Here is a 49,968-nt window from a genome sequence, read left to right as displayed (position 1 = left end):
GTGTTCTGGTATCCGGACTATTCCCGCAATAACTTCTACTACTTCGGAAGCATTCTATTCGGCGCAGTTCCAGGCATTGTTACATTGGTTATGTTGATCCGCAGCTCCGACACGATCTGCCATAGTATTTTCGAACGTCCGGAGGCGGTTTTTCTGGGGCGTATTTTCTACGGGATCTACATCTGGCACTTTCCGATTCTGTACTACCTGAGGTCAGAGTTCGATATGAGTAGAAAGGAAGTGCTGCTGATTGGGCTACCCGTGTCGGTCCTCCTGGCAACTCTGTCCTACGCTTTCATCGACCGACACTTCATGAGTTTGCGAGCTCAAAAGTCTACGAGCTAAGGTGAAGGATGGCGTTTGCGCAGCCGAACGCCCCCAACAATGGGCGACCAATCGGCAAAGTTGTTGCAGCGAACTCGGTCCCGTTGTTGGATAGAGACATCTCCGTTGAATATATTTGCTCAGGAGCGATTATTCTTAAGCCGCGACAACAAGTAACTGGGATTGAGCACGAAGCTTCCGAGCAAGTAATACGCCGCGACGAAGCGATTACCAGCAAGCACGGCACCCGCAGCCGATCTTCCAAATTTCTGACCGAGCCATCTTCGATTATTGCCAAGTCGTTCGGCGATAGACAATGAGTGATAGAACTCGATGTATCCGTCAATGTTCTGTGGCGGAGGAACGTCCTTGTGCCGTTCATGCCAGAGTTCGATGAGTCTCTTCTGGAACCAGAATTTGTCCGTGAGTGATCCCCTACGAATCCTGATTCCGGTGAGGACGCTTGAAAGGTGAAAATGGCGCGCCTTCCGCTTCAACAGGCAGAGAAACTGCGAATCTTCTCCAGCCGACAGAGTTTCAGAGAACCGCAGGCCTTCCGTCAGATATCGACGCAGCAAAGAGCCCTGTAAAAACCCGTCGCTCCGTATCCGACCAACCACTTCGTCATCAGCCCGCAGATAACCAAGATCATGGGTCACGAAGTCGCTATCGTGAGAGTTCGCTGCCTCCAGACAGGTCGCCAGCTTGGACGGCAAAAACACGTCATCAGCGTCCAGGAACGCAATCCAATCCCCGCGCGCTTCGTCGAGAAGCATATTTCGTGCGTGACTTGATCCACGGTTCGTTACGGCACGCAAAATTCGAACTCTTTTGTCCTGTCGGACCCATTGTTCGACGATACCGACGGTCCGGTCAGTAGAGCCGTCGTCATATACAACTATTTCGAGCTGACCTTCGCAGCTCTGCGCCAGGGCCGACCTTATCGCGTCCACGACAGTCGATTGCACGTTGAAGCTAGGAATAAGTACCGAAACCAGCATGATAAAAATATCGTCCTGTAAAATTGACAATATGGCCGATTGGAACCTTATTCTCGCAAGCGAAGGGCCTCAAGGCGGAATGTTGTAGCGTTGGTTTCTCGGGCTGCTGGGGAAACCAACTAAAAGGCTGTTGTTGGTCACTGGAATTCTATCTCGCGAGAGGTTCAAGCAAAAGTTGATGGAGACAAGATCATCAACTTTGACATAGTATCCGGACCACTTTGATAGGCGGCGCTGAACGGCTTAGTCATCTGGAATGCAAATTCGCCACATAACATGATAGTAGCTTGACTCTCTTTCGATAGAGGAGAGCGCTTGTGGCGACTGCGGGTGCGAGAGGCCGGCCGACCGAACCGTCGGTACTGAGTGAGCAAGAGCGGACGTGCTTGGAGAGGCAAGTCCGTCGTAACCTTGCTGCCCGATCGCTATCGAAGCGGTGCCGGGCGATCCTGCGATGCGCGGATGGATTGTCAAACAAGTCTGTGGCTGACGAACCTGGTCTAACGCTATTGCCACAAAGCCCAGCAGAATTGATGTGGCGAACTTTAGATTCACGTGACTAGTGCGTCACTTCATGATCGGGAATCGAGCGTGCAGCGAGCATTTCTCGCTCCGCTGTGCTACCTGTACCACAACATTGCTCATTTCGGTTAAGAGGACGGGGCTGTGAAAAAAATCTGGGAGCCAAGCTTCCTCCTTGGTATATTCCTCTTTGCGGGAGCTGCGCTTGGACAGGATCACGCTCAACGCGACGCCGGAACGGCATCGCGAACATTCACGCCCCTACACGTCTATTATATTTCCCCAACGGGGAGTGATTTGAAAGATGGCTTAACGCCAGCAACGGCATGGGCGACTCCAAAGCACAACGTCGTATGTGGTGACGTGCTAATCGCGGCCGATGGAAACTACGATCAAGGTCAGTTTGGTCATGCTTCGTATGGAAGCGATCGTGGCAACTTCGGTGCCGTGTCAAACTGTCCTTCGACAACGGGGGGCATTGACGGCACAGGCGGGATCTATTTTGCGATTTTAATGTGTGCAGGACCCGATCTTATGAGCTGTCGGGTCAATGGCGGTTCTGGACCGGCATTTGATATCGGTCGCGGCAACTGGGCCGTTGAGGGATTTTGGGCGACCCAGAAAGCAGATGCAGAACGCGCGTGCTATGGTTCTCTCGGAACCGTAACCGGAACGACCTGGCACCATGTCGCATTCATTAACAATATCGCAAGCGGGTGCGATCTCGCGGGATTTGACACTGGCAATATAGGCATCCCAAACGCAGGGCCCGACCAGACGGCGTTCGTGGGAGGGATCGTTTTCAATGGAGCGAGAAGCCTAGGCCGGTATCGACGCTGTGGGAGCGCTATCTCGTTGATTCCGGCGGGTGCCACTGATGACAGCCCGGGCACGCATGTCTACGTCTCGCAGAACTTCTTGTATAGAAGCATCAACGCAACCGATCCAAACCAGTGTACGGTAACCGGTGACGCCAACCACCCTCACTCCGATGGCAACGGCATCATTTTCGACACTTGGGCAGGAAATTCTTATCCCTATCAAGCTGTTGTCGCGAACAACGTAATATGGGGGAATGGCAACGCATGCTTCCAAGCGTTCCCGGGGGGCGGTGCCGGCTGGATAGACAGGGCGCCAATCAACGTATTGAATAACACTTGTTATAATAACAATCAAGATTCGCGGGCGCATTGTGCTGGCGAGCTCTATCTGCACGGCGTTTACCCGACGGCAACGGGTATTTATAGCGTTAGCAACAATATCTTTCTTGGAACTCTTACCTCTTGCGGTGGCGGTGGCTACGGTCCGATCGTTAGTGCGTGGGTCGAGAACGCCGGTAAGCAGCCACTATCAAACTCAAATGTTTCGATTTCCGGGAACTACATCTGGAACAACCATCCGCCGACGACCTCTTCGGCGGGTGGCAAAAACACCGTGGTCTACAATGGGCGCTCTAACGGAAGTGATCACTGGGTGTTCGGAGCAAACACATTCGACAACCCAGGTCTGACAAATCCCAGCGAACTGCCAACTGAGGCACCGGATTGTGCGGGTTACGCAAATACCGTGTCGTGCATGAATGCAAAGTATAGCGTATATAATTTGGTCAAGCCTACTATCGCCCCAATGAGTGTCGGTTACCAGCCGCCCGGGTCTTGTACGCCGGACCCGTATTATCCGATGTGGTTGAAAGGGATCGTCTACCTACATTGGGACGGCGCGCGTCTGTTTGAGACTGATGGCTTGGCAACCAAACCCTGCAGATTGTGAAGATAATTCGATGTTTCGGTGCAATCTAAGTCGTAATTATTCCGAGACGCTGAACAGCGGCCGGCTTTCGGGCCATCACGAATACATTTCACTCCGCTCGGTTACCTTGCAATGAAGATATCTACGGTCGGTCTTTCACTGAAGCGCTCGCTGCCGATCGCCGGCAGCCGAGTATCCTGCACGTCATGACTTTGGTCAGAGAAACCGAATCACAGGAGTTTCGCTGGCGGTATTTCGTTTGCGGCTTTTTGATCCTGCACGTGATAGGCGCGTTCGGTTCGTTCTCCCGGCTGTACTACGGAGAGTTTCAAGGAGGCTTTACCGCCACAACGAAACTTGCGGTCATCTTTAACCTTGGGTTCGTGACGGCTTGCATTTTTCTGTTTTTCGGCAGAATCCGGAGGGCGGCGGCCTTCAACACGGGTGAATTGCTTGCCATTTCCCTGGCGTCGTTTTTCTTGATCTCTACGGCTTGGTCGAACGACCCTGCAACAACCCTGCGTCGGGGAGGCTTGTTTGCGTTCTTCGTCCTCGGCGTCATCGGCGTGGCGGCTGATCTGACGGATACCCAATTCGTTAGGTTGGTTTACAAGGCTTGTTTGCTATGCGCTTTCGCATCAATCGTTGTCGTTGTTGTTTCTCCGAGCAACGGTCTCGGGGTTCCCGAATTCTTTGACACGACATCAGACATCACGGATAGTTTTGGGTGGCGCGGCATTTTTTCTCAGAAGAATGCCCTCGGTCAGGTAATGGCCTTCGGCGCACTCGCGAGTGCACATAGCATCCGAGCTGCTGCCAGTGCGAAGATGCGTTTTTGGGGTATTGCCAACTCCACGCTGTTCCTGGCTGTGGCCGTCGCCAGCAGATCCTCGACCTCGATCTTAGTCATACTGCTTTTATATTCTGCGACGTTGATCATTCTCCTTTACCGAAGAGGTGGTTTCGCACGCTTTCTAGGCGTATCTGTGGTTGCGCTTTTGTTATTGGGTATTTTGACCTTTGCGCTATCTCCAGACATTTTCTTCGAATTGATGGGAAAGGACGCCACACTCACGGGGCGCACGGAGCTTTGGGAGCTGGTTCAGGCGGAGATTTCCAGACGGCCGATCATCGGTTGGGGTTACTTTGCGTTTTGGACCCCAGCCAATCCCACCGCGTTGGAGATTTCTGCTCAACTCGGTTGGCTTGTCCCCCATGCGCACAATGGAATATTGGAGATGTTACTGGAGTTAGGGGTCACGGGGACCCTGCTAATGCTGGTCGTCTTCTTTCGAAGTATTTGGTGTGCATGGCGTTGCACACGGACGTCGTCAAACGAGCTCGGTATATCGTCATTGCTGACTTGTGGTGCTGTAATAATCACGGGAATAACCGAATCGGTATTGTTAGACTTTTCCGGCGGTTGGACTATCGCCTTTTTCGTGTTGTGGATCATGTGTGAAAGCAGAGCGACGAAGGAGCGTAATTCTCGGAGAACCTACCACCAAACGAACTTCAGGGGAAAAACGGCGAGTTTTGGCCGCGAGCCGCAAGATCATAGAAGTTGGAGCTGACGTCGATGACCGAAAATCTCGTCCAAGCATCATCGTTCGAGCATGTGCCTGCACTTCGGTCGATCATTCCTTCCCTTGAGCGTTCACCGCCCGAATAGCCTGCCGCCTAGATCGGATGCGTGAAATCCCTATGCTACGAGCGTCCAATAAAGCTCGACGCCTTCTGATAGAATTGCGCAACACGGTCAGGCAAAAGAAAATCGTTTGCCCGCGATATTGCGCCAGAAGAGAGATGCATTAGGTCCGTTTCGGAAGACAGCACCTTGTGAATCTCATCAGCAATGCTTGATGCGACCTGGCCTGCATCGAGCGCCGCCGTTTTAACAACTATGCCGGCGTTGGCCGTCACAATCTCCTTGGGGCCACCGAGATCGAGACAAACAACCGGCAGGCCGTGAGTAAGCGCTTCGAGCACGACTCCGCCGCTACTGTCATGGAGGCTTGGGAAAAGAAAAAGGTCGTGACTGCCGTAAAGCCCGAACAATTCGTTCTGAGGCAGCCAAGAAATGAAATCCACACTTTGCTCAATTTTTAGCGCCGAAACGTCGGCCTTGAGCCGGCCTTCCTCTGGACCACTCCCGACTATCGTGAACCGCGCAGTCGGAATCTTTTTCAGAAGCTGCGCGAAAGCTCGGATAGCGATGTGGACTCCTTTCCAATAAAGGAGACGCCCAGCGTAAAGGAGCTTCGGTGGGCTTTGAACTCGCGTCCGGGGTGAAACCTTCTGCACCTCCCGCCTGCTGAGTTCATTGAATACAACTGTCTTTTTCCGCTGTGCACTGCTCAGCAAATCCCGCGTGTCGGCTGTCTTTGCGAAAATGACTGCAGCATCATCAAGACCCCGGCGGAGGATCGGATTGATGAAAACTGTTGAATTGGACAGATCGCGCACGCTCTCCAGGATTCTCCCTTTGGTGCTGAAGCCGTCGCGCAGTGTAGAGGGCGATGTTTCTCCGCCACCTATCGGTCCAACGATGAGGGGCGGTCCGAGAGACCCCAGAAATGTGGGTGCTCGAATTCCACCCCAGGTAAGATGGTGGATTGCATCGAACTGAACGGCTTTTTGCAATCTTCGGGCAGCGCGCAATGCCGCCATTTGCCATATCAAATTGTAAGTGTATTCCCATTTAGGTTCGGTTGCGGGCTCGAGTGGCCAAAAACCGACTTTGGGGAAGATCCAACGGATGCCGCTCACAACCGCATCGTTTCGAGAAGCCTTCTCGATCGAGCCACGGTGGACCGGCGATACGAGCGCCCAAACTTCATGACCAAGGCGGCGCGCTTCGGTGGTCCAATTCCAGCCGATGCCCCATTCAGATCCACGATCGGGTGCACATGCGTAGGCCGAAATCAATAAATTCATCGCTTGTCCGATGCCCAGGGCGGTATTTCGAACGCAATGGAACCTCCCCACCTGCCCCAGGGGACTTCGTCGCTAGATGATACTCCCTCTTCTAACGCCGAGCTTCCGTATTTTCCCTCAAATTGTAAAACAGATTCACAACGAAGAACCTGCCGCACAAAACAATGCAAAAACGGAGCGCTAAGGTTACCAGGTTACCAGTCCTGAGCGTAAGATTTCCATCCCGAAAGCTGTTGCAACGCGCGCGCTACGAAGACCGAATTGTACACAAAATAGCGGCGCGCAAGCCGCCGAGGCTCAGTCATTAAGCGGAACAGCCATTCAAAACCAGAGCGCTGCATCCACAGAGGTGCACGAGGCTTCGTTCCTGCAATAAAATCGAACGCTGCCCCCACACCAAGCAACGCAGCTGCTTGAATCTTGCCGACGTGCTCCGCCATCCACTTTTCTTGTTTGGGCATCCCCAGGCCAACCCACACAAAATCCGGATTGGTTTCATTAATTGCCTGGATATCGGCGGCATCTTCTTCTGGCGTGAGCGGTCGAAACGGCGGTGACCGGTGCCCAGCCACGACTAACCCCGGGTAACTCTGCTTCAGGCGCGAAATCAACGCCTCGACGACGCTAGGGCTTGCACCGTAGAAATAGTGCCGGTGGGGCCGTTGCGGCGATCTTTCGCACATCGCCCTAAGTAGATCCGTCCCGCAGACGCGGCTCGCATTCGAATAGCCAGAGCGTTGGCACCACCAGACGAGAGGCATCCCATCTTCCGTGGTTAAACCTGACCGGTTGAGCGCCCTTCTTACCTCCGGATCGCGCTGCGCTTCCATCAAGCCGTGAACGGGAGTGCAGCAGACGTATTCGCGACGAGCTTCAGCTCGCCATCGTTCGAGTATCTCAACTGCTTGGGGGAGATTTACTGCCGAAACGCCAACGCCAAGAACGTTCACCCTTGGAATAAAACTTTCGGCATCGACACGCGGCTTCTTCGCCAGTTGGCCGGCTGAACTACTCACAATATCAATCCTTTCTCAACGAACTTTTGCTGATCACGCCGTGGCGCGAACAGACTAGCGTGAAACTGTTCCAGACGAATCGCATAGCGACCCACATCGAACCCTTCGATGAAGCGATCGCGTGCGCCCTTCGAAAGACGGCTTCGAAGGCCTTCATCCTGGATAACGCGCGCCAACGCTTCGGAAAGCGCATCCACGTCGCCGGGGGGGACCATAATTCCGGAGACTTCAGGCTCGATCACTTCGGAATGCGCACCCACGGGAGTCGTCACGACCGCGAGCCCGTGCGATAGACCCTCAAGCACCGACATTGCCAGCCCTTCTGCGTACGACGGCAGAACAAGAACGTCTGCGTCGGCGCACAAGTCGCTTACAGCTGCCTCTCCAATCCAGCCTGTGAAGCGAAGCCTTTCCAGAACTCCGATTTCGTCGGCAAGGTTACGAAACTCATCTATGGCGCCACTTCCAGCCAGAGTGAGTCGCCAAGGCAGCGGTTTTGTAGTCGGGGACGCAAGGGCGCGAAGCAGGTCAGCGACGCCCTTTCGAGCACTGAGGTATCCAAGAAACAAGAGATGGCAAGGTCTCTCCGATGTAGACTGCTTACGTGGATCGGGCTTCGGATCTGCAACAGCGTTGTGCATGACGATCATGCGTTGCCGGTCTACACCAAGGAGATCGGGAATGACCTCCAAATCTCGTCGCCCGAGTACGATCACCGCCTCGGCGCGGCGAAAAACAGTCTCGATTCTTTTTTTTAGAAACCTCCCCCGAGTCTCGTAGTACGCACCATAATCATAGTCGTGGAGATGCAGCACGTATCGCATTCCAAGCAATCGAGCGGCAGACGTGAGGACAATTTTCCGAATGGTGCTGCCGCGGCCGGCAATATTGACATGCGCCACGCACGGTGATGAGAGCCGCGCGCGGACCAACGCAAAGATTGCGCGACCAAGAAAAATACATGCGCTCAAAATGAGAAGGGGCGAGGAGCCAAGATATTGCGGGCCACGGGAATCGACGACCTGATAATGTACTGTCGGCTCGTTTTCCCGGCAGGCATTTAGAAAGTAACCCATCTGGCGCCCAATACCGCCACCATCTTGAAGGCCACCTGCGATGACAACAAGCACGGTGCGACTCGATAGAGCGTCGTGACTGCCTCGCTTCCAAAAATTCAATCTATAGATCACAGATCTGTCCGCTCGGTATGTTCCGACCACGTTTGAACTGAGATCTACTCGAAAACGAACCTGGATGCCGCCTTCGAAACAAGTTGATAATTAATCAGCAACCCACGATATTCGCAGAAAATCCCAGATCGCGCTGGTTAATCGTGCTCGTTAGATTGCAATTAGATCAAATTATAACCTGCTCATTCTCAAAAGTGATTCGATCCAAAAAAAACTGACCCATTCGTCAACATAAGAACAACTTTTATACTAAATATTGACACCGTCAATATAAAAATTATCTTCTGGATTTAAATATTTTAGAATTTAATTTTTTGGGGCTGGAATAAAGCGGGAAAGCACTATCTCTGCAAACAACCGAGCGATTCTACGGCGCGAGTTGACTGCCAGTGTCATTTAATTTGGTCAAGGAACGCTAGATAGGCAAGTTTGATGCCATCGTTAAGAGAGGTTCTGGCCCGCCAGCCGAGCTTAAGGAGCCTATCGACGTCGAGCAGTTTTCGCGGTGTTCCGTCGGGCCGAGACGGGTCGTAACTGATCGTGCCGGTATAGCCAATTGCGTCCGCCACAAGGCGGGCAAACTCCGCAATAGGGATGTCTTCGCCAGTGCCAATGTTGACGGGTTCGTCGCACGAATAGGTCTTCATCAGATAGACGCAAGCGTCCGCGAGATCCTCGACGTAAAGAAACTCACGTCGCGGCGTGCCAGTGCCCCATACAACGACATCGGGGATGCCTGCCACCTTTGCCTCGTGGAACCGACGAATTAGCGCGGCAACCACGTGGCTATATTCGGGATGATAGTTATCGCCTGGTCCGTACAGGTTGGTCGGCATCACGCTAATAAAATCTCTCCCATATTGGCTGCGATAGGCCTCGATAAGCTTGATGCCGGCGATCTTCGCGACGGCATAGGGTTCGTTCGTGGGCTCCAATGACCCGGTCAGAATTGAGTCTTCACGCAATGGCTGTGGCGCAAATTTCGGATAAATGCATGATGAGCCCAAAAACATCAGCTTTTCCACACCGTGGAGATGGGCGGCGTGGATCACGTTGGCGGTCAGCATCAAGTTGTCATATATGAACTGGGCTCGCAGCGTGTCGTTGGCGACTATACCGCCGACTTTCGCCGCGGCCAAAAAAACCACCTGTGGATGTCTCCGGGCAAACCAGTCGGACACTGCCGTCTGATTGCGCAGATCGACCTCGCCGCGCGTAGCTGTCAAAAGTTCAACATCTTCCGAAGCAAGCCGGCGCACTAGCGCGCCGCCGACCATTCCTTGATGGCCCGCGACAAATACACGCTTGCCATTTAACTTAAACGGGGTTCCTGCCATTCATCACCTCGCGCCGGGCTATCGCGAGATCACCGGCGACCATTTGCTTGACGAGTTCGGCGAAGCTTACCTTCGGATTCCACCCGAGCTGCTCGCGCGCCTTAGTGGCGTCGCCGATCAGCAGGTCGACCTCCGTGGGACGGAAATAGACGGGATCGATGCGTACGACAGTCTTGCCCGATTTTCTGTCGACGCCGGTTTCCTCGATTCCCTTGCCGCACCATTGGATGCTGCGTCCAACCTCACCAAACGCCAATTCCACAAATTCGCGAACTGAGCGCGTCTCGCCAGTTGCCAGAACGAAATCGTCCGGCTTATCGGCCTGCAAGATCCGGTGCATTCCGGCAACGTAATCCTTGGCGTGGCCCCAATCGCGCTTGGCGTCGAGATTCCCCAGGTAGAGCGTCTCTTCGAGGCCGATCTCAATCCGTGCTACTGCGCGGGTAATCTTGCGGGTCACGAAAGTCTCACCTCGGATTGGGCTCTCGTGGTTGAACAGGATGCCGTTGGAAGCGAATATGCCGTACGCCTCGCGATAGTTCACGGTGATCCAATAACCATAGAGCTTGGCGACCGCATAGGGTGAACGCGGATAAAACGGGGTCGTCTCCTTCTGCGGAACTTCCTGGACCAAGCCATACAGCTCCGAGGTTGAAGCCTGGTAGAACCGCGTCTGCTTCTCCATTCCAAGGATGCGGATTGCTTCCAGAAGCCGCAGCACGCCAATCGCATCCGCATTGGCAGTATATTCCGGGCTTTCGAAGCTGACGGCGACGTGGCTTTGGGCGGCGAGATTGTAAATCTCGGTCGGTCTGATCTGCTGCATCAGTCGGATCAAGTTGGTTGAATCCGTCATGTCGCCGTAGTGCATCACGAACGGTGCATTACCGCTATGAGGATCTTTATAGAGGTGATCCAACCGCGCCGTGTTGAAAGAGGAAGACCGCCGCTTGATGCCGTGCACGACGTAGCCTAGATGGAGCAGATACTCGGTTAGATATGCGCCGTCCTGACCGGTAACACCGGTAATTAACGCGACGCGCTGCTTCGAGACTTGGGCCGCCATATTCACTCCAACTAACTCGTATTCAGTGAGCAGCCATCATCGTTCCCCGCCTAAACTTTAGGCTGGGCAGCTTGGGGCTGTAGTTAATCCAACGGCCACGCCACGTTATGCTGCAATTGCTAACATGCAGAGAGCGAAATATAAATAGCGATAAATTATATTAAAGCTCGCACAGTTAATCATCGAGCGACGCCGACAGCGTCAACATTACTTCAAGCACTTGCGTTACGGTCGGCTCGATCGGAAAATCAGTTTAACTTAACCGCCCGCGAAGCAGGTTACGGACTCGCCGCCGCATTTCCTGCGGGGCAACCCAGTATAAGAGATATGGCGCAACGTGCCAAAATCTTGGCGAGCCGGATCGGAATGCTTTCTTGAGCAATTTTGGAAATGCAAAGTAGGCCTTGTCCTTTGCTGCCCTTGACCCCACAACACCTAGACAGAAGCCGCTATAAGCCCGAGGAGTAATGATCGGCTTCATGCTTTCGATCCAGTTCAGCGAGGCCACCCAATTTCCGCTGTTCGAAAGCGAGGGACGCCCCTCTTCAAAATAAAGCACGACCAGCACTTCCGGGACGGTCTCTATTTTAATGCCCATTTCCTTCGACATACGTAATATGAATTCCCAGTCGTCATGGGGGCTCTCGACATTGAAGCGTATCTTGTCGAACAGTGGTCGAGGCAACAAAAAACTGGATGTTTGAATGAAATCGATCCCTGAGAACAACGAACGACGATCAAAAAAGTATTCATCTATTGGGATCGAGTTGTCGTAAATCGTCCGAGGCCAGATGTAGGTCGCAAGCGGCGTCACAATTCGGCTAAGGCAGCTTACAAGCGCGGAGCCGTGATCCGAGACTAATGCCATTTGCTTTTCTAGCTTATTTGGCAGCCACTCATCATCATCATCGAGAAACGCAATCCAGTTGCCCGTTGCGTGATCTGCTCCAATATTGCGGGCGCCAGCCGCAGTCATCGAACGGGGGTTAACGACCAGCCGTAGTCTAGGATCCCCTACCGACTGTATGGCCACGACCGTTGCTTCGTCTGGTCCATCAACAACCACGATGAGTTCAATTTCTTCGTGGGTTTGATTAAGGACGCTGTGAATAGAACGCAGCACCAACTTCGGCCGATACCGCGTGGGGATCACCACAGACACCAAAGACATGCTCAGGTTCCAGCGCGAGCTATAGATCTAGGCCCTTATAGCTTCCTGAAATATGCATGGGAATAATAACCTGAATAAATAAACTCCACCTTCTCAGGCTTGTCATTGAAGTACTCGTCGCAGGCTTTTTTGACTCCCGGCAGCTTATTCCATCCAAGAGGATTTATTTCGGGATCGCAGTAATCATCGATGAGGCAAATCGCCCCTTTTGTCATTTTTGGATACACATGCTCCAAGCTAATCAAGATCGATTCGTAGAGATCTCCGTCCAAGTAGGCAAAGCATATCCGTTCTGGTAAGCCGTTTGGTAAAGTGTCATTGAACCACCCCTTGTGGATTGCAGGCAGTGTTAGATTGTATCTCTTGAAGTTTAGGCGAACTCGATCCTCGCTCGTGGCGAGGCCACCCTCTTCGTACGAGGTCCCGTCGCTTTCCCCAATCGACGGTAGGCCCTCAAAACTGTCAAAAACCGATAGCTTCTTGTTTGTACCGTGGTCGACCAATATCTTGGTAATCAAGACTGACGATTGACCATCGTTGCAACCCAATTCAACTAAGTCCCCATCAACGTCATAGACCAGGACTTGCTTTACAAGGTGGTAAAGATTCATTCGTTGTTCGACGTTTGTCATCCCACCAGAATAGGTAAATGCAGCGCGTCGACCTCTTAGCCTGGTGATGATCTGATCCACGAAATCCGCTGTTCGGCAGCTGTGCTCAATTCCGAAAGCTCTTAGGACCATGGAGACGCCGTGATCCAAATATGAAACAGGCCTGACTCGCCAGTTGAAGTACTGGGTTATGTAGAAATTATTCATTCGCATTTTCCCCTGGGTTTGAATGCCGAAACTAAACAGCAAGATCAAACCTGTCTACCTTGGCGAACCCCTTCGCAGGCGCTGATGATCCTCCGATGCCTGCGACCGCAAGGTGGGTTTTCTTGCCCGTGCTCCGTCACGAGCCTCCTTCGCGATATCGACATACATGATCCCGCGGCCAAGCCTGCGTTCGAGGTCTCGAACCCGTTCTTCCGACTGCCCGGCCTCGGGCGCGCGCGACCACATCCTCGTCCGCCCGCGCCGCTTCCTTATGCCCCTCTTTCGTGGGCCGTCTCCATTGGAAGACCAGGCTCGGCGAGAGCCCGCGGCGACGGTCAACAAGGCCGGTTAGCACGCCCCCGGTTGCAGCGCCCCATTGACGACCAACGACTTCTGTTCCGTGGTGAGCCGACACCGGCGAGCAACGCCGGTGCGATGACTTCCATCTTCGCAGACGTCTCGGACACGAGTATGCCCCGGACTCGCTCCTCCGGCGAACGCTGATCTTCTGCCAAAACGGTGGGAAGTCCACATGGCCGAGACTATTTTTCCCTGAGAGGATTTCCGCTTATCTCGTCTTCGGCTCAGGAAAGAAAAACCGCTCGGCGGCGAACAGACGATATCTAAACTTTTGAGATGGTTTTTCCACCAGGTGCCACGAGAAGGCGGCAAGCAGGAATGTCACCGGAACAGCAAAAAACATGTTGAGCCACCATACGCGGCAAACCTGCAACGATACGTACAACGCCTGCTGAATTGGGAAACTGTAAAGATAAAGGGGGTACGAGTAGTCGCCTGATCGAATGATCGGATCTCGCTGAAGTCGAAATAACCCGAGCCAAATCGTAAGATAAGAAAGCGGGATTGAAGCAAGGACCATCAAGCTATTCTGCTGCGACAACAACACAAGGCCGACGAATACGGAGACGGCAGCCAGTCTCCCACTCCATTCAATTTTGTCGCGATAGAGGTAGGCACAGACACTGACGAGGAAGCATGGAAGCAACAACTGCCAAACATCATTTAGCTCCGCCGGTTTAAACGTCACGTAGACCAAATGGCCAATCACGATCATCGCGGTCGTAACCAAAAACCAAAGACGTTTCCGGTGGAGACCGAGAGCAGCCAATAAGGACAGGACCAAATAGCAATCGAGCTCGTACGGGATCGTCCAAAGCTGGGCGTTGACATAGCCAGATGGGTTATCGGCAAAAACGCCCGGCAAATGATAATGTATATATCCGATCACATTGAAGAAATATTTGTAGAAGTCAGGGTGCAGGAAATAATCGCGCAAAGAATACGAAGTATAAAATGGGCCAAGAATTACGGCGCAGAATATCGTATCGACGGCAAGTGCGGGCACAATGCGCAACGCGCGCAGGCCCACGAAAGTGACCAAAGTGCGACAGCGAATCAGGCTGCTGGCGATAAGAAAGCCCGACAAGGCGAAGAACATCGGTACGAGACATGTTATGAAGGGCCTGGAAAATCCCTGGAACAGTGCGAGCTGCGCTGGCTGCCCCAAGCAGACGATAACCGAATGGTCCAGCATGATAAGAAGCGCTAGGAGAACGCGAAGATAATCAAAGCCGGCTGGACGGTCGTCAATCGCCAGGCGATCTTGGAGCGTGATGCGTGCTCTAGCCGACGTAAAAAAGGACGCCTGTGCTTGATCCATAATTTACCTTCATTATTCGACATCGTCCGAGACGTTAGGGATTTGAAACTGATCAGTATTATTCAAATTGCTTTTAAGTTGAGCGAAGCGTTGGGTATTGCCGCGCAGGCGGAGAAACTCGTAAACTGAGTACATAGCCAGACGACCAAATCCTGAGGCGACCTCCACTCCATCCAAATATTGCACTACTTCAGGACGCCAGCGCGTTTTCGAACGGTCATTGCCAGTTGACAGGTTAACTCTTGTAAAGCTGTCTGTAATCGCTGATCGAAATATTTCGCCCAATAATACTGTCATTATACTATAACGGTCCCAGTCGATAGCATTCCCAGAGTGATAGAGGTAAAGCTGCTCGCCGAAGAGAAAGCCTATCCTGGTTGCAACAATCTCGCCCAAGATACCGATCGAGTATATGCGGAGCTGATCTCTCTTCGCCATTTCGACGCAATAGTCATTCAGAAAGCTTTGCTTTTCGGGATTAGCGAAGACATCGTAAGATCGTACCTTCGTACGCTCTTTATGTAATCGGTAGAACGCATCTAAAGCAGCGGGAACATCTGATGGGAATTTGGTAATCTGCAATTCAAACTTGTGTCCGTCACGATCGAGTTCTTTGAGAGAAGATCGCAGTTTTTTACGAACCCGCTTGGTCAATCCCGTCTCGAAGGCGCCCCAAGTCTTTGGGAGATCAATGAAATAATCAGGTATGTGGCGGGTCCAAAAGAACGTGCCAGACCTGTTGGGGCGTTCCGGCGTCGCGGTACCCTCCATGTACACACCCTGCCATCTGATCCAATCGAAGCCGAGACCCTCCTTATGTAAAAGGTCAGACAACTGCCCCAGCACACATGGCTGGTCCGACGGATTGCAGACCACTCCGCGTAGCTCGGTCATGTTCGGGTCTGCACCGAAGAATTGAATCTCTCTTAGCCGAATCGGCCCTCCCGCCGGTCGGTTTGTCCGCAACATCGGAGCGACAGCAATGAGGCGACCACCTGAATCACGGGCGGAGATCAGCAGCAATTCATCGCGTGAGAAGAAAGATCGCTTTCGGCAATGTTTCCACCAAAGCTCATTCCATAACGGACCCGTGAAGGGCACGGTTGGAGACAACGATCTGTGCAGACTTTCCCATTCGTCGCGAATAATTGAAAAAGCCTCGGCCCCGATATGCTTTTCCAACCGCAGCATTATATGACCCTAAACAAGGTCCGACACAAAATTCTCGCAGCAACATAATCTATGATGCCGTGCTGTGATAGGTATCCAGAGTGGATGCGCTTGTAGCTGTCTCGCACCTCAACATCGTCAAGGCCCGCTCCGTGCATGATCGACGCGTCCCATATTCGATATTGCAGCGTAACTCGTTCTGTGAACCAGCCGCCAAAAGACCTTATAGCCCGAGCGTAGAATTCGACATCCTCAGCAATCCGGAGACTCGGGTTGAAGCCCCCGAGCGCCGTAAGACATTCTCGCCGAATCATTGCAGCCCCGCAGACCAGCAAAGTCCGATCGAATGACAAACGCGCTGATGTGGCCCATCTCCCGCCAAGTCGTTGGGCCATACTCGCTCGGCGCGCCGCGCTGTCAAAAAACGCAAACTCGGCACTCAGCTTCTCCGCATTCTCTCCAAAGGGCTGGACACGGCCAAAAATCACGCCGGCGGCAGGGCGCGCCTCAAACGCCTTGACCATTGCGGCATAATGACCAACTGGTGCCTTGTCGTCATCGTCAAGAAAGTGGACGTAGCGCCCTTTGGCGAGAGGGATGCCCACATTTCGAACGAGCGACGGTCGACCACCGCTTGGCTGCGGATTTACCTCATATCGGATGCGTGGGTCACCAAAGCTCGAAACTACGGACTCTGCCGCCCGCTCGGGTGAGTCATCGACAACGATAACCTCAAGATCAATCTCGTTTTCGCACAACACACTCTCCAACATTTCTCGCAACACCAGTGGTCGCCGAAACGTCGGGGTAATGACCGATACGCTCGTCGTCATGATCTGTTAACCTGCCGAGTTAAACCGAAATATCCTCGAAGAAACAAACTCCTTTCCAAATGATAATTCATCGCGTTCTACTTATTTCCAAAATATGAAATCGTAAACATTCTTTGCTGTCGACGCAACTACGTTTGGCGTTCGACGATGATCCGTGACGTGCCTCACAGACTACAAGACTCTCGCCAGATTGACATGCTGGTTGTCTCACGTCTCACGGAGTTTTGTTAAAGCACCACCGCCGCTCGCCGTGGTCGCCTTCAAGGACCAGGGTTTAGTTGCACCATCGGCATTTTTTGATTGTATTCGCCGCGCTTATTCTATCCCGAACCTTACCGGAATCGCGGTTCGGCGCATCATGTTCAAATGCATTGAGCGTTGCACCAACCTCGTAGCGCCCCGAATTCGAGAGGACAATAATTGGGACACCTATGATGCATCCTGCGTCGGTGTTTTCACTAGCCTAGTTACTTGGCAATATAGACGAATCGTATGATCAGTGAAGAGCCTTTCGAAAAGTAAGCGCGGTAGGTTTAAGACTTGTGACAGCCAGACCCTCTTTGGATTACGGCGCCAAGCCGGCGTGCTTGCGGTCACCGTTATTGTATCACCGGTGCAGATATATGCTTACGGTTAACGCGGCCTCCTTGGCTAGCGAGGTGTCGACGACCCAAATTCCGCTCTTTTGGGCGACATCGGGCGGAAATCGCTCAGCCTCCGGCGCCGGCAGGAACCGAAGACGTCGAGTGCAGGAATCGACCTTTGAAGATGTTTAATCGGAAATTTTGGTTTTCGGTATTTGCCGTCTCCATGGGATTGGGATTGCTGCTGCAACAGCTACTTGTCGGCTATATCAGCACCCATCCACCACTTTTCTTGCCGCCAGCAGAATACCGACCGCCCTCGGGCCAGCCGTCCTCACGCGATATGGTCGAATTCGCCGCCGATACGATCGACGGAATTCGGCTCAAAGGCTGGTACACACCAGCACGCGAGAAGCCGTACACGATCGTGTTCTTCCACGGAAGCGGCGACGGACTAGCGACTGTCGCCGGATTAGCCCAGCCCTACGTTCGGGCCGGTTACGGAATGCTGCTCGCGGAATATCGAGGTTATAGCGGCGAGCCAGGCGTTCCGTCTGAAACCGGGCTCTACGACGACGGCCGAGCTTATCTACGCGCGTTGCAGGCAAACGGTATAGCTCCAAAACAAATTGTACTCTTCGGCCACTCGCTCGGTACCGGTGTCGCTACGCTGCTTGCTACAGAATATCCCGTCGGTGGGCTTATGCTGCTTTCACCGTTCCTGTCCGTCGACGCAGTCGCGGCGCGCCTGCATCCGCTCCTACCAGTTCGATTGCTGATTTCAGATAGTTTCGTCAATTTTCGACACATCGCAGCTACTCGTTGCCCAATACTCATCGGCCATGGGGGAATGGACAGCTTGATTCCGGTCGACCAGGCAAAGGCCCTGTTCACCCTGGCTAACGAGCCCAAGACCCTTAAGATCTTTCCCGCTGCCGGTCATCTTAATGCCTTCGACGACTTTTCGGACGCTGCGATCAATTGGCTCGACGCCCTTTCGGTAGAGTACGGCAAACGATAAATGCCGATTAGCACCGCAAAAGCCCCTCCTCCTCGTTCGGGCGGCCATCACGAAGCGAAACTTCTTTCAATCCCTGAAACGCGAAAATCCGCTCGCATTAGCGGAACCACGGAGCGTCGAAGGCCTCATTCTTTCCAAGTTTGTAGGTTGATGAAAAGCGACAGTACATCGATCCTACGCTGCAGCACCACAATCATTGTAATCGTAACGAATACTTCAATCGCAAGCACAGAGAAGGCTGAGCCTCGCAATCCAAAGAGGTCTGTTGAAACGAACATACCAATGACCCCAATTGCCGCCGTCGTCGCAAATATCCACATGGCGTGCCAATCCATGCCAAGCGGCATCATCGTCTGTATGCCCAGAATGTTTGACAGCGCAATTAAGAACGGCACAGCAGCCAATATGCGAAGGATCGGCACGGCTTCCGCAAAGGCGGCGCCCCCGGCCAACGATATAATAGTCGGCGCAAACACAAACAGTCCTAGTGACAGCGCTGCGGACAAGCCAAGCGTACCTTGAAAGAATATTCGCTTTGTCCAAGCCTCATCTTCCGCCGCCTCCGGCGTAGCCGCAATTCTGCAAACGAACGGGTAGATCGCAGTTATGATCGGTAAAGTGACGTTACCAACAACGTTGCGCAAACGATCCGCCAGGGCGAATGGACCGGCTGCCGCGGGTCCCAGAATGAAGTTGACGATGACAACGCCTGTCGAAGTGTAAAGGTTGATAGACGCGGTTGACAAAAAATTCGCAGCAGCGTCATGAATCGTCTGCCAAATCGCCTCCAACTTCGGAGCCCGCCAGTAAATTCCCTTGGTTCGCAGCACGCCGATCGAAGCAACCGCTATACCCGCGGCGGCGAAGGCATTTATTTCCACGTAGAGCAACACGTCAGAAGAAGTGTGGATGAACATGACGGTACATACAGTGGTCAAGACGCGGCCCACGACCTGCAGAATAGCGAAATCTCGCATCCGCTCGAGACCAAGAAACGCCCAGTCTGGGGTGATCGCGGTGAGGCATGCTTGCAAAACGATGAACGCGCTGATGAGTGTGTACTCCGACCCAGGACTGACGATGGACACAACCAGCATAAATCCTGCGGCCGCCATCGTCCCAAGCAATACCTGCATGCAAGCGACGGTCGACAGTGCGTTGGATAATTCGTCCGGACTATCTCGCAGTCTCACCACCAACCGCGGACCGGAAAGATTAAGCCCAAACGTGACAACCAAGCCAACGTATGCAGCGAGCGCGCTGATCGTCGCCAGCGTGCCAAATATTGAAGGTCCGAAAGCGCGCGTAACCACCAAAAGAGTTACGACGGCAAGGACATAATTGGCTAGCTGAATAACGCCAAGCCATCCGGCAACTCTGAGCAGTGCGCCAATCATGGCTAGCTGTGTGGCCCCGACGAGTGCAATCAACCGAGTCCTCGTAACACTCGCAAATAGGACGCGCAAGCGGTCGCGAGGCAGCGAATAAACTCCGGTAGATTCGGGAGAATTTTAGACCGCGGCGGGCGGTTTGAAGGATTTCGAACTTTTTTTGATCTTCTGCTAAAATCTTCGGCTAAAACTCGTGCAATTGCCGACGAGCCCGTCATTTATTGAAAGGCGCTTGGAATTCTCTCGATTTACCCATCGGCATCTGGCGGTTCGTGCGCCCTCCCGAAAAACGCATCATGCTTGCCGTTCGTGCGCCCTTCATCGTTTCCGATAGGATTTACACACTCTGGCGGTGCATTGAGATACTGCTTGCAGCCCCAGCGCGACAATTATCCTTTTTGGGTGGCAAGCTCCGGAATATAACAAGCAAATTCGAGATACGATCAAACTAAACAGATTCGGGCGAGTGGAGCAAACCTCCGAGCTGAGAGCGCGGGTGACGTACGAATCTAAAGGCCTCCAAGGCAAATTCTGCAACCGCCGGATTAGGATCATTGAGAGTTCGCATTGGGTCAGTGGCAGAACCTCCGCGATCAGATATCCAGCGGCGCCAGCGGAGTTGGTCCTCGGCGCTCATGGAACGAGTGAGCCGCTGGGCCGCCAGTAATAATACGGTAGGGAGTCGATGGAGGTAAGCGTCTTTTCGAACTCGCGCCTCTCTCGCTCGGCTGAGTTCCTGCTCCAGCTCGTTCCGATGTCCGGTCGCGGCCAGATAGGCAAGCCATGGCAAAGGGAGTCCGCGATCAATTTCGAACGCCATATGATTGTAGAATCGTGGATTGACGTCGATGAGCAGCCTTTGATCTCCGCACTGCAAGAACTCGGCGTCGAAAATGCCATAATAGCCGGCGCTTTGGAAAAGCGACCGTAACCGGCGATCGATTGCCTCATCGATTTCAGCATGCTCGAAGATCAGTCCCGGACCGCTGCCACGCGGCCGCTGAAGTAGCTTCACGCATGCCAACGAAGCGTACAGCTCACCGGTCTCGTTCACGAAGCCGTCGACAGTGTAGATGTTGCCCGTGCCGCATGCGTAGGTCTGGAGCATAGGCAAGTCAATATCTCGTACCTGATTGAGTATCTCAGCATCGTAAGTCGCCTGCCGACGTTGTGCTTTCCAGCATGGAAGTAGATCAGCGGGTTTGTCGACGCGTCTCCCTTTGCCGACTTCGCGTCCGAACACTTGGGCACGCGGCTTCACGTAAACCGGAAAGGAAAGCTTTTCGCCACTACGTTCAACGCAGGATTCGTTCTGTGGGACAAAGCTTGCCGGTCCGTCTAAACCCGCCTCTCTCGCGAGTTCGGCCAGACGCGCCTTGTCGAGAAGACCTATCAACGAATCGATGGGTGGTGTGTAGAGGCGATAGCAGCGCGCCAATACCTTCGAGTGAGCCGCAATTAGCCACGCGACTTCGTCGCTGGTGGGATAAAGAACATAACCTGGCCGCTCCGCACCGAAGCGTACAAGCCACGCAAGGAAGCGCGCCGCGTCTTTCGTACTTGGACACTTCACCGTCTGCGACACGTAACGAGACCACCGCGCGGGGGCGATCCAACTTTCGCTCGCGAGGGTAACCTTGACGCCGCGTGCACCCAAGTCCCGCGCTGCGGCCAGCGTCCCGCACCAGGTGGCGTCCGCGAGAAGAACTGGGGCCGACGTGAGGATGCTCACGTTGGACCACACGATGCAGCAAATCCCGAGAGGAATGTCGTCAAAACGATGCGATGTAATGCGTCAGGCACCAACACCAAGGCAGAACTGTTGTTACACTGCTCGAAAAGCGTGCCGAGTCCCTCGGAGGTCATCGCGTCTCATCCAAAAAAATGTCTGGCGTCGGCCAGTCGTAAAAATATTCACAAGAATACTATATAACCTTTCGATAATCTGTTTAAATAGCTGATGATTTGGTTAATATAGGTAGCCGGCCGGGTGACATCCTCTGCGAGCAAGCTTCTTGGCTGGAGGGCGCGCGATGGAAGCTGTTTGCGCGTCCGTCGGCGTGAATTTCTCAAGCGGTAAAGTCAAATGGCTGCACATGGCATTGCAGCTTTCCGCCATGTGGCCGCACCTCGGCCCGCTTCGGTGTGGGCTCTGCCGAGTAGCGAGGAAAGTCGCCCATCGCTCCAGGGCGGCCGCACAACGGCCAACCGATGCTCCAGTGCATCCGTTGCTAATCGCGGCTGTTATGTATAGAAGTTGTTGAGTGGGGCCACGTGGCGGAGTGGTTACGCAGCGGTCTGCAAAACCGTTTACATCAGTTCGATTCTGGTCGTGGCCTCCAATAAATTAGGAAAACTTCGTCGCTTCAAACAGGCTGCAGACCAAAGGGAAGGACACCGAACTCTGCCTTGTTTTGGATAACCGTGTCGACGAGTTCCGCAGTGATTTTTTCCACGCCGGCAGCGAATCCGTAGACCAGCGCCGTATCACAAAGGATGTTGATCGTGCGTGGAATGCCGCGGCTTGTATTGGCGATAATGTTGCACGCCTCGTCGGTAAACAATTCGTGGTGAGATCCGACGGCGCGCGAACGAAAGTCGATGTATTCGCCGACTTCCCGCATGTTCAAGGGCTTGAGATGGAAGTCCGATGACACCCGTTGCGCAAATTGCAGCAGTTGGGGCGCACGAAGCATGTCCTTCAACTGCGACTGGCCGACAAGGATAATTTGCAGGAACTGCTGCTTGTCGGTGTTGACGTTGGAAAGCATTCGAAGCTCTTCGAGTGCCTCAAAACCCAAGTTCTGCGCCTCGTCGACGATCAAGATCGTCCGGCGCCCCTTTGAAAATTGATCGTACAGGAATTGTTGGAACCGCTTGAACAAAGCCGGATGTGAACCTTCGAAGGGCTGGCCCAACGACATCATGATCCATTGTAGAAGCCCATCCTGACCACGCGGCGTGTTCGAAATCACGCATGCGGTGACTTGATCGTCGAGCTTTCGCAAAAGGTAGCGGACAAGCGTTGTTTTACCGCAGCCGATTTCGCCAGTGATCACAGTGAAGCCGGCGCTATTCATTACGCCAAACTCAAGCATGGCAAATGCCAACCTGTGATTTTGGCACCAATAGATCAAATCCGGATCCGGCAAAATCGAGAACGGCTTCTCCCGAAGCCCATAAAACGCCTCATACATCGAACGACCCTGAGGGATGCGAAATGATTGCTTAGCGCAAACGAATAGACGAATAACCTCCTGAAGGGAAACATTTATAGTCGCTTTGATTAAGATTGATGGCGATTGTGCCTCGTGAGCTCGTCCAGGAACTAGCTCGCCAACTTTTGGATGGGTCCGCCGTAAACCCGGCGGCGCGTGCACATTCCAAGGCCACGATATGTCACGTTAATCATTAATAGATTTCTTCTTGTGCTCGAATCGGGGACGTTCTATAAAAACGTATAGCTAGCTCTTTTTTAATGGAGCATTGGACAAGGGAGGCTATTAATTTCAATCGAGGAACAGGGATGCTTCAAACGCTTGGTTCAGATGAATCCTATCGTCCCAGTGACCCTGCTTTTGGTGAGGATCATGCTCAGAGCCTAGGGTTTGGCCACTATATCGATATCCTAAAAAGAAGATTTTTCTATTTCTTGCTCGCCTTTGGTGTTGTTTCTATTCTTGGCCTATGCTTGGCAGCAATTCAAAAGCCAAACTATCTTTCTGAGGGAAAGATCTTGGTGGAATCCCAAGTGATCGCCCCGGATCTCGTCGGCCCCGCTGTCACGGCTGCTGGCGGTGAACGTATTCAGCTCATTCAGCGCATCCAGCAGCGCGTCATGACGAGGGACAATCTTCTCTCGATCGCGAACAGGTTCGGGTTATTCCCCAAGCGGCCAGACGTTCTGGACTTGATGCGCGAAAGCAGCCTGATCAAGCCTGCAGAAATCGCGGGAGCGCGGCCGTCAAATGAACCCTCGATCGCGTTCACAGTCGGCTTCGAATACGAGAGGCCGGAGCTCGCCATGAGAGTGGCTAGTGAGTTCGTCTCGTTGATAATCAATGAGGACGAGCGCTTGCGGACCAGTCGATCGACAGAAGCGGTAAGAATATTGACGAGCGAAACAAAGGGCATCGAAGACAAGCTCGATTCCACGCAAACGCAGATATTTGAACTTGCGCGGCAGCCGCGTGAGGATGCCTCGCAGATATCGGAGCAGGAAAGGTCGCGATTGGCTGCGCTTGCTGCGCTAAAGGCAGAACTTATTCAAAAAACGGCAGTGTATTCGGAAGCACATCCCGCCGTAATCGCGCTAAAAAAAAGAATAACCGCGATGGAAAAAGACCTTGCGCAGCAAGCACCGTCAAAAGTTCAATCGACGCGTGCTGATGACATTGAAGCCCTTAAACGACAAAGGGAAGCGCTTGAGAAGCGTCTTGCTGAAGCAAACAGCAAACTTGCGACGGCACGCCTAAGCGAGAAATTGGATCGGGATCAGCAGTCTGAGCGCCTGCAGATAATTGAATTGCCGCCGCTACCGGAAAAGCCCCTTAAGTCGAATAGGATTAAGTTAGTCGGAATAGCTTTCGCTGCGGCTGCGGCGCTGGGCATCTGCGCCGTCATCGCGGCCGAACTATTGGATGGCTCGATACGTAGCCGCCACCAGCTAATAGGGCTGATACCTAACACTCTAATCGTCTCTATTCCATATATGACGACACGCGGAGACGAAATACGAGCGAGAGTGAGGGTCATCATTGGTGCCGTCAGTGCGGTCATGCTTTTGATGGTATTAGGCGGATTGTTGATCGTGGTCTTCCTATATCTGCCGCTTGACTTGTCCTTGCTCGAAAAAGCGGCAGTTGTTTTTCGCGCGCCCACCCAATAGCTGTTCAGAGATCAATCATCAACGCCCTTGGCGTGGGAGAGTCCAATAGTGGAAAACATCCGACAAGCAGTTGAGCGTGCTAAGGGGCAGCCACAAAAGCAGAGCGGCGTCGGCTTCGAATCTTCAAAGCAAAAAGCAACGCACGTTTTTGGCGATGTCCACGCGAGTAAGAAACACGCTCACGAAGTACAACTTGATCTTGCGCATCTGCGATCCCAACGAATAGTCGCGTTCGATGGAAGGGATGACCGTTCAAGGCCATTTGATATGTTGCGAACCGAGATCCTGCAGTCGATGGACCAGAAGGGTTGGAAGACTCTGGCCGTTACGTCTCCCACACCGAGCTGCGGCAAAACTCTGACCGCCATCAATCTCGCTTTGAGCGTGGCCCGGCAACCCGAACGCGAGGTTTTTCTGGCGGACCTGGATTTGCGGAAGCCACACGTCGCAAACTCTCTGGGCCTAAAGTGCACCGAAGGGATCGTCGGCGTCATCGAAGGTCGCATCGATATGGATACCGCAATCATCCAGGCGAGGATCGGCGCGAGTAGATTGCAGGTTTTGCCCACAGCACCGGCTTCAAACCCTTCCGATTTGGTGGGCTCCGGTGCGATGAGGATGATGTTGGAGGAGGTCACAGGACGCGCTCCATCCGGGATCGTAATCCTGGACTTACCTCCCATCCTGACCGGCCACGACGTTATTTCGATCTTGCCTCAGGTGGATTGCGTATTGTTTGTTGCTGCCGTCGGCACTTCGAAGGTCTCGGAAATTGAGGAATGCAACAAGTATCTTGCTGAGACCAACTTGGTTCGATTTGTGCTGAATAAGGTACCTGTCTCAACAACAAGTTACGGCTACTATTGAGAAGTGTAACCAAACCAGTAAGGAACCGATCGAGGTCAGTTTGTGGGCGCGAACGATTCCGGGCGAGCATGCCTCCTCGGCGAAGGAGCCCCAATTCCAAACGTCAAAACTTGTAGGTTGCGCCCATAACACCATAATTACTGGTTAGACTCGTCAGTGGAGCATTGGATAAAAGGCTCGTAAAGCGATACTCCCACGTAATCGACAAATTCCGCCAGATATCGTATCTAAGTGTTGCGTCAAGCACCCAGGAATTATCCAATCTGGAACTGTCGATATATTCGATGCGACTGTACGCCAATTGGCAATTCGCAAACCATTGCGGTGTAATCTCGTAGCTCGATCGCAATCCGGCAGATGTGACTTGCGTTGATGAACCTATCGAAACCTGTACCGCAGTCAGCCCCGGGAGAGTCAGCGCCAGATTTGTCGAGGATGATGTTTGTGATGCGATATTGGTGGTTCTGTCCAGGGTTCCGGTGAGCGTCCACGTCGTGGTCGGATTGTAAGTAAGCGCGCCCCCGTAGACGTAACCTCCGGCTGTTGAGCCGTCGACTTCAGACCCCTGATGTCCAATATACACTGATCCGCTGAATAGCTCTAACGGGCGCGTGCCCAATCCACCTACAACTCGATAAGATGTAGTCGTACGGGATGGCGTCGATGTCACCGATAATGCTGTGGCCGAGCCGAAGGTAGCATCCGTCGCGACGGTACCGACAGAACCATTTGAATATGCATATATTAGCGGACCGAGCCAAAAAGCCGCATTTTCTGTCAAGGTTCTGCTGGTGAAATCGGGCTGTATGCTTTGATTGTCAAAGTTTGTGCGACCGATCGATGCGCTCAAGCTCATGATGCCACGGTTGAAAATCTTGTCGATCGTAAATGTGCCCGTATATTGATTGAAGGGGTTTACCACTAGCGGAATGCTGCTTCCGGACGCGACATTGACCTGTCCCGTCGGCTGCCCAGTTGGCGAAAGTATCGTTCCGTTCGGCAAGACGGTGTTGCCATTGGGCAAGACGGTGGTTGCGGGCGCGGCAGCCGGAGTTTGGATTGAATTTTGAAGGCCGGTGGACCACGTTGTGTGGGCATAGTTGCCATTCACAGTGAAGATGAGATCCCGCATAGCCTCATATTTTTCAGTAAAGCCTGTCCGCCCATCGATCGTGTTTACGGCGTTGTCGGTGGGATAGGCTTGTCGATCGATATTTCCATAAAGCGTCGTCGTGTGAATGCCGTTGGTCCATACCGCCGTCAAACTGGGCGCTATCCCTATTCCAGGAACGGAGATTGGACTTTGGGGACTCTGAAACAGATTGTCCGAATAGAGCGAATAGAGGCGCAACGTCGGATAAAGCTGCCATCCGTCAATTGCGATTGCGTCGGGGTCCCTTGCCGAAGGGTTGTTTAGCGGAACGTCCAGTGGCGGAACGGTTTGGGCAGAGGACTGCGGAATCAACGCGAACAAAAACGGCACGCAAAAGGGCAGCCGCGCAGCAAAGTTTTTGGATCGCCTCGGTAGCTTGCAGAGCATGGAATATTGAGACCCACTTATCACACCTCGGAATTGACGGCGGATCAGGCCTAACACCGCTTAGAAATATCGCTCGGGCACTCGAATCAAATCTCCCGGCGCAATTGGCACGGCCTCCGTAAGAGGATATTCCTTCCAAATCCCCTCCCCGCCGTGCCGTATGAGAACAGCGGACCTGCTCGCCCGGTACGTAAACCCGCCCGCCATCGCGACCGCCGAATGCACGTCAAGACCGCTCCGGAACGGGTACTCACCGGGACGAAGCGCTTCACCTAGCACGTAGAATGGCTTAAATTGGACGATGGCTACCGTCACTTTGGGATCCTGTAGATACCCGCCGCCTCGATATCTATCCGCTACCTCTCTTCCGAATTGCTCTTGCTTTTTCCCCGACGCCCGAATTAACCCGATCAAGGGCATCGCGACGTAGCCCGTGGGATTGACGTCATACTCCCCGGTGAGCGTCTCTTCTCCATACACGGTGATCTTGACCCTGTCGCCAGGTTGCAAGATGGAGGCCACCGACGCTTGTGAAGGAGCGACAGGCGCTACGGCTACCTCGACCGGCCCATAATCGGTGTAGCACCCCTCCAACAGCAATCCAGCCAGCAAGACGATCGCCAATCTCAAGTATCGAACTGCCATGGGTCGGCGCCTTCAATGAGGACCAGATGTCGGAATCGGAACGATTTCTTGACTTTCGACCAATCTACGCCGGTGATTCACCAAACGCTGTATCAATTTAGCCACACCTAATAAATCACTTCCGGAAGTCGCCCGCTCCCCCGGCAACAGGGGCGAACGCCGCAGGCCTCCCGGCACGGCCTCCCGGCACGGACCTGGGTCCTTCGCAGGGCCAAGATGTTCAAGACGGCATTCTTGCGCAAGATGGCTCGCCGCGGCCTGCGCGGCGTCAAACTCGTCGTTTCGACGCCCACCAGACATCAAACCCCCGCCGGCATGGGCTCACGCCAGCTGGCGCTGGCAAACGCCGGTAAGGGCGGCCGGCGAGCCGTTTCCGCCTTCATCGCTGCAGCGTCCAATACGACGCGATCCACCTGCGAATAGGCTTTCGACGGCTAAGCAGGCCGCAAAACTTATTATCACACTAACCGTATTTAATCTTGCGATTCGATCCCGGCGCGCCAACCCAGCCACATGGTCATCAGACAGACCCAGTTCCGGCAAACGCATGAATCACATACCGCGTGCAATTAACCCTTGCGTCAAGCTCGCCCTTACCGACCCGGTTGAATGCTAAAAAAATCCCACAACGGCTGACGCTTGCTGTATCTGGTGCTTGTGTCTTAATACTGCGATTATGAGGGGTTTTTCAGTTGAGCTTTTTGTTCAGTTGGACGATGGCTTTGTAATGTCGCTACAGTCCGTTGCATACCCGAAGATTACGCCTGTTCCTGCGTGGATATTGGGAACCATAGCGGCGCTATTGGCGGTGATCGCGTTCCAAGGAGCTCTTGTAGAGTTAGTCAGGCGCTGGACCACGCAGGAGGAATACAGCCACGGCTTCTTGATTCCGGTGGTAGCGGCGTGGCTGCTGTGGACACGTCGAGACGCCCTCCTCGCAAGCGTTGGTGCGCCAGCATGGTCTAGCGTACCCTTTATCTTTCTTGCGATGATCATGAACGCCCTCGGCGTAGCGAGTGCGATACTCATCCTGTCGCAGCTGGGCTTCATCGTTGTTCTGCTGGGAATCATATTAGCGATCGGAGGATATGCTCTGCTCCGAACCGCATTTTTTCCCGTCATATTCCTTATATCTGCAATTCCGCTTCCCTATTTCGTCAACTCCCATCTATCGCTACAGCTTCAGCTGATTTCGTCACGGCTTGGAACTTTCTTCATCGGGTTGTTTCAAGTCCCTGTCTACCTCGACGGAAACGTGATCGATCTCGGCCTTTATAAATTGCAGGTCGTCGACGCCTGCAGTGGATTACGCTACTTGTTTCCCCTTCTCAGCCTGAGCTTTCTGGCAGCGTATCTGTTTCGTGCGCCGATCTGGCAGCGTGCGCTGGTGCTGCTGTCCAGCATACCCATTTCGATTCTGATGAATGGTTTCAGGATCGGCATGGTTGGAGTGACCGTCGACCGATGGGGTCCTCAAATGGCCGACGAGGTGCTCCATTTCTTCGAAGGCTGGATTGTTTTCCTGGCATCGACCCTTCTCCTGACCTTTGAGATCTATGTGCTTGCCCGCATTTCGGGCAGAGGTTTTCTTCAAGCAATCCATGCGCAGACCGGCACAACTCGATTGTCCACTACAGCAAGCAGGGAAGCATTCGATCGCTGGCCACTCTATGCGTCCTTGCTCCTGATCTGCACGACTGTGCCGGCAGTCTCCTTAATTGCGAACAGGCCGGAGGTGATTCCGGAGCGCAGCCGATTTGTAACTTTCCCCGCAACAATCGGAGAATGGCACGGACAGCCGTCATTGCTGGATCCGCAGACCGAGCGCAGCTTGGCGATGGAAGATTACATCTTGTCGGACTACAGCAATCCGAATGGAAAAATCGTCAATCTTTACGTCGGCTATTATGCCTCGCAGCGAACAGGAGAATCGCCGCATTCTCCGCTGTTTTGCCTACCCGGTGATGGCTGGTCCATAATTAAGCTTGAACAAGCAACCTACGACGCCGAGCATCCCATCAACCGGGCGCTTATTGAGAAAAATGGGGAGAAGCAGCTCGTATACTATTGGTATGAGGAGCGTGGTAGATGGATCGCAAGCGAATATACGACGAGGAAGTGGTACCTGCTGCCCGACGCCATCCTCAAGAATAATCGATCAGACGGGGCGCTTGTGCGACTGATCACCCCCATTCTGCCGAGCGAACTCGAACGGGATGCGGACGGCCGGCTGAAATTGTTTATGCATGATCTGCTTCCGAGTTTGACGGGCTATTTACCTCCATCCGCTGCGCCTAAACCGCAATCGAGTATTCGACCGACAACACCATAAGAGCAACATGTTCAAATCATTCGGCGGGCACTGCCCAACCATCCAGAAGGTCTTTGTCATTTTATCAGTACTTCAGCTCACCGGCTGCGGGTCACCTGAGGACCGTGCGAAACAATACTACGAGCACGGGTTAAAGCTGCTCTCAGAACACGACAACGCGAAGGCGGCCCTCGAGTTCAGAAATGCTGTAAGGCTCAAAGGTGATCTGATTGGAGCGTGGAAAGCCCTAGCTGAGATCGACGAGAGCAACCGCAATTGGCAAGGCGTCGTAACGGATTTGCGAAACATGGTGACATTGGCTCCCAACGACGCTTCGGCGAAGTTGAAGCTAAGCAAGCTCCTGCTTCGTGCGGGGTCGACTGACGAAGCGCTCAGATTGGCCAAGGCTGGCATTGAGATGGACAATCGCAGTGCGAATTTCCACGCCTTGAAGGCGGCCATATCCCTCAAGTTGAATGACCACTCGGACGCAGTCCGTGAAGCGAACATCGCACTCGAAGTCAATCCTGGCAACGCTGACGCTTTGATGGTTTTGGCTGTCGATCAGCTGGGCAGAGGTGATGCAAAGGGCGCTCTGCAGCTTCTGCAAGGCGCGCTTTCCGTTCAGGCAAAGGATCTTGAAAGTATTCTCGGTTTTCAATTGCTAAAAATTAGGCTGCTTAGACAGACGGGGGATCTAACGGGTGCTGAAGCAACGCTCAAGAAGGTTATCGAACTGAATCCGATGGAAATCGGCTACCGCAAACTCTTGATTGATCTGTACGTGGAAGAGCGTCGTACCGACCACGCGGAGAAGGAATTGCGAAGCCTGGCGGCTGTAAACTCATCGGATCCCGACCCCGTACTGGATCTGGCTCGATTTCTGTACAGGATAAAAAAGGACCCGGCTGCCGCGCGACAAGAGCTCAACACCCGTATCAGCACAGCGGAAGATAGTTTCCCGTTCCAGATTGCGTTGGCCGATATGGATGTTGCAGAGGGCAAGCTAACGGACGGCGAGCAATTGCTCGAAAAATTGATCCGAACGGCCAATTTACCTGAACACGTACGAACGGCAAAAACAGCTCTAGCTCAAATATATCTGGGCAAAAAAGATTTCGATTCTGCAGAGAAACTGGCGACCGACGTTCTCAGTGGCGATGCTCACAACGTGTCCGCCTTAAGACTTCGGGCCTCTATACATCTGGAACGGGCCCAGCTTGACCTCGCCATTACCGATCTGCTCGACGCTCTCAACTATCAACCGCGCTCGGTCGACTTAATGTCGCTGTTGGGCACCGCCTACGAGCGCAGCGGATTGATCGAACTTGCAGACAAGCAGCTCGCGGACGCGGCCCGGTTGTCAGACGTCGAGCCGAAAGTCAGCCTTGACTATGCAGGCTTTTTGCGGCGTCGTGGAAATATTGCTCGCGCGGAGGAGGTCCTGGTCGGCTTGGACAAGCGGCGGCCGAACGACATCAAGGTCTTGTCCGCGCTGGGGCAGGTTAGGTTGGAGCGCCAGAACTGGAGCGGCGCGCAGCAAATAGCAGCGTCGATACGGCAAGTGGGCAATTACGGCGGTATTGCCGACGAGCTGCTGGGCGCGGCCTTGATCGGAAGCAAAAAATACGACGAAGCGATCGCGGCCTTCAAAAGCGCTTACAATGCCGGGCCAAACCGAGCGCACGCAATGAATTCCCTGATTGGCGCATTCCTCGAGGCGCACAAAACGGATGAGGCGATCAGTTTCCTGAAATCCGTCCTCGAGAATGATCCCAGCAATGGAAATGCTCTTGCGTTGCGGGGTTCGATTCAGCTTTCGAACGGTGCACCCGACCTGGCCCTCAAAGACTTTTCCGCTGCGATAAAGGCGCAGCCAAACGACACAGTCGGATACCGCGCCTTGGCTGATTTCTACATGAATCAGAAAAACTATGCTGAGGCGGTCAAGGTCGCCCAAACCGGGATTCGGCGGCAGCCCAATGCGGTGGCGTTGCATATGATCCTCGCCAATGCATATGAGCAACAAGGAAACTACGAAGCCGCCGACGCGGAATATGAAAGCATTTTGAGGATAGAGCCTGGAAACCTGATTGCGGCCAACAATCTGGCCAGCCTTCTCTTGGATCATCGGGACGACGAGGCAAGCTTGAAAAAAGCCCAAGCACTCGCTGCAATTCTTCGGAAGTCGGAGGTACCGCAATTCAAGGATACGCTTGGATGGGCGAGTTATCATCATGGTGACTACCAAACGGCAGTTTCGTTGTCGAAAGCGGCTGTCGCTGCCCTGCCCGATCAGGCAGCGGTTCACTACCATCTCGGCATGAGCTACATCGCGATAGGCGAACCGACCAAGGCATCCGAACAGCTCAAGGAAGCGCTAGAGTTAGCCCCGAATAATCAGCTAACGGAGATAATACGTAATGGATTGAAGAAAGCCGGATCATAATCCAGTTGGCGAATTATATATATTTTACAAGAGCTTATGTAATTAAATTTAACACCGCGCCGTATCGCCACGGATTAATTGTGGGCAATCTCCCTGTCGTTAAAAATAACTAGTCAACGCGGGTTTGGTTATGGTAATCAGGCGGTTAGGAAGAATGGGAGTTAGGGTATGAGGAAGTTAGGCATCACACTCTTTGGGCTGGTTCTTTGTCTAGCCGTACCAGCAAAAGCGTCCACTGTTGAATACGCCTTCCAGTTCACTGGAGCTGGCTTCAGCGGGAGTGGCGACATTTTCGTCAATTCGCAATTGGTTGCCGGCGGTTACGACATCACAAATATTACCGGTTCAATCGTCGGCCCCTCGTCAAGCAGCACTGGAGCGATCACCGCACTCGATACGCAGCCCGGAACTCCAAATGCCCAAGGGACGTATACTGATCCGTTGACGGGCCTACAATGGCTCTACAACGATGTGTTGTATGCGGGCAGTATTCCGTTCGACAATAATGGAGTACTTTTCAACTTCGGCAGCAAAGACGTCGGTAATATCTATTCCGTCGGCACTCAGCTCTATCTTTCGGTCAGCAATCCCATCTCGGACTATGACCCCGGCGTCAAGATCGCGTTAAAAGTAGCGCAGACTCCTCTTCCGGCCTCCCTGCCGATGTTTTTAGCTGCCATCGTCGGTGTATTTTTTGTGATGCGCAGGAAGAAGCATACGTCCGGCGCGCACCTCGATGTTGGACACGTGGCAGCGACCTGATCATCAGATTGTTCGGCTCGTGGATCGAGGTCCGACCGTCGTCTTTTGACACCTAGGTTACCGCTAGAGCCTCGATCCGATGAAATCGGACCGAGGCTCTAGTTATTTGTTTGACACGTTTTTCATAGCATCAAGACTCACCTTGAATGAGTTCCAAAATGAGCCCCAATAGCGAAGTTGACGCCCTCCACGCGCACCGACGCACCTGACTTTCATTGGTGATGCTCCGCCAAGTGGCGAGGCTCAGCGTATTGAGCTAAGTTCTCGGCCCCGACGCACCATAGCAACGTTGTGCGTTTGGTCCGACGCGAATCTAGGAAGGCGTATCGCCGTGAACGTCAGCGAAATCCGGCTCCGTAGCATCACCCGAGCACTCGGGACTCGTCGCGACAAACGAACGAAAATGCCCGCAGTTTTCGCGGCAGCCGCCGCGCTTGCGTTATTTACCGACTGCGCGATGGGACAAACGACCCCTACGAACTCTTCCGCCTCTTCGACCATCCCAACCAATCCGTCCTCTTCTTCGACAGCCCCCAATAACCCCTGTGACCCTTCCAATCCAACCAGTCCCTGTTACTCCACGAACGCTCCTCGGAATCCTTGTTACTCCGCAGCAGCGCCGGACCAACATTGTTCTACTACAGACACGCCAAACTCCCAGAGTTCGCCGTCACCGGCCGCTACAACAAAGCGCGAATAGCCGCGCCTCCACTGATGATCAAAGACCGCAATTGAGGTGAAAGGGTATGCAGACGTTTTTAGACTGCAAAAAGATGTCGAAGGAGTTTGGCGAGGTGAAGCGGCCAAAGATCGATCACCTGCGAATGTAAAACTTAACGTAACTGACTGCGTCACTGCCGCATGAGACGTATTGCCCGACCCTGCCTCTACGGCAGTTATCCGAACGATCTAGCGCCTGAAGGAAGACTTCAGCTTCCACGCAATCCCGCAAATGCCCTACGGGTCTGCGACCGCGAGATAGTCCTTCACGGTGATTCCGAGTGTTTTCAGCACAGAATTCGCGTCGATTCCAAGTTACCGCGGAAATCCTCGTTACTCTGGGGGCAACGGGCCGTGTGAACCACCAGCACGCCTTCCTCCCGGACTTCGCCCACGCCGGCGCCAGATGTCGCCACAACACATCAAACTGAGATCTACGCCCATGAATGTAACCCTCGATCTCGAAGGCGACGTTACTGACAACTAGGCTAGTTCGGGGTAACCCTCCGGCGAGGACCGCCTTCCGGGCGGCAGCCTTGCCCGCGATAGTTTGCTGATTGATTTGCAAGCAAATGAGCAAACGTGAGCAAGGTTTCGATTCTGTCGGGGCCGGAGCGACGGCGACGATGGTCGACGATCGAGAAGCTTCGGATCGTTGAGGAAAGCCAGACCCCTTCGGCGAGCGTCGTCGATGTGGCACGCCGGCATGATGTGCATCCCAATTTGCTGACGGTTTGGCGGCGGCAGGCCCGAGCGGGTTCATTGGGAGCCGTGGCGCCGCGGCAGGAGAGCGACGTGCAATTTGCGGCAGTCTCGATTGCGCCGGAGCCGCCGGCATTGGCGGCTCGTGCCGGAACCAGTGGGACGATCGAGATCGCGTTTTCCAGCGGAGTGCAACTGCGGGTCACGGGCGCGGTCGATCCCGCGACGCTGACGGCAGCGGTGGCTGCGCTGTCGGGTGGACGGGCCCGATGATCCCATTGCCGAGTGGGGTGCGGGTGTGGCTTGCCACCGGCCATGCCGATATGCGGAAGGGCTTCGCCAGCCTGGCGCTTCTGGTGCAGGAGGTGCTGAAGCGCGATCCGCTGAGCGGGCATCTATTTTGCTTCCGGGGTCGGCGCGGCGATCTGTTGAAGGTGATCTGGCATGACGGCCAGGGCGCCTGCTTGTTCACCAAGCGGCTGGAACGTGGTCGGTTCCTGTGGCCGAGCGTGGCCGACGGCATGGTGACGATCTCACCGGCGCAGCTCGGCTATCTGCTGTCGGGAATCGACTGGCGCCATCCGCAGGAGAGTTGGCGTCCGACCTCGATGGGGTGAGGATTCTGCTTGCGGCTATTGATGGATATGATTCCATCGGACCGTGACCGACGCACCTGAATCGCTCCCCACCGATCTTGCTGTTGCGCATGCGATGATCCTCGCCGAGCGCGCCGCGCGAGTTGAGGCGGAGGTACTTGCGGCAAGGGCGCAGGCTGCGGCGGTGAGTGCCGAGGCCGACGCCGCCAATGCGAGAGCGGATCTATCAAGCACGGAAGCGCTGATCAGCCACTACAGGCTCGAGATCGAGAAGCTGCGGCGCCAGCTTTATGGCACCCGTTCCGAACGCACGGCACGCCTGCTGGAGCAGATGGAGCTGCAGCTCGAGGAACTGGAAGCAACCGCCACCGAGGATGAACTGGCGGCCGAGCAGGCAGCGACGAGATCGTCGACCGTCCAGTCCTTCCGGCGCAAGCGGCCTTCCCGCAAGCCGTTCCCCGACCACCTGCCGCGCGAGCGCGTCGTGGTGGCAGCGCCGGCCTGCTGCCCCTGCTGCGGCTCGGACCGGCTGTCGAAGCTTGGCGAGGACATTACCGAGACGCTGGAGGTGGTTCCGCGGCAGTGGAAGGTGATCCAGACCGTGCGCGAGAAGTTCTCCTGCCGGGCCTGCGAGACGATCGCGCAGCCCCCGGCGCCGTTCCACGTGACGCCGCGCGGCTTCGCTGGGCCGAGCCTGCTGGCGATGATCCTGTTCGAGAAGTACGGCCAGCATCAGCCCTTGAACCGGCAGAGCGAGCGCTATGCCCGGGAAGGCATCGATCTGAGCCTATCGACGCTGGCCGACCTGGTTGGTGCCTGCACGAGCGTGCTGCAGCCGCTGCACGCCCTGATCGTGGCGCATGTGCTCGGTGCCGAGCGCCTGCACGGCGACGACACGGCCGTGCCGATCCTGGCGAAGGGCAAGACCATCAAGGGACACATCTGGACCTACGTCCGCGACGACCGTCCCTTTGGCGGCCGAGCCCCGCCGGCAGCGCTGTATTATGCCTCGCGCGACCGGCGGCACGAGCATCCCGTGCGGCATCTGACAGCCTTCAGCGGCATCCTGCAGGCGGATGCCTACAACGGCTACAATGAGTTGTACGATCCCTCGCGCGCGGAGGGGCCGATCACGTCGGCGCTGTGCTGGGCCCATGCCAGGCGGCAGTTCTTCGAGCTGGCGGACATCGCCGCCAATGCAAGGCGAGGCCAGAATGCGGGAGCGATCTCGCCGATCGCGCTGGAAGCAGTCAAACGCATTGATGCCCTGTTCGGGATCGAGCGCGGCATCAACGGCGTTGCCGCTGCCGAGCGGCTGAGCATCCGCAAGGAGCAAAGCGCGCCGCTGCTGCAGGCTCTGGAAGCCTGGTTGCGCGAGCAGCGGGGCCGCCTGTCGCGCTCGGCCTCGGTCGCCGAGCCGATCGACTATATGCTCAAGCGATGGGATCGGTTCGCTCACTTCATCAATGACGGCAGGATTTGCCTGACCAACAACGCTGCCGAACGAGCCCTGCGCGGCTTTGCCCTGGGCCGCAAGTCCTGGCTGTTCGCCGGCTCAGATCGTGGTGCCGAACGGGCCGCCGTCATGGCCACCTTGATCATGACGGCCAAGCTCAACGACATCGACCCGCAGGCCTGGCTTGCCGACGTGCTCGCCCGGATCAACGACCACTCTCTTCACAGGCTGGATGAGCTTCTGCCCTGGAACTGGCGTGACCGAAACAAGCGCGTCGATCACGCTGCCTGAGTGACCGCTACGCGGTCCTCACCGGATGCTTACAGTTCGGGCTAGGGTGACCAATCTAGTCTGGCCTGCACGCAGGCCAGCCAGCCGACGCGCGCCCACACTTCAGGCCGGAGACACTTCGGGACGTCGCACCGGGATGATGCACTGGCTAGATGCGCCTGGATTGGCCGATTTTCAGCCTCGCAAGAATCTGTTGGTACGTCTCGCGTGTCGTCAACCCGAGAATGAAACCCGCTTGACCTGATATCAACGAAAACAACAAACCACCGCCGCTGTCGAGCAGGCTTCGCTCCGACGATCAGGACCAGAAAAAGAATGCTCCGGCCCCCAGTATCGAAGCCGGCAGCACCGCCACAATATTGAAATTAAATCCGAGGTAAATGCCAACGCTGCAGGAACTCAGCAAACGCAATGTGACATGGCTCCAAATCACGACCTTCGCCGCTCAAATTTAATGTTGCACCGCGCTCCACGCTAGTTTATCTTCCCGGCAGTTAATGGTTAGTTAATTTTTCTCTCTTCGATTTAATGATCCGGTTGGTGGTGTATTTTGACGATTGAGTCGGATATTGGCCATGCGGCGGGACAACTTGAGAAGCCCTCACGCAGGCTCGTGGTACGTGTTTCCGGCGACGCGGTTCCTTATCTTTTGCCGATCGTCGACGCCCTTTCCATCCTATTGTCCAGCCTGGCGGGCGGATTTGGCTATCAACTATCGGTTGGCCATCCGGTGCCGAGCGCCCTGCCGTATTTCGCCGTAGGTGTCCTCGCCAGCTTCCTCCATATCCTGCGAACGGCCGGCAGGGGCTATTACGATTTTCCAGAGTGCGCAAAACCGCGTGTCGAGACCAGCGACATACTGTTCTCTTGGTCGACGACTGCGCTACTGCTTGTCTTGCTTGCGTTCCTTCTCAAGATTGCTCCCGACTACTCCCGCGGCTCATTTGTCCTATTCTGCTTGCTCGCGCCGATGGGCCTGCTTGGAGTTCGCAAGCTGACAAAGATCGTTCTTGTGGCAGCTGTTTCACGCAAGGCGATAGGGCGACGCCATACTGTGCTTGTAGGCGAGTTCGACGAAATGAACTCGTTGAAAGGGCAAGATTTGTTGGCCCTTCTTGGCACAGTCGAGATCAACAGCTTTACGCTGAGCCGCGAAACGAATCCATCGGAACGTGCATCGGCAGACGCTCGCATTATTAACTCGGTCGCCGATTTTGTACGGCGCTACAATTGCGGAGAGATCCTGCTTGCGTTGCCTTGGAGCGACACTAGCCGCATAGACTTCGTTCGCAGTCAAATCAAGGCGCTTCCCGCCGCGGCTCGATTGCTGCCGGACAAGAACGTTCGCTCGTTGACAAATTGTTCGTCGTCAGAGCGCCAGCGGGCATTGACGATTGAGATCCAGAGTGCACCGCTCAGCGAAGCCCAGTGTTTCGTCAAGCGAACCATCGATATCCTGATGGCCGCTGTGGCCGTGATATTCTTTTCGCCCGTCATGGCTCTCACTGCGATCGCGATCAAACTGGATAGCCCAGGTCCGGTGATTTTCCGGCAGCACCGGAAAGGATTCAATGGTAGGCAATTCGTCATATTTAAATTTCGGACGATGACTGTTCAAGAGAATGGGCCGACCGTTGCGCAGGCGACCCGCGACGATCCGCGAGTGACGGGCATTGGACGGCTGCTGCGATCGGCGAGCATCGATGAGCTGCCGCAATTGATGAACGTGTTGAAGGGCGACATGTCCCTCATTGGGCCGCGTCCTCACGCCTTGGCTCATGACAACCACTTCGAAAATATCCTGAGCGATTACGCCTTTCGCCATCATGTTAAGCCGGGAATTACCGGTTGGGCGCAATGCAATGGCGCGAGAGGCGCAACTCCATCGATCGAACATATCTCCGAGCGGGTGAGGCTTGATCTGTGGTATATTAACAACTGGACCCTTTGGCTTGACGTCCAGATTTTGATCAAAACGTTCTTTGAAGTCATGCGAAAGCGCAACGCTTACTGAGCATCGAGCGGCGCAGACGCTTGGGGCCGCTCGATGCTCGTGACCTGGACGCAACAGCTTCACTGAACACGGCGGTCGATACGCTCAACAATAGGTTCGCGCACCGCGGATCGCGCGCACCGTAGCCATCGATAATGTCAGCCAATATCGAGATCGCGGCCGAAACTCTCGCGTGGCTGCGGCCTTCCTACAAGGCAAGCGCTTTAAGGCCGTACGATTTTGAGCTTCGCCCGCCGGCTCTCGGGAGATTCTGGAAGTGGCAGTTCAAAGACGACACCGGCAACATTGTCCTCGCGCCAGATCGTTCTGCCGACATAGCCCGTTCGGAAGTTGTCCAGGCTAAGTTCCAACTTATCGGGCAGGAGCTCGGCTTCAAAAGTAAGCTCAATGCAAACACCAAGGCTGGTGAAATTGTGAATGATGCATTGGTGAATGGTCGCGTCGCGACCCAGGATCTTTGCTGGGTGGTAGGCCCTCGTGCGCTTCGATCGCCGGTCTTCGTTCTGCCGATCTTCCATACAACGGTCCGTTTGTTAGAGTACGTTCTCGCAATCAATATTCTCGATAAGCTCAAAATCGGCCCTTTTGTTAGCAATGCCATGATTGGAGCTTCGCTAACGAGATGGCGTTGTTTCGCTTTATCGTTGCGAATTTGCGACCGAAGCCGCTAAATCGTTACCTATTGAAAGGCTTGGACAATTTCGCGATCGCTACGAACCTGCTTCAATCCCGTTAATCTGCTCGCGCCACACCCCACCCCAACTGTGCGCCTCGGCATGCCGTACAGTCGCAATGGCCGCGAAATTAAACCCGATAAAAACATTCCGACCGATCCAGAAATATGGGGCCTCGATCCGAATTGCCCCTGCCCCTCGGCCTAAGGAACTCCATTCCTTAGGCGAGCAAGCATTTGTGAGGTTAAGCCGTCCCACGGGCGAACGCACGGCGTCTCGGCCTCCAAATCATTTACGTCAGCGCCAAATTATGGCAACATTTACTTAAATTTGTCGCAAATTGGCAGGCGAGGTGCGCATGACCACCATCGATTTGATCAATTGGACGGTTCGAGAAGCGCAACATTTGAACAGCGAGCGCCTCGACCCCGAGAATATGGATGACACTATTCCGTCGCTTGATGCGTTTTTGGCAATGATCGAAAGCGAGGCTGCGAAGGACGACGAGCAACTGCCCGCGCAGACTAATAATGGTGCCGCTACCCTTGAGAGCGAGGTCGGCGGAGCTTGGCGGGCTGGCGAAGCCCCCCCTCATGATCAGGCCATCGCCGCAATTGGAACGGCAGAAACCGCGTCGCCAGCTTCCGCACAGGTTGTAACGTCCACTCATGCGGAAGAGCGACCCGCCCGAGTCATCAGCTCTCCCACCAACATCTTGTTGACGAGCATACAGATCGCCGGAGCACGGTATGACGCCCCCGCCGGGCCGGCACCGAAATTACCGGACTTGCAACCCGTCACCCGGATGGCTCGGCCATCTTCTCCTGAAATTCAAAGCGGAATGCCGGAACCGGCGCTTCTAACGGCGATCAAACAGACGGATTACCGGACCGCACATGCTGATCGCGAAAGCGCCATAGCGCTCCGCTGGGCGCTGAGAGATATTCTGGGAAAGCGATTGAAGCTAACGCCGGTCAGTCATGATGATTTACAAACATTGATCGCATTCGGTTTGATCGAAATGCAGGGCGACTTACCCACACTCACGCAAGCGGGACTGGAGGTTATCGCGTGACATTGCCGCTTCAAGCCAGGCCCCGCCGGGCGGGGCCGAAATGTCCTTGTCGGCTGAGCGTGTAGTTGAACTCCCGCCCGGATCGCGGTCATTTCGACTTCGGTGTCGAGGGTGACGGATGGAGATCATAACAACGTCGTGTAAGCGAACTAAGTGTTAAGGTGATAATTAATCTTGGCACTATCGCGCATCCGCTGCGTTGAACGCGTAAGCGAACTTCATTTTCACTTGTCGAGTTCCCGGCTTAATTCGGGTTTGCTTCATGTCTTGGGATCGTCCATTTGATCAGCCCATTCTTTTGCCAAACCGCTCGTTGGCGCGAACACTCCACGACGCAGCGAAATTCATCATAACCCTCCCAAAGTTGCAGCGCGATCGTCCAGAATGGCGGTTCGCAATAATGATGCTTATTGATGCCGCCGAGGACCGCGGACCGATGCTGTTTGCACGCATGGGAATCCTGAGGGCGATGGAAAGTAAGCTCCCAATGCACGGCACCGAACCAACCCCGCGGCACATCGCGCGGCCGTCGTGGCGCTCTCGTTAGAACAAGGCCGCTGGGCCGAGCGGAGCTCTGGCGACGAGACAGCAGCGCTCGATCCGGGGGTCAACCGAGGGCGTGCAGAAATCTCCGTTCCTGCCTTGCGGCGCTAACTTGGAGTGTTACCCTCAACCATTCTTGTCCTTTCTGAAGGGTGGCCCTGATGTTGGTTCGCGCTTTGTTCTCCATCGTTGCTTTATCGCTCCTGATGGCATGTTCCGCTCAATCGACATACGCTGCCGAGGGGTTCGGTGAAGGCTTTTTGGGATCATTCCCTTTCTATCACGGTGATTACCCCTATTATGACGGCGACTACCCGCCTGCTCCTCTCATTGTGCCCTATGGGTATTACAGGTGCGTTGGCGGGTGCTGCCGCCGACCCGTATGGAGCGGTCGGCACTGGCATAACGTAACTACATGCCAACGAATCCTGTCGCGGGGCGCCGCACGCTAGATCTCGATGCGTGCACACCTTCCGGCGTCGTCGTCTCAACGCCGGTCAGCTTGCACAAAGCCAAAGAGCGGCCTTTGCAACAGCCTATCGGCGATTGGCGCGACCACGACGGGTCGGCTGATCGCACTCGGACGGGCTGCCATGGGCTCGCCGATGGATGTTCTCTTGTTCAGTTCAAATACGGAAAAGCTGCGTGGCTTCTTCCGCCAAAGATTTGGGCACCTCCGCGTTGTGTGTCACACCAACATCGAGGTCACTGTAGGAATAGCCCGACAGTCCATGGGAATGTCATGGAGAACAACGAGAACGAGATAAGGCGGTGAAAATATTCCCCGTTCCGTGGGCCACCGTGCGTGTCGTGTGCATGATCCTCCTTTCGGCTGGGGCGCCGACGTACGCGCAGGACGCGGTACCAGCTCAGACCGACGTCACGCAACCAAGCGTTGAGAAACCGTCTATCCCTCAGCAAAAGCCTGACGATGCCGCGCGCGGAAGCGACACCCGCGAGACGATGTGCTTGCTGATCGAGTCGGCGGCGAGAGCCTCAAACCTGCCGCTCGAATTCTTCGCCCGCGTGATCTGGCAGGAAAGCCGTTTTCAATCCGATGCGGTCGGGCCGATGACGCGAAACGGACAGCGAGCGCAGGGCATCGCGCAGTTCATGCCGGGCACCGCGAATGAGCGCGGGCTGCTCGACCCCTTCAGTCCCGTGCAGGCGCTGCCAAAGTCGGCCGAGTTCCTGAGTGAACTGCGCGACCAGTTCGGCAATCTCGGCCTGGCCGCAGCCGCCTATAACGCCGGACCAAAGCGGGTCCAGGAGTGGCTGGCCGGCTCCCGCTATTTGCCGCAGGAGACGCGCAACTACGTATTCGCGATCACAGCCTCGAGCGTCGATGACTGGGCCACCGCCGGTCGCAACGGCAAGATGCCCGAGCGCACACAGACCTCGAACTGCAGCGATCTGGTCACCTTGTTGACGCGGGCGCCCAATCCCTTCATCACTCAGCTTGAACGCCGCGTGACGTTCGCCGCCGCCAAGCGCTGGGGCGTGCAGGTTGCCGCAGGCTTCAACCGCGACAACGCGCTCGTGATGTATGCACGCGCACTGAAGGGTTTGAGCGCGGTCATCCGCTATCAAGACGACCCGAGCTTGCAGCCCTTGCTGTTCCGGAGTCCCGGTAGCAGTACGTTCTACCAGGTTCGGATCGGCACCGACGCCCACCGCGAAGCCGATCGTCTTTGCAGCGACATACGCCGCGCTGGCGGCGCCTGTCTTGTTAAGCGAAACATGAGCATCGCATCCGCCCCGGCGATCCGCATTGCGAAATAACTTCCCACGCAACCGATGTTAGCATTGGCGGCGGTCCGGCCCCGTCGATCGTGACGCCGGCTTTAAGACGGTGCTGGTCTACTGCGTCGGCGACCTTCATTCATGGCTAAGCCAGAGAAGCGCGACACCTCTACGAAATTCGCACGAAGCCTCAGGCATCGATCGTGACGTCGCTTCTGTCACCTGAGCACATTGTGGAACAATGCCCCGCCATTACTCTTGCGAGACCGCTGGTGCGGTCTGAACTGCGACCTGTATTTTGCCGCAGGTCGTCCGCACACGGCGCCCTGGTGAATTTGCCCGACGTTTCGGCTCGCGCTGGCGGCACTCTTGAGGTTCACTTTTCCGCATGGGGTGCCAAAGCCCCGGGCCCACCTTCCCAACCCCACCGGCCTCAGTCTTTCCCAGAGACTGGGGCCGGAACTTTTGAGATGTGGGACTGGAGGCCACGCGATGCTGGCACGTACCGTGCTGTTAGTCAGGCGCTGGGGAGGTTCAGGCCAGTCTGAAGCAGGGAGCCGCCAGGACAGCGTATTTCAAGCCCGGCGGCGTAGCTCTTGGGACTAGCGATACTGCTGGCGGGGCCGGCGCGATCGTGCGGGTGGCCACCCCGGCCGGCACAGTCTTCACGACGTCGAAGCTATACTGGATACGCATTGACTCGGCCGCGATATTCAGCTTGCCAAGGCCGCCGTGCTGAAGCTCGAAGCGCGAACAAAACTGTAAAATGACCTGCAAAACGGCCACCTCGTCGGGGGGTCCAATCTCTCAAGTCATTGAGAATGCTTGGTGGCGGATGCAGTCTCGCGAAACCAGTCTCCACTGCTGATTCCGCTCGATCTCGCCCACCATTCCGGGATGATGTCGCCCGGGGTGACGAGGCCTCTTCTGGCTCCGATACGGTCCCGCCTTTCGACTTTGCGAAGGGGGACCTGGATGCCGACGGAGAGGCTTGCGATGCGCCATGTGCGCGATGTGATCAGATTGAAGTCGGCCGGGATGCCGACCCGCGAGATTGCGCGGCGGGTGGGAACGGCCCCTTCGACGGTGCGGCTGACGATCCGCCGGTTCGAGGCATCGGGGCTGACCTGGCCGTTGCCCGACGACATCACCGACACTGAGCTGGAGGCCCGGCTGTTCGCCAGCGCGGGAGCCGGTCCCGGCACCCGGCGGGGCCATCGCCGGCAGGCCGAGCCGGACTGGGCTGCGGTGCATCGCGAACTCAAACGCAAGCACGTGACGCTGTCGATCGTGTGGGAGGAATACATCGCGGGCGAACCCGGCGGGTATGGGACTTTTCCATCTGGGCCGATCCTGACGGCGGCGTTACGCTGGCCGGCGATCGAGCTCTCGACGTCCTTTCTGCCGTGAAGGATGCTGCCGAATTCCTGCGCGGTCGGATCGGAAAATCACATCAATGAAATGGTCTAGCCTCGGCTACTGTGCTGCTGTCGCAGCCCTCGCTACGGTTCTGATCGCGCAGGGGTTCAGCGCATGGATAACCGTTCCGCTGGCTGGCTTCGGGGGCATCTGGACGTTCCTATGCACCCACGCATTGTGGCTCGTGGCAAGCCTTGATGTTGCAAGTTGGCGACTTCGCCAAGCCCCTTCACTTTCGGAAGATGATTGGACAGCGCCCCGCACCGCGAAGCGATGGCAGTGGCTATCTGATCCGCGGCTGGACGGTTTTGGTCGGCGTGGGGACGTTAATTTGCGTGTTGGCGTTCCCGATGCTCCTCTGGCTCCCCTTAATCGTCACGCTGCTGTCGCGCTGAATGTTCAGCCAGCGCCACCAGCGGATCGCGCCAGCGCCGGGCCGCGCCCTACCTTTTTTCTTGAAACTCATCACAGTTGCATGGCTGCCTTCCGATGGCGGCTAAGCGCCAACGCGCTCAATCAAATACAACTTTCAGATTGAGCGTTGCCCTAAATGGCACGCTCTTTTTGCCGACAAGCGCCGTTCCATCGACGATTGCCGCCTCATCGCTATAAGTGCCCGTGAAGCCGCACGTCACCTCACGTCCACCGAAAAGGAAACGGACGCCGATCGCATCGGCGTGTTGGCTCGTCGTCAATTCGCCGCGCCACTTCCCATTCTTGAACGTGTACGAGCCAGAGTAATAGAAGTTGCTGTCGCCGCCCAGGATGCGACCGGCGAGAAGAAGTATGACCCCGCTGGCATGGGCGCCCGATCCGTCTCCCATCGTGATCCGGATCGAATACAAGCCGTTCTGGACGTCAGACATCCCCATGCCCTCTCTTGCGATCGAAAATAACGCCGTCTGGCAATCCAGGCGATGGCTACCATCGTCGCAGCCGGCTCGACGTCGAGAACCCTTGCGTCACAAAGTTCCATGGGTGTGGGTCTTTACCCCGGGGGATCGCGGTAAAGCGCCCGGCCCCGACGCGCGGCCAACCGGCAAAGTTCCGCGATCGTTGAAAGCCCGACACGGAGGGCGAGTGCGACTGGGGTGATTTGGAGCCAGATCAAGCCGCCGATCTCTCGGAAGACAAATTCGATCCTTGGTCCCCAAGGCGGCGGGATGGCATCGCCGACAGCTTCAATGCCGCGCTGGAGAGATCGCTGCCCGCCGGTCAGCAATTCCGGTTTTTCGTAAAAGGCGACGACCATCAGAACCCACGCGAGGATGGCGGTAAACGTACGGAAGGAATGGACCTTCAGGTGGTATCGGAACCCAGGCCGGCCGTCGCGACGAAGTCCCACCATCAATCACCCAGCAACATTTGCTGACCCAGCAAACGAACGTTCCCGCACGAAGGGCAGTTCCAACTTGGCGCGTTGGCCGCACGCGCTTGGCTCGCGGGATACTCGAAAGTTAGGAACTTTCACTGCCTCTAAGCGTCGCTTTGACGCTCGCCGGCGACATACCGCCGAAGACAAGTGGCAGGCCGTCCATGGGTGGCTAATGAACGCGGGACGAATGGCTGATTAACGAAGGCGGGCTACAGGTCGTTACCGCTAATTTATAACGTTGCCGCGTCACCCCGACTATAGCGGCAGTTCCGCGGGCTCAACGGCTAAATGAAGGCGAGCGAAAGTCTCTGCCGAAGCGGCAAGGGCAGCCCTCATTTCGTCTGGCCGCTCGGGCAGCTCTTTAACAAAACGATCTCGCGCAGCCTCAGCAGCCCGTTCGAGCGAAGAGCCGTAGGTTGCTGCCACGGCCACTTCTTTTGATAGCCGAGTATATTCCGACCAAACAAGATAGAGCATCAGCGGCGGCCGACCACCCTCGGTGAGCATCTTGTGGCAGCGATCTCCCGAGCCCTCCAGCGACCACCATTGACGCGCGACAACCGCAACCTTTCTGAAGTTGCGCAACGTGCCAGTGCATTTCGAGGGATCGACACCGGCCGAGTATGCGCACTGGTTCAACCAATTTAGGCCAGCAACGATTGCGATCGTCAGATCAGCCGTCGGCACTTCTGTGAACTCAACAACCGTATCCTCATGCAGCTTTTGCCGCAGGAAGACATCGAACATTTCGGCTTGTCTCTCTGGGTGCGTAAGCAGAGCAAAGTCTCGCTGCGGAACCGCCATAATATAGCGCGCCGCTTCAATTCGCGTGTGCTCCCAAATCGAACGAACGTCGGCTTGGACGTCGCCCACCGATCGCTTGCAGGCTGGATAAACCAGTAGGCCCCGATCGACGTCGGCGTAATATCCCGGTACACGTTGGTCCAGCGCATGAAGAAGAGCGACAGGGTCAAACAGACTGCCTGTGGTATCCAAAGCGTTTGCTTCTCGCGCCGCCGGCGGGTCCGAACCAAACGGTTCCATGATGTTCGCCTCAAAATCGATGATAAGAAAGGAACGAGGATAGATCAGGCCGATCGATCCGTCACCATCAGTTGGTCGGCCCGAGCGCGCCTCGTTCGGTGGCGTTGAGAGACGGTCTTCGGGACGATGGCGTGCCCCGGCCCATGGCCGCTCCGCAAGTCTCCGCCGGGAACGATCGGATGGTCGCAGAGTTAACCTTAGTAGTTCGGTTGCGCTGAGATGCTGCACGCATGCGTAAATCTAATTGGACCCCCGTGATCCTGCCCGGCGGTCAAGATCTGACCGTCTACATGGTCGTCGATGATTTTGGTCGCAATGGCCCCGCATATCCTGAGACCAGTGCCGAACCATCCGATCGAGAGACAATCATTCAAGCCTTGCTGGAAGGTCGATACGTCAATCCGACCTGTGTCTTCGCCTTTTCGCCGGCGAAGGGCTGGTCTCAGGATGCCTCCGCGGACATCGCAGAAGAACTGCGCCGGCGGTGCGATTTGCAAAAGCGCGATCTGCCTCTGGCGACACGAAACTTCGTGGAAAGGCACGAGGGGCTGTATCCGCGCTTTGGCTAGCCCGCCATCCAATGGCGCCGGCTATCGGGGGACGCCTTCTATCGATTCCCAAATATGAGATAGTGAGCAGCCGCAATCACCAAATCGGGTCATCGATCTTCAAAGGCACAAGGCCGTCCGAAGCGTCGAACCAATATCTCTGGCCGGCCTGATCGGTTACGTGTACATCCCATCCCGCCCGCAAAAGAGCACGAGCTTTCTGCGCGGCCGCATGCGGGTCGAGCCGAAGGGTCTGCACAAAATCACTATCTCTTGAGGCGTGGATGGTGAAGGCCATGATGGTATCCTCGGCCCCTGCTGCACCAGCCATACACGCCTTCAGATTGATCGCAAGGAAATGTCGTTCCGCGGCGCAGCGAAACTCCGCGGCGGCGCTAGATGTCGTCCGAAAGAGCCGAGCTTTCGCAGTGTCTCTCAAACCCAAGCTTGTCATTCGGTTTGAAAAATAGACCCCGAGCTAATTGCCACCAGCGGTCGCGCGCGCGAACATAATTTGCGGCATCGCCAAGAACGAGTGGGTCTTGGATGTAGGAGATCGCGCCGCTCAGGTGTTGCTCGGCGTTTCCACACCCCGAGCCACTGTAGGACCGCTATTCGCCGACCCGCTAGGGATTGACGATTTGCACTTCGATGCCAGCTCCGGCTTCTGGGAAAGGCTCGCGCCGCTCCCGGTTTCATTTCGGTCTTAAAAGTAAGCGTTGCCGGGACGCCGCTGGATAAGGGCGCCGAACTTGACGCGCACGTTGCGATGCCGGCTGACGCCCGCCCAGTGCCGATCCAGCGCGGGCGAAAGCGATAATCGTGGAGCAGCGCACTGCACAACGAACAGTGAGACTTTCGGAAGAGCGCAGTTGATGTAAACTCGCCGCAAAATCAAAGAAGGTGGGAAACAGTATGCGGCGAACGATGCTGATCAATCCGTTCAACTTGCTTGCAGAAGTCCCTAGCCGGCAGGAGGGACTGACCGCGCGTTCAACGCCCGTCTGTTCGGCGTGCGGTTCGGACGATATCGTCTGTAACGCAACCATCCAATGGAGCAACGAAGCACAGGATTGGCAGCTTACCAGCACATTTGGGCAGCCCGCCCACTGCAATCGCTGCAGTGCTGACTGCGACATCGAATGGCTCTCGTTTAATTGACGCGACCACCTTCGACCGCGAGCATCGACGGTACATCGAACAATGTCCGGGTCGCGCTTTTCCGTGTCCCTGATCTGGCGGGCTTGGTAACTCTCGCTGCCGGAAATCCCAAGCGCCGCGAGCGTGGCAACCATTTTCTGCCCGAAATATGGTCGGACGACCTTGGTGTGTTCTGGCGCGTTGCCACTTCGCCCGTTCCTGCGCGGCGGCGTATTCGTCGGCCAACCGGCGGTTAGCGAGGGCTTCGATCTCGATGGTGTCGGCCCGCGCGGGAGGCCAGTGGTTACGAACGCGGTCATCGAAGTCATCTAAGGTAGTGATGCTTCGCTCCGAAGCGTCGTAGGACGAACTAGCGAATGTCTCGAAAACCGAAAAAGCTCGATCCACGGTTTTGGTCGGCACGCTCTACAGTTTCTGGAACGGTGTCACCGTCGCCGCCGTCACTAGCGGCGTGCTTTGCTTTCTCCTGATCGCTAAGCACTACTTCCCTCAGGTCCAACTGACCAAGGTCAACGACCTGACGTCGCGCGTCGACCGGCGTTGGCCGCCACAGCGGCAACTGCATCCATGCTTCATGCTCGATAGTTACTTCGCCGCCTAGGGCGGCGATCACAACATATCCGGGCGCCCCAAATCGCGGGAACACTGCAGCGCGGCCGTTGTAAGTGCGTACCGCGTCCAATTTATCCATTGGGGCTTCCGCCAAATCTTCGTAAACCGATGTTGATTACGCCGCGCGTGCCCAGGGATCGATCGCCGCCAACTGCCTCTCCAACATAGAGATCGTTCGTGTGAGATTGTCGCGACGCGATCTCAAATGCTCCGTTAGCGTCGAGCAGAAAGCGCCGACCTCATCGAGGTTTGAGGATAATTGCTCCTCTTCCGCGATATCAGAACTTATGAGTTGAACTCTCCAGTTGAGGTCTGCAAGTAGCGCCTGTAGCTGCACTGACCCGGTAATTTCAGAGTGGAACGCTTGGCTCATAACGGTTGCCTCAGGCTGAAACAGACCCGGTCCGGGTCGATGGGCTTGAGGGGCCATGCAAGAGCAGCGCCAAACGGCGATCGTTCCGATCGCAGCCGCTCCTCGGTTCCAGAATTAACCGCCAAGCGCAGTATCAAGCTTAATTAGCGACTTCAGTTGCATGTCGCGCTTCGACAACTACGGTTGCCTGCATCGGACAATTGTCCCCCTGTCTGGGTCCACCATGGCGAAGTCGTCGCGCCAACATACTCGGCGCGGCGGCTTCGTTGGCCAAATGGACGATGAAAAATGCGCAACATCTTGTCGAGGTCACTCGCGACAGTGACGTGGATCGCCCTCCTCTCGCTGG

The 49,968-nt window shown here is 55.3% G+C and carries 38 protein-coding genes, 1 tRNA gene and 3 pseudogenes; 21 read left to right on the top strand and 21 right to left on the bottom strand.

Going from position 1 to position 49,968, the window contains the following annotated elements:
- Window positions 1-345 (top strand): annotated as a pseudogene (locus tag UP10_RS45620) (acyltransferase family protein); the annotation flags it as partial.
- Window positions 346-464: 119 nt separating this feature from the next.
- Here UP10_RS45620 and UP10_RS42480 read toward each other — a convergent pair.
- Window positions 465-1,325, bottom strand: coding sequence for a glycosyltransferase family 2 protein (locus tag UP10_RS42480; protein ID WP_050044084.1), 861 nt, complete (start codon window positions 1,323-1,325; stop codon window positions 465-467).
- A 317-nt stretch (window positions 1,326-1,642) separates the two neighbouring features.
- Here UP10_RS42480 and UP10_RS46295 point away from each other — a divergent pair.
- From UP10_RS46295 to UP10_RS42475, 3 genes and pseudogenes are all read left to right on the top strand, one after another.
- Window positions 1,643-1,828 (top strand): annotated as a pseudogene (locus UP10_RS46295) (IS630 family transposase); the annotation flags it as partial.
- Between the two features lie 163 nt (window positions 1,829-1,991).
- Window positions 1,992-3,617: a hypothetical protein gene (locus tag UP10_RS45040; RefSeq protein ID WP_156180796.1), complete on the top strand. Its 1,626-nt coding sequence runs from the start codon at window positions 1,992-1,994 to the stop codon at window positions 3,615-3,617.
- 185 nt (window positions 3,618-3,802) lie between these two features.
- A complete protein-coding gene (locus tag UP10_RS42475) occupies window positions 3,803-5,170 on the top strand; it encodes an O-antigen ligase family protein (protein ID WP_050044083.1) in 1,368 nt (455 codons plus the stop codon).
- 133 nt (window positions 5,171-5,303) lie between these two features.
- Here UP10_RS42475 and UP10_RS41810 read toward each other — a convergent pair whose 3' ends face one another.
- The 10 genes from UP10_RS41810 to UP10_RS41765 form a co-directional block, all read right to left on the bottom strand.
- Window positions 5,304-6,533 carry a glycosyltransferase gene (locus UP10_RS41810; protein WP_082077581.1) on the bottom strand — a complete coding sequence of 410 codons (1,230 nt, stop codon included), beginning with the start codon at window positions 6,531-6,533 and terminating at the stop codon, window positions 5,304-5,306.
- Between the two features lie 194 nt (window positions 6,534-6,727).
- Complete coding sequence (locus tag UP10_RS41805) at window positions 6,728-7,549, bottom strand: WecB/TagA/CpsF family glycosyltransferase (RefSeq protein WP_197087032.1); 822 nt, start codon at window positions 7,547-7,549, stop codon at window positions 6,728-6,730.
- Window positions 7,546-8,679, bottom strand: a complete 1,134-nt coding sequence (locus tag UP10_RS41800) for a glycosyltransferase family 4 protein (protein WP_044592988.1) — start codon at window positions 8,677-8,679, stop codon at window positions 7,546-7,548. The genes UP10_RS41805 and UP10_RS41800 overlap by 4 nt, the downstream gene beginning before the upstream one ends.
- Window positions 8,680-9,131: 452 nt before the next feature.
- Window positions 9,132-10,076, bottom strand: coding sequence for a GDP-L-fucose synthase (gene fcl / locus UP10_RS41795; RefSeq protein WP_082077579.1), 945 nt, complete (start codon window positions 10,074-10,076; stop codon window positions 9,132-9,134).
- Window positions 10,057-11,142 (bottom strand): GDP-mannose 4,6-dehydratase, encoded by a 1,086-nt coding sequence (gene gmd / locus UP10_RS41790; protein ID WP_044592986.1) that lies wholly within the window; start codon window positions 11,140-11,142, stop codon window positions 10,057-10,059. The genes fcl and gmd overlap by 20 nt, the downstream gene beginning before the upstream one ends.
- Window positions 11,143-11,395: 253 nt before the next feature.
- Window positions 11,396-12,313, bottom strand: a complete 918-nt coding sequence (locus tag UP10_RS41785) for a glycosyltransferase family 2 protein (RefSeq protein WP_044592985.1) — start codon at window positions 12,311-12,313, stop codon at window positions 11,396-11,398.
- 35 nt (window positions 12,314-12,348) lie between these two features.
- A complete protein-coding gene (locus UP10_RS41780; RefSeq protein WP_044593002.1) occupies window positions 12,349-13,131 on the bottom strand; it encodes a TylF/MycF/NovP-related O-methyltransferase in 783 nt (260 codons plus the stop codon).
- Window positions 13,132-13,699: 568 nt separating this feature from the next.
- Window positions 13,700-14,812 (bottom strand): acyltransferase family protein, encoded by a 1,113-nt coding sequence (locus UP10_RS41775; RefSeq protein ID WP_044592984.1) that lies wholly within the window; start codon window positions 14,810-14,812, stop codon window positions 13,700-13,702.
- Window positions 14,813-14,824: 12 nt separating this feature from the next.
- A complete protein-coding gene (locus UP10_RS41770) occupies window positions 14,825-16,003 on the bottom strand; it encodes a GNAT family N-acetyltransferase (protein ID WP_082077578.1) in 1,179 nt (392 codons plus the stop codon).
- On the bottom strand, window positions 16,003-16,815 hold the full coding sequence (locus tag UP10_RS41765) for a glycosyltransferase family 2 protein (RefSeq protein WP_044592982.1): 813 nt from the start codon (window positions 16,813-16,815) through the stop codon (window positions 16,003-16,005). Before UP10_RS41765 ends, UP10_RS41770 begins: the two co-directional genes overlap by 1 nt.
- 768 nt (window positions 16,816-17,583) lie before the next feature.
- Between UP10_RS41765 and UP10_RS41760 the strand changes: the two genes are divergently transcribed.
- Window positions 17,584-18,420 carry an alpha/beta hydrolase gene (locus tag UP10_RS41760; RefSeq protein WP_082077577.1) on the top strand — a complete coding sequence of 279 codons (837 nt, stop codon included), beginning with the start codon at window positions 17,584-17,586 and terminating at the stop codon, window positions 18,418-18,420.
- A gap of 125 nt (window positions 18,421-18,545) precedes the next feature.
- On the opposite strand, the gene UP10_RS41755 is transcribed toward UP10_RS41760, so the two are convergent.
- Window positions 18,546-19,850: an oligosaccharide flippase family protein gene (locus UP10_RS41755; RefSeq protein WP_156180792.1), complete on the bottom strand. Its 1,305-nt coding sequence runs from the start codon at window positions 19,848-19,850 to the stop codon at window positions 18,546-18,548.
- 409 nt (window positions 19,851-20,259) lie between these two features.
- Window positions 20,260-21,543 carry a hypothetical protein gene (locus tag UP10_RS41750; protein WP_044592979.1) on the bottom strand — a complete coding sequence of 428 codons (1,284 nt, stop codon included), beginning with the start codon at window positions 21,541-21,543 and terminating at the stop codon, window positions 20,260-20,262.
- A gap of 536 nt (window positions 21,544-22,079) precedes the next feature.
- Between UP10_RS41750 and UP10_RS41745 the strand changes: the two genes are divergently transcribed.
- Window positions 22,080-22,153, top strand: a tRNA-Cys gene (locus tag UP10_RS41745).
- 24 nt (window positions 22,154-22,177) lie between these two features.
- Here UP10_RS41745 and UP10_RS41740 read toward each other — a convergent pair.
- Window positions 22,178-23,008, bottom strand: a complete 831-nt coding sequence (locus UP10_RS41740; RefSeq protein WP_044592978.1) for an ExeA family protein — start codon at window positions 23,006-23,008, stop codon at window positions 22,178-22,180.
- 329 nt (window positions 23,009-23,337) lie between these two features.
- On the opposite strand from UP10_RS41740, the gene UP10_RS41735 reads away from it, so the two are divergent.
- Both UP10_RS41735 and UP10_RS41730 read left to right on the top strand, forming a co-directional pair.
- A complete protein-coding gene (locus UP10_RS41735) occupies window positions 23,338-24,699 on the top strand; it encodes a GumC domain-containing protein (protein WP_044592977.1) in 1,362 nt (453 codons plus the stop codon).
- A gap of 48 nt (window positions 24,700-24,747) precedes the next feature.
- Window positions 24,748-25,566, top strand: coding sequence for a CpsD/CapB family tyrosine-protein kinase (locus tag UP10_RS41730; RefSeq protein WP_044592976.1), 819 nt, complete (start codon window positions 24,748-24,750; stop codon window positions 25,564-25,566).
- 103 nt (window positions 25,567-25,669) lie between these two features.
- Here UP10_RS41730 and UP10_RS43825 read toward each other — a convergent pair whose 3' ends face one another.
- Both UP10_RS43825 and UP10_RS41725 read right to left on the bottom strand, forming a co-directional pair.
- On the bottom strand, window positions 25,670-27,106 hold the full coding sequence (locus tag UP10_RS43825) for an outer membrane beta-barrel protein (protein WP_082077576.1): 1,437 nt from the start codon (window positions 27,104-27,106) through the stop codon (window positions 25,670-25,672).
- A 60-nt stretch (window positions 27,107-27,166) separates the two neighbouring features.
- Window positions 27,167-27,751, bottom strand: coding sequence for a polysaccharide biosynthesis/export family protein (locus UP10_RS41725; protein WP_044592975.1), 585 nt, complete (start codon window positions 27,749-27,751; stop codon window positions 27,167-27,169).
- Window positions 27,752-27,967: 216 nt separating this feature from the next.
- Here UP10_RS41725 and UP10_RS41720 point away from each other — a divergent pair, with 216 nt between their 5' ends.
- From UP10_RS41720 to UP10_RS41660, 12 genes and pseudogenes are all read left to right on the top strand, one after another.
- Entirely contained in the window at window positions 27,968-28,174 is a 207-nt protein-coding gene (locus UP10_RS41720) for a hypothetical protein (RefSeq protein WP_044592974.1), read from the top strand.
- A 304-nt stretch (window positions 28,175-28,478) separates the two neighbouring features.
- On the top strand, window positions 28,479-30,083 hold the full coding sequence (xrtD, locus tag UP10_RS41715; RefSeq protein ID WP_044593001.1) for a VPLPA-CTERM-specific exosortase XrtD: 1,605 nt from the start codon (window positions 28,479-28,481) through the stop codon (window positions 30,081-30,083).
- 7 nt (window positions 30,084-30,090) lie between these two features.
- Window positions 30,091-32,511 (top strand): tetratricopeptide repeat protein, encoded by a 2,421-nt coding sequence (locus UP10_RS41710; RefSeq protein WP_044592973.1) that lies wholly within the window; start codon window positions 30,091-30,093, stop codon window positions 32,509-32,511.
- A 168-nt stretch (window positions 32,512-32,679) separates the two neighbouring features.
- Window positions 32,680-33,273 (top strand): hypothetical protein, encoded by a 594-nt coding sequence (locus UP10_RS41705; RefSeq protein ID WP_044592972.1) that lies wholly within the window; start codon window positions 32,680-32,682, stop codon window positions 33,271-33,273.
- Between the two features lie 1,302 nt (window positions 33,274-34,575).
- Window positions 34,576-34,968, top strand: coding sequence for an IS66-like element accessory protein TnpA (tnpA, locus tag UP10_RS46450; protein ID WP_044592971.1), 393 nt, complete (start codon window positions 34,576-34,578; stop codon window positions 34,966-34,968).
- Window positions 34,965-35,312, top strand: a complete 348-nt coding sequence (gene tnpB / locus UP10_RS41695; RefSeq protein ID WP_044592970.1) for an IS66 family insertion sequence element accessory protein TnpB — start codon at window positions 34,965-34,967, stop codon at window positions 35,310-35,312. The genes tnpA and tnpB overlap by 4 nt, the downstream gene beginning before the upstream one ends.
- Before the next feature lie 94 nt (window positions 35,313-35,406).
- Window positions 35,407-37,038 carry an IS66 family transposase gene (tnpC, locus tag UP10_RS41690; protein WP_156180809.1) on the top strand — a complete coding sequence of 544 codons (1,632 nt, stop codon included), beginning with the start codon at window positions 35,407-35,409 and terminating at the stop codon, window positions 37,036-37,038.
- Window positions 37,039-37,588: 550 nt separating this feature from the next.
- On the top strand, window positions 37,589-39,052 hold the full coding sequence (locus UP10_RS41685) for an undecaprenyl-phosphate glucose phosphotransferase (protein WP_245322231.1): 1,464 nt from the start codon (window positions 37,589-37,591) through the stop codon (window positions 39,050-39,052).
- Between the two features lie 134 nt (window positions 39,053-39,186).
- On the top strand, window positions 39,187-39,723 hold the full coding sequence (locus tag UP10_RS41680) for a hypothetical protein (RefSeq protein WP_044592968.1): 537 nt from the start codon (window positions 39,187-39,189) through the stop codon (window positions 39,721-39,723).
- Window positions 39,724-40,084: 361 nt separating this feature from the next.
- On the top strand, window positions 40,085-40,801 hold the full coding sequence (locus UP10_RS46580; RefSeq protein ID WP_349644008.1) for a hypothetical protein: 717 nt from the start codon (window positions 40,085-40,087) through the stop codon (window positions 40,799-40,801).
- Between the two features lie 1,359 nt (window positions 40,802-42,160).
- A complete protein-coding gene (locus UP10_RS41670; RefSeq protein WP_044592967.1) occupies window positions 42,161-43,126 on the top strand; it encodes a lytic transglycosylase domain-containing protein in 966 nt (321 codons plus the stop codon).
- Between the two features lie 957 nt (window positions 43,127-44,083).
- Window positions 44,084-44,416, top strand: a pseudogene (locus tag UP10_RS41660) (helix-turn-helix domain-containing protein); the annotation flags it as partial.
- A gap of 602 nt (window positions 44,417-45,018) precedes the next feature.
- On the opposite strand, the gene UP10_RS41650 reads toward UP10_RS41660, so the two are convergent.
- The 3 genes from UP10_RS41650 to UP10_RS41640 form a co-directional block, all read right to left on the bottom strand.
- Entirely contained in the window at window positions 45,019-45,372 is a 354-nt protein-coding gene (locus tag UP10_RS41650; protein WP_044592998.1) for a hypothetical protein, read from the bottom strand.
- Between the two features lie 122 nt (window positions 45,373-45,494).
- Window positions 45,495-45,854: a hypothetical protein gene (locus UP10_RS41645; RefSeq protein WP_044592963.1), complete on the bottom strand. Its 360-nt coding sequence runs from the start codon at window positions 45,852-45,854 to the stop codon at window positions 45,495-45,497.
- Between the two features lie 282 nt (window positions 45,855-46,136).
- On the bottom strand, window positions 46,137-46,925 hold the full coding sequence (locus tag UP10_RS41640) for a hypothetical protein (protein ID WP_063775443.1): 789 nt from the start codon (window positions 46,923-46,925) through the stop codon (window positions 46,137-46,139).
- A 230-nt stretch (window positions 46,926-47,155) separates the two neighbouring features.
- On the opposite strand from UP10_RS41640, the gene UP10_RS41635 reads away from it, so the two are divergent.
- Window positions 47,156-47,494, top strand: coding sequence for a hypothetical protein (locus UP10_RS41635; RefSeq protein WP_044592962.1), 339 nt, complete (start codon window positions 47,156-47,158; stop codon window positions 47,492-47,494).
- Between the two features lie 76 nt (window positions 47,495-47,570).
- Here UP10_RS41635 and UP10_RS45035 read toward each other — a convergent pair whose 3' ends face one another.
- Window positions 47,571-47,771: a hypothetical protein gene (locus UP10_RS45035; RefSeq protein WP_156180790.1), complete on the bottom strand. Its 201-nt coding sequence runs from the start codon at window positions 47,769-47,771 to the stop codon at window positions 47,571-47,573.
- A gap of 1,212 nt (window positions 47,772-48,983) precedes the next feature.
- Window positions 48,984-49,325, bottom strand: a complete 342-nt coding sequence (locus UP10_RS45030; protein WP_156180788.1) for a hypothetical protein — start codon at window positions 49,323-49,325, stop codon at window positions 48,984-48,986.
- Window positions 49,326-49,968 lie beyond the last annotated feature (643 nt).

Origin of the sequence: Bradyrhizobium sp. LTSPM299, from assembly GCF_000938235.1 — a bacterium.
GTDB lineage: Bacteria > Pseudomonadota > Alphaproteobacteria > Rhizobiales > Xanthobacteraceae > Bradyrhizobium.
The sequence above is the reverse complement of the archived record's forward strand: the minus strand, read 5'-3'. Positions and strand labels throughout refer to the sequence as shown.

What these genes read in the sequence shown, in the direction of transcription:
- UP10_RS42480 (WP_050044084.1), bottom strand. Translation starts at nt 1,325, where the DNA reads ATGCTGGTTTCGGTACTTATTCCTAGCTTCAACGTGCAATCGACTGTC.
- UP10_RS42475 (WP_050044083.1), top strand. Translation starts at nt 3,803, where the DNA reads ATGACTTTGGTCAGAGAAACCGAATCACAGGAGTTTCGCTGGCGGTAT.
- UP10_RS41810 (WP_082077581.1), bottom strand. Translation starts at nt 6,533, where the DNA reads ATGAATTTATTGATTTCGGCCTACGCATGTGCACCCGATCGTGGATCT.
- fcl (WP_082077579.1), bottom strand. Translation starts at nt 10,076, where the DNA reads ATGGCAGGAACCCCGTTTAAGTTAAATGGCAAGCGTGTATTTGTCGCG.
- gmd (WP_044592986.1), bottom strand. Translation starts at nt 11,142, where the DNA reads ATGGCGGCCCAAGTCTCGAAGCAGCGCGTCGCGTTAATTACCGGTGTT.
- UP10_RS41785 (WP_044592985.1), bottom strand. Translation starts at nt 12,313, where the DNA reads ATGTCTTTGGTGTCTGTGGTGATCCCCACGCGGTATCGGCCGAAGTTG.
- UP10_RS41780 (WP_044593002.1), bottom strand. Translation starts at nt 13,131, where the DNA reads ATGAATAATTTCTACATAACCCAGTACTTCAACTGGCGAGTCAGGCCT.
- UP10_RS41775 (WP_044592984.1), bottom strand. Translation starts at nt 14,812, where the DNA reads ATGGATCAAGCACAGGCGTCCTTTTTTACGTCGGCTAGAGCACGCATC.
- UP10_RS41770 (WP_082077578.1), bottom strand. Translation starts at nt 16,003, where the DNA reads ATGCTGCGGTTGGAAAAGCATATCGGGGCCGAGGCTTTTTCAATTATT.
- UP10_RS41765 (WP_044592982.1), bottom strand. Translation starts at nt 16,815, where the DNA reads ATGACGACGAGCGTATCGGTCATTACCCCGACGTTTCGGCGACCACTG.
- UP10_RS41760 (WP_082077577.1), top strand. Translation starts at nt 17,584, where the DNA reads ATGTTTAATCGGAAATTTTGGTTTTCGGTATTTGCCGTCTCCATGGGA.
- UP10_RS41740 (WP_044592978.1), bottom strand. Translation starts at nt 23,008, where the DNA reads ATGTATGAGGCGTTTTATGGGCTTCGGGAGAAGCCGTTCTCGATTTTG.
- UP10_RS41735 (WP_044592977.1), top strand. Translation starts at nt 23,338, where the DNA reads ATGCTTCAAACGCTTGGTTCAGATGAATCCTATCGTCCCAGTGACCCT.
- UP10_RS43825 (WP_082077576.1), bottom strand. Translation starts at nt 27,106, where the DNA reads ATGCTCTGCAAGCTACCGAGGCGATCCAAAAACTTTGCTGCGCGGCTG.
- UP10_RS41725 (WP_044592975.1), bottom strand. Translation starts at nt 27,751, where the DNA reads ATGGCAGTTCGATACTTGAGATTGGCGATCGTCTTGCTGGCTGGATTG.
- UP10_RS41720 (WP_044592974.1), top strand. Translation starts at nt 27,968, where the DNA reads ATGTTCAAGACGGCATTCTTGCGCAAGATGGCTCGCCGCGGCCTGCGC.
- xrtD (WP_044593001.1), top strand. Translation starts at nt 28,479, where the DNA reads ATGTCGCTACAGTCCGTTGCATACCCGAAGATTACGCCTGTTCCTGCG.
- UP10_RS41710 (WP_044592973.1), top strand. Translation starts at nt 30,091, where the DNA reads ATGTTCAAATCATTCGGCGGGCACTGCCCAACCATCCAGAAGGTCTTT.
- UP10_RS41705 (WP_044592972.1), top strand. Translation starts at nt 32,680, where the DNA reads ATGAGGAAGTTAGGCATCACACTCTTTGGGCTGGTTCTTTGTCTAGCC.
- tnpB (WP_044592970.1), top strand. Translation starts at nt 34,965, where the DNA reads ATGATCCCATTGCCGAGTGGGGTGCGGGTGTGGCTTGCCACCGGCCAT.
- tnpC (WP_156180809.1), top strand. Translation starts at nt 35,407, where the DNA reads ATGATCCTCGCCGAGCGCGCCGCGCGAGTTGAGGCGGAGGTACTTGCG.
- UP10_RS41680 (WP_044592968.1), top strand. Translation starts at nt 39,187, where the DNA reads ATGTCAGCCAATATCGAGATCGCGGCCGAAACTCTCGCGTGGCTGCGG.
- UP10_RS46580 (WP_349644008.1), top strand. Translation starts at nt 40,085, where the DNA reads ATGACCACCATCGATTTGATCAATTGGACGGTTCGAGAAGCGCAACAT.
- UP10_RS41670 (WP_044592967.1), top strand. Translation starts at nt 42,161, where the DNA reads ATGATCCTCCTTTCGGCTGGGGCGCCGACGTACGCGCAGGACGCGGTA.
- UP10_RS41650 (WP_044592998.1), bottom strand. Translation starts at nt 45,372, where the DNA reads ATGTCTGACGTCCAGAACGGCTTGTATTCGATCCGGATCACGATGGGA.
- UP10_RS41645 (WP_044592963.1), bottom strand. Translation starts at nt 45,854, where the DNA reads ATGGTGGGACTTCGTCGCGACGGCCGGCCTGGGTTCCGATACCACCTG.
- UP10_RS41640 (WP_063775443.1), bottom strand. Translation starts at nt 46,925, where the DNA reads ATGGAACCGTTTGGTTCGGACCCGCCGGCGGCGCGAGAAGCAAACGCT.
- UP10_RS41635 (WP_044592962.1), top strand. Translation starts at nt 47,156, where the DNA reads ATGCGTAAATCTAATTGGACCCCCGTGATCCTGCCCGGCGGTCAAGAT.
- UP10_RS45035 (WP_156180790.1), bottom strand. Translation starts at nt 47,771, where the DNA reads ATGGCCTTCACCATCCACGCCTCAAGAGATAGTGATTTTGTGCAGACC.
- UP10_RS45030 (WP_156180788.1), bottom strand. Translation starts at nt 49,325, where the DNA reads ATGGATAAATTGGACGCGGTACGCACTTACAACGGCCGCGCTGCAGTG.